Origin of the sequence: Sphingomonas sp. (assembly GCF_039594485.1) — a bacterium.
Lineage (GTDB): Bacteria > Pseudomonadota > Alphaproteobacteria > Sphingomonadales > Sphingomonadaceae > Sphingomonas.
Genome location: NZ_JBCNNI010000014.1, coordinates 1 through 57,671, shown reverse-complemented (window position 1 = coordinate 57,671; position 57,671 = coordinate 1). Strand labels below are relative to the sequence as shown.

Annotated in this window: 38 protein-coding genes and 1 pseudogene (1 of these 39 running past the window's edge); 20 read left to right on the top strand and 19 right to left on the bottom strand. The window is 66.8% G+C overall.

Annotated features, from left to right (window positions below):
* Together ABDV78_RS09040 and ABDV78_RS09035 are read right to left on the bottom strand one after the other, a co-directional pair.
* A protein-coding gene (locus ABDV78_RS09040; RefSeq protein ID WP_343527066.1) for an efflux RND transporter permease subunit crosses the window boundary here: on the bottom strand, positions 1-2,884 show its 5' portion. 320 nt of this gene lie to the left of the window's left edge; the window shows 2,884 of its 3,204 coding nt (coding positions 1-2,884); it begins with the start codon at positions 2,882-2,884; its stop codon lies off the left edge, out of view.
* Positions 2,885-2,890: 6 nt separating this feature from the next.
* Positions 2,891-4,063: an efflux RND transporter periplasmic adaptor subunit gene (locus ABDV78_RS09035; RefSeq protein WP_343527065.1), complete on the bottom strand. Its 1,173-nt coding sequence runs from the start codon at positions 4,061-4,063 to the stop codon at positions 2,891-2,893.
* 182 nt (positions 4,064-4,245) lie between these two features.
* Between ABDV78_RS09035 and ABDV78_RS09030 the strand changes: the two genes are divergently transcribed.
* On the top strand, positions 4,246-4,776 hold the full coding sequence (locus ABDV78_RS09030; protein ID WP_343527064.1) for a TetR/AcrR family transcriptional regulator: 531 nt from the start codon (positions 4,246-4,248) through the stop codon (positions 4,774-4,776).
* Between the two features lie 100 nt (positions 4,777-4,876).
* On the opposite strand, the gene ABDV78_RS09025 is transcribed toward ABDV78_RS09030, so the two are convergent.
* Complete coding sequence (locus tag ABDV78_RS09025; protein ID WP_343527063.1) at positions 4,877-5,002, bottom strand: hypothetical protein; 126 nt, start codon at positions 5,000-5,002, stop codon at positions 4,877-4,879.
* 36 nt (positions 5,003-5,038) lie between these two features.
* Between ABDV78_RS09025 and ABDV78_RS09020 the strand changes: the two genes are divergently transcribed.
* The gene (locus tag ABDV78_RS09020) at positions 5,039-5,161 is read left to right on the top strand and encodes a hypothetical protein (protein WP_343527062.1); all 123 of its coding nucleotides are present in this window, start codon (positions 5,039-5,041) and stop codon (positions 5,159-5,161) included.
* 7 nt (positions 5,162-5,168) lie between these two features.
* Here ABDV78_RS09020 and ABDV78_RS09015 read toward each other — a convergent pair whose 3' ends face one another.
* On the bottom strand, positions 5,169-6,971 hold the full coding sequence (locus ABDV78_RS09015) for an ABC transporter ATP-binding protein (protein WP_343527061.1): 1,803 nt from the start codon (positions 6,969-6,971) through the stop codon (positions 5,169-5,171).
* 260 nt (positions 6,972-7,231) lie between these two features.
* Here ABDV78_RS09015 and ABDV78_RS09010 point away from each other — a divergent pair, with 260 nt between their 5' ends.
* The 6 genes from ABDV78_RS09010 (at position 7,232) to ABDV78_RS08985 (ending at position 15,786) form a co-directional block, all read left to right on the top strand.
* Positions 7,232-7,867, top strand: coding sequence for a DJ-1/PfpI family protein (locus tag ABDV78_RS09010; RefSeq protein ID WP_343527059.1), 636 nt, complete (start codon positions 7,232-7,234; stop codon positions 7,865-7,867).
* A 102-nt stretch (positions 7,868-7,969) separates the two neighbouring features.
* On the top strand, positions 7,970-9,805 hold the full coding sequence (locus ABDV78_RS09005; RefSeq protein ID WP_343527058.1) for a sodium:proton antiporter: 1,836 nt from the start codon (positions 7,970-7,972) through the stop codon (positions 9,803-9,805).
* Positions 9,802-10,458, top strand: coding sequence for an OmpA family protein (locus ABDV78_RS09000; RefSeq protein ID WP_343527057.1), 657 nt, complete (start codon positions 9,802-9,804; stop codon positions 10,456-10,458). The genes ABDV78_RS09005 and ABDV78_RS09000 overlap by 4 nt, the downstream gene beginning before the upstream one ends.
* A gap of 519 nt (positions 10,459-10,977) precedes the next feature.
* The gene (locus ABDV78_RS08995) at positions 10,978-13,422 is read left to right on the top strand and encodes a TonB-dependent receptor (protein WP_343527056.1); all 2,445 of its coding nucleotides are present in this window, start codon (positions 10,978-10,980) and stop codon (positions 13,420-13,422) included.
* An 11-nt stretch (positions 13,423-13,433) separates the two neighbouring features.
* Positions 13,434-14,837, top strand: coding sequence for an MFS transporter (locus ABDV78_RS08990; RefSeq protein WP_343527055.1), 1,404 nt, complete (start codon positions 13,434-13,436; stop codon positions 14,835-14,837).
* 13 nt (positions 14,838-14,850) lie between these two features.
* Positions 14,851-15,786, top strand: coding sequence for a TauD/TfdA family dioxygenase (locus ABDV78_RS08985; protein WP_343527053.1), 936 nt, complete (start codon positions 14,851-14,853; stop codon positions 15,784-15,786).
* Positions 15,787-15,874: 88 nt separating this feature from the next.
* On the opposite strand, the gene ABDV78_RS08980 is transcribed toward ABDV78_RS08985, so the two are convergent.
* From ABDV78_RS08980 to ABDV78_RS08940, 9 genes are all read right to left on the bottom strand, one after another.
* Positions 15,875-16,879, bottom strand: coding sequence for a MoxR family ATPase (locus ABDV78_RS08980; protein ID WP_343527052.1), 1,005 nt, complete (start codon positions 16,877-16,879; stop codon positions 15,875-15,877).
* A 69-nt stretch (positions 16,880-16,948) separates the two neighbouring features.
* Positions 16,949-17,623 (bottom strand): response regulator transcription factor, encoded by a 675-nt coding sequence (locus ABDV78_RS08975; RefSeq protein WP_343527051.1) that lies wholly within the window; start codon positions 17,621-17,623, stop codon positions 16,949-16,951.
* Positions 17,624-17,700: 77 nt separating this feature from the next.
* A complete protein-coding gene (locus ABDV78_RS08970; RefSeq protein ID WP_343527050.1) occupies positions 17,701-20,823 on the bottom strand; it encodes a TonB-dependent receptor in 3,123 nt (1,040 codons plus the stop codon).
* Positions 20,824-21,043: 220 nt separating this feature from the next.
* Positions 21,044-22,408: a HAMP domain-containing sensor histidine kinase gene (locus ABDV78_RS08965; protein ID WP_343527049.1), complete on the bottom strand. Its 1,365-nt coding sequence runs from the start codon at positions 22,406-22,408 to the stop codon at positions 21,044-21,046.
* 56 nt (positions 22,409-22,464) lie between these two features.
* Positions 22,465-27,762: a hypothetical protein gene (locus tag ABDV78_RS08960; protein ID WP_343527048.1), complete on the bottom strand. Its 5,298-nt coding sequence runs from the start codon at positions 27,760-27,762 to the stop codon at positions 22,465-22,467.
* Entirely contained in the window at positions 27,759-30,209 is a 2,451-nt protein-coding gene (locus tag ABDV78_RS08955; protein ID WP_343527047.1) for a vWA domain-containing protein, read from the bottom strand. Before ABDV78_RS08955 ends, ABDV78_RS08960 begins: the two co-directional genes overlap by 4 nt.
* A gap of 13 nt (positions 30,210-30,222) precedes the next feature.
* Positions 30,223-31,821: a hypothetical protein gene (locus ABDV78_RS08950; protein WP_343527046.1), complete on the bottom strand. Its 1,599-nt coding sequence runs from the start codon at positions 31,819-31,821 to the stop codon at positions 30,223-30,225.
* Positions 31,818-32,729, bottom strand: coding sequence for a DUF58 domain-containing protein (locus ABDV78_RS08945; RefSeq protein ID WP_343527045.1), 912 nt, complete (start codon positions 32,727-32,729; stop codon positions 31,818-31,820). The genes ABDV78_RS08950 and ABDV78_RS08945 overlap by 4 nt, the downstream gene beginning before the upstream one ends.
* A complete protein-coding gene (locus ABDV78_RS08940; RefSeq protein WP_343527043.1) occupies positions 32,726-34,171 on the bottom strand; it encodes a hypothetical protein in 1,446 nt (481 codons plus the stop codon). Before ABDV78_RS08940 ends, ABDV78_RS08945 begins: the two co-directional genes overlap by 4 nt.
* Before the next feature lie 176 nt (positions 34,172-34,347).
* Here ABDV78_RS08940 and ABDV78_RS08935 point away from each other — a divergent pair, with 176 nt between their 5' ends.
* Both ABDV78_RS08935 and ABDV78_RS08930 read left to right on the top strand, forming a co-directional pair.
* The gene (locus ABDV78_RS08935) at positions 34,348-37,101 is read left to right on the top strand and encodes a pitrilysin family protein (RefSeq protein ID WP_343527042.1); all 2,754 of its coding nucleotides are present in this window, start codon (positions 34,348-34,350) and stop codon (positions 37,099-37,101) included.
* A gap of 39 nt (positions 37,102-37,140) precedes the next feature.
* Complete coding sequence (locus tag ABDV78_RS08930; RefSeq protein ID WP_343527041.1) at positions 37,141-38,034, top strand: retroviral-like aspartic protease family protein; 894 nt, start codon at positions 37,141-37,143, stop codon at positions 38,032-38,034.
* Between the two features lie 8 nt (positions 38,035-38,042).
* On the opposite strand, the gene ABDV78_RS08925 is transcribed toward ABDV78_RS08930, so the two are convergent.
* The 5 genes from ABDV78_RS08925 to ABDV78_RS08905 all read right to left on the bottom strand — a co-directional run bounded on the left by ABDV78_RS08925 (position 38,043) and on the right by ABDV78_RS08905 (position 44,457).
* On the bottom strand, positions 38,043-38,243 hold the full coding sequence (locus ABDV78_RS08925) for a hypothetical protein (protein ID WP_343527040.1): 201 nt from the start codon (positions 38,241-38,243) through the stop codon (positions 38,043-38,045).
* A gap of 73 nt (positions 38,244-38,316) precedes the next feature.
* Positions 38,317-39,309: a DUF2891 domain-containing protein gene (locus ABDV78_RS08920; RefSeq protein ID WP_343527039.1), complete on the bottom strand. Its 993-nt coding sequence runs from the start codon at positions 39,307-39,309 to the stop codon at positions 38,317-38,319.
* A complete protein-coding gene (locus tag ABDV78_RS08915; protein WP_343527038.1) occupies positions 39,306-40,211 on the bottom strand; it encodes a DUF979 domain-containing protein in 906 nt (301 codons plus the stop codon). Before ABDV78_RS08915 ends, ABDV78_RS08920 begins: the two co-directional genes overlap by 4 nt.
* A complete protein-coding gene (locus ABDV78_RS08910) occupies positions 40,208-40,882 on the bottom strand; it encodes a DUF969 domain-containing protein (protein WP_343527037.1) in 675 nt (224 codons plus the stop codon). The genes ABDV78_RS08915 and ABDV78_RS08910 overlap by 4 nt, the downstream gene beginning before the upstream one ends.
* Positions 40,882-44,457, bottom strand: a complete 3,576-nt coding sequence (locus tag ABDV78_RS08905) for a hydantoinase B/oxoprolinase family protein (protein WP_343527036.1) — start codon at positions 44,455-44,457, stop codon at positions 40,882-40,884. The genes ABDV78_RS08910 and ABDV78_RS08905 overlap by 1 nt, the downstream gene beginning before the upstream one ends.
* A gap of 206 nt (positions 44,458-44,663) precedes the next feature.
* Between ABDV78_RS08905 and nhaA the strand changes: the two genes are divergently transcribed.
* The 10 genes and pseudogenes from nhaA (at position 44,664) to ABDV78_RS08855 (ending at position 55,244) form a co-directional block, all read left to right on the top strand.
* The gene (gene nhaA / locus ABDV78_RS08900; RefSeq protein WP_343527035.1) at positions 44,664-45,845 is read left to right on the top strand and encodes a Na+/H+ antiporter NhaA; all 1,182 of its coding nucleotides are present in this window, start codon (positions 44,664-44,666) and stop codon (positions 45,843-45,845) included.
* Between the two features lie 56 nt (positions 45,846-45,901).
* A complete protein-coding gene (locus tag ABDV78_RS08895) occupies positions 45,902-48,013 on the top strand; it encodes a S9 family peptidase (protein ID WP_343527034.1) in 2,112 nt (703 codons plus the stop codon).
* Between the two features lie 64 nt (positions 48,014-48,077).
* A complete protein-coding gene (locus tag ABDV78_RS08890; RefSeq protein WP_343527033.1) occupies positions 48,078-48,443 on the top strand; it encodes a YbaN family protein in 366 nt (121 codons plus the stop codon).
* Between the two features lie 44 nt (positions 48,444-48,487).
* Entirely contained in the window at positions 48,488-48,706 is a 219-nt protein-coding gene (locus ABDV78_RS08885; protein WP_343527032.1) for a ParD-like family protein, read from the top strand.
* 1 nt (position 48,707) lies between these two features.
* Positions 48,708-49,475, top strand: coding sequence for a type I methionyl aminopeptidase (gene map, locus ABDV78_RS08880; protein WP_343527031.1), 768 nt, complete (start codon positions 48,708-48,710; stop codon positions 49,473-49,475).
* A gap of 171 nt (positions 49,476-49,646) precedes the next feature.
* Positions 49,647-51,713, top strand: coding sequence for a phospholipase C, phosphocholine-specific (locus ABDV78_RS08875; protein ID WP_343527030.1), 2,067 nt, complete (start codon positions 49,647-49,649; stop codon positions 51,711-51,713).
* Positions 51,714-51,803: 90 nt separating this feature from the next.
* Positions 51,804-51,965, top strand: coding sequence for a hypothetical protein (locus ABDV78_RS08870; RefSeq protein WP_343527029.1), 162 nt, complete (start codon positions 51,804-51,806; stop codon positions 51,963-51,965).
* Positions 51,962-52,672 (top strand): annotated as a pseudogene (locus ABDV78_RS08865) (glycoside hydrolase family 9 protein); the annotation flags it as partial. The gene ABDV78_RS08870 and the pseudogene ABDV78_RS08865, both read left to right, overlap by 4 nt.
* 100 nt (positions 52,673-52,772) lie before the next feature.
* Positions 52,773-53,759, top strand: a complete 987-nt coding sequence (locus tag ABDV78_RS08860) for a glycoside hydrolase family 9 protein (protein WP_343527028.1) — start codon at positions 52,773-52,775, stop codon at positions 53,757-53,759.
* Positions 53,760-53,798: 39 nt separating this feature from the next.
* Positions 53,799-55,244: a GH1 family beta-glucosidase gene (locus ABDV78_RS08855; protein ID WP_343527027.1), complete on the top strand. Its 1,446-nt coding sequence runs from the start codon at positions 53,799-53,801 to the stop codon at positions 55,242-55,244.
* Positions 55,245-55,361: 117 nt separating this feature from the next.
* On the opposite strand, the gene ABDV78_RS08850 is transcribed toward ABDV78_RS08855, so the two are convergent.
* Positions 55,362-57,671 (bottom strand): TonB-dependent receptor (locus ABDV78_RS08850; protein WP_343527026.1); only part of this gene is annotated, 2,310 nt, incomplete at its 5' end.

The following is a 57,671-nucleotide window of genomic DNA, read 5'->3' as shown; positions in this document are numbered from 1 at the left end:
CGAACGCATTCATCCCCTCCCGCATCTTCTCCTCGGCGAACTCGACGATCAGGATCGCATTCTTCGCCGACACGCCGATCGTGGTGATCAGGCCGACCTGCAGATAGATGTCGTTGTTCAGCCCCGTCAGCATGGCGGCCAGCAGCGCACCGACGACGCCCAGCGGCACGACCAGCAGGACTGAGATCGGCACCGACCAGCTCTCATACAGCGCCGCGAGGCAGAGGAAGACGATCAGCAGCGACAGGCCGTAAAGCGCGGGCGCCTGGCCACCGGAAAGCTGTTCCTCATAGCTGAGGCCCGTCCAGTCCAGCCGGGTGCCGGGCGGCAGCTTGGCCTGCATCTCCTCCATCGCCCTGATCGCGGCGCCGGACGATACGCCCGGCGCGGCCTGGCCCAGGATTTCCATCGAAGGCTGGCCGTTATAGCGGGTGAGCTGCATCGGTCCCTGGTTCCACGCAAGGGTGGAGAAGGCGGTGAACGGCGCCATGGTGCCCGTCGCGCCGCGTACATAGAGGTCGCCGATATCCTCGGGCGCCATGCGATAGGCGGCATCGGCCTGGATATAGACGCGCTTCACGCGGCCGCGATCGATGAAGTCGTTCACATAGGAACCACCCCATGCGGTCGCGATCGTGCTGTTGACGGTCGACAGGTCCAGACCCAGTGCCCGCGCCTTGTCCTGATCGACATTGACCTTGAGCTGCGGCGCATCGTCGAGTGCGTTGGGACGCACGCCGACCAGCGACTTGTTCTGCGAGGCCATGCCCAGCAACTGGTTGCGCGCCGCCAGCAGCTTTTCATGCCCGATGCCGGCGATGTCGACCAACTGCATGTCGAAGCCCGTGGCATTGCCCAGTTCCTGGACCGCAGGCGGGATGACCGCGAAGATCAGGCCGTCATTGTAGTGCGAGAAGGCTCCCATCGCGCGCCCGATGATCGCCTGCGCCTTGTTCTGCGCACCGGGGCGGTCCTTCCATTCCTTCATCGGAATGAAGGCGATACCGCTATTCTGGCCCTGACCGGCGAAGCTGAACCCGTTGATCGTGTAGACGCCGCGAATGGCGCCGCCCGCATCGCTCAGGAACTGATCGCGGATGAGGTCGAGACCCTTCTGGGTCCGGGCCGTGCTCGCACCCGGCGGTCCCTGGACCAGCGCGATCATCACGCCCTGGTCCTCGTCAGGCAGGAAGCCGGTCGGCAACCGCATGAACAGGACGGTCATGCCCGCAACGATCAGGGCATAGGCGATCAGCGAGCGGCCCCAGCGACGAGCGGTCGAGCGAGCGCCCTTTTCATAACGGTCGCGTCCGCGGTCGAAACGATCGTTGAACCAGCGGAAGAAGCGCGCCAGCGGGCCATTGCCCTGCCCCTTGCTCGGGTCGTGCGGTTTCAGGATTGCGGCGCACAGCGCAGGTGTCAGGATCAACGCGACCGCGACCGACAGCACCATGGCCGAAACGATCGTGATCGAGAACTGGCGATAGATGACGCCCGTCGACCCGCCGAAAAAGGCCATCGGCAGGAAGACGGCGGACAGCACGGCGGCAATGCCGATCAGCGCGCCGGTGATCTCGTCCATCGATTTGCGCGCCGCATCCTTCGGCGACATATGCTCAGTGATGATGAGGCGCTCGACATTTTCGACGACGACGATCGCGTCGTCGACCAGCAGACCGATCGCCAGCACCATGCCGAACAGGGTCAGCGTATTGATCGAGTAACCGAACGCCGCCAGTACCCCGAACGTGCCCATCAAAACCACCGGCACCGCGATCGTCGGGATCAGCGTGGCGCGGAAATTCTGGAGGAACAGGAACATCACGAGGAAGACGAGCACGACCGCTTCGACCAGCGTCTCGATCACCTGTTCGATCGACAGGCGGACGAAGGGCGACGTGTCATAGGGGTAGATGACCTTGACGTCGGGCGGGAACTGCTTGGCAAGCTCGTTCACCCGCTCCTTGACCGCGGCAACGGTATCGAGCGCGTTGGCACCGGGCGCCAGCTTGATGCCGATGCCGGACGCGGGCTTGCCGTTCCACTGCGACGAGAAGGCATAGTTTTCCGCCCCGATCTCGACGCGCGCGACATCCCCCAGCCGAACGATCGATCCGTCGGTGTTGCTCTTCAGCCGGATCTGCGCAAACTGCTCGGGTGAGGTCAGACGCGACGAGACCGAGACGGTCGCGTTGAGCATCTGCTCCTTGGGCGCGGGCTGAGCGCCGATCTGGCCCGCCGAAACCTGCGCGTTCTGCGCCGTGACCGCATTGGTCACGTCCGCTATGGTCAGCGCATAGTTGTTGAGCTTGATCGGATCGACCCAGATGCGCATCGCATATTGCGACCCAAGGACCTGGGTATCGCCGACGCCGGTCACGCGCGACAGCGGATCGGCGATCCGCGAGGCGACGATGTCGGAGAGATCGTCCGCGTTATGCTTGCCATTCTCCGAATAGAGACTGACGAACAGCAGGAAATTCTGCGTCGCCTTGGCAACGATAATGCCCTGGCGCTGGACCTCCTGCGGCAGAAGCGGGGTCGCCGCCTGCAGCTTGTTCTGGACCTGCACCTGCGCGATGTCGGGATCGGTCCCCTGCTCGAAGGTCAGGGTGATCGTCACGCTGCCCGCCGAGGAGGATGAGGACGAGAAGTAGCGAAGGTGATCGAGCCCCTTCATCTGCTGCTCGATGATCTGTGTGGTGGTGTTCTCCAGCGTCTGGGCGTCGGCACCCGGATAATTGGCCGTGATCGAGACCGCTGGCGGCGCGATCGCCGGAAACTGGGAGATGGGCAGCGTGCGCAGCGACAGGAGGCCGGCGATGACGACCATCACCGCCAGCACATAGGCGAAGATCGGGCGATCGATGAAATAGCGTGACATGGCCGTTTACTTCGCCTGTGCCTGTGCCTGGCCCGCTTGCGGCGACGCGCCGGCGGGCTTGGCATTGGGGTCCCATGGCTTGCCCTGGACGGGCATGCCCGGCCGCAGCAGCATTCCGCCCTCGACGATGATCTTGTCCCCCGCCTTCAGGCCGCTGTTCACCAGCCAGCTGTCGCCGATCGACCGCGTGGCCTGGAGCGTCCGCACCTCGACCTTGTTGCCCGCGCCGATCACCATCACGGTCGCCTGTCCCTTTTCATCGCGGCTGACGGCGCGTTGCGGCACCAGGAAGGCATGCGACTGCGTTCCCTCGACCAGCGAGGCGCGCACGAACATGCCGGGCAGCAACAGCCCGTGGGGGTTGGGAAACAGGGCACGGATCACCTGCGAACCTGTCGTCGGGTCGACGGTGACATCGGCGAACCGCAACGTGCCCTGCGGGCCATAATCGCTGCCATCCTCGAGCTTCAGCTTGACCCGGGCATTGCCGTCACGGGTCAACTGGCCGCTCATGATCTGCCGCCGCAGTTTCAGCAGTTCGGCGCTCGGCTCCTGAATGTCGACATAGATGGGGTCGAGCCGCTGGATGGTGGCCAGGGCATCGGCCTGCGACGCCGACACCAGCGCGCCGGTGGTGAACACCGAACGACCGATGCGCCCGGTGATCGGCGCCCGGATCGTGGTGCGGGCGAGGTCGATCTCCGCCGTTCGCAGCGCGGCCTGTTGCGCGGCGACATCGGCCTGCGCCTGCGCCGCACTGGTCTGGGCGTTTTCATATTCCTGCCTGGCGATGGCGTTGATCTTGACCAGTTCGCCGTAGCGGCGCGCCAGGGCGGCGCTCGACGCGATGCTCGCCCGCGCACGGGTCAATGCGGCGCGGGCGCTCGCGACCTGGGCCTGATAGGGTGCCGGGTCGATACGGTACAGCGGCTGGCCCTGATGGACCACATCACCCTCGACAAACAGCCTTTGGGTGATGAGGCCGTTCACCTGGGGACGGACATCGGAGGTTTCGAAAGCGGTCGTTCTGCCCGGCAATTCGGTCGTCAGGGTGACAGGCTGCTCGTTCGCCACCACATACCCGACAGGTGCCGGCCCCTGGGCTACCTGCTGTTGCTTGTCACCCCCGCCGCAAGCGGCCAGTGCGAGCAAGGCGCAGGATGCCAGCACACGACCCATCAGCCGATTCGAAGACATATCATTTCCCGCTTGCTAAATTGTGTGAGAGCGATCACTCACTAACTGCGTCGTTAGACCTGCCGTTCGAGTGCGTCAACCTGCTGGAGAGAGGTTCCATCTTGTCGAATACCAAGTGTTCCCTTCCCACCCGGGCGGAACTGCGCCGACACACTGTCAAGGAGGTGGCGCGGCGACTGTTCGTCGAAAATGGTTTTCACGCCACGGGAATCGCCGCGATCGCGAAGGAATCTGGCGTCGCCGTTCAGCAACTGTACCGCGATTTCCCGGCGAAAGAGGATATCATCGCCGCGATCGTCGAGGCGGACTGCGAACGCATCGCGGATCAGAACACACTGAATACGGCCGTGGCCAACAAGGATCGTGCCGGAATCATCGGCTGGCTGACCACGACACCCTGCCACAAGGATGAATCCGGGGACCGCATGTTCCTCGAAATCGCAGCAGAAGGCGCGCGTAACGATCGAATCAGAAGCATCTTCCAGGGTATTCGCGACCAGGCGGATGAGAATATCAGCCGCGCCTTTGCCGGCCTGATGGACAGCGATATGGTGGAAGACGAACATCGTACCCTTGCCCAGGCATTCATGATCGTGTCCTTCGGCTCGATCTTCCTCCGAACGCTGAATCAAGAGCCGGTGACCCCGGCCAGCGAAAAGCTCATTACCTGCCTGATCGAAAGCGCAACGCCATAGAGGCTGCGATGGACCTGCGACGTTCATCGGTCGGATGGGCGGCACAGGCCGGGTCGGCGACGGTCTTTTCCCTCGGCCGGTCGAGGTCGAGACAGCGCCGCTAGTCGGTATTGGCGACCGAGGTGCCGCGCATGTCGACCTGGCTGTGCATCACATTGAGCAGCTCGCCCAGCCGACCGTCGAGCAGGTCCGGTGCCCGGCGATGAGATTGACGCGCGGACGCCATTTTTGCGCCAGGTCCAGGCGTCGTGCCTCGCCCTTGATGCTGAAGATCGGCTTCGACACCGCGGATCGACACCTTGCGGCCTGCGCCGAAATCGCGCCGAAGCTGGACGCAGGTGATCCGGGCCGGCGCCTCGCCAATATTCTTTTCGGCGAAAGCTGATGCCCGGTCAGGCGACGATTTCGGGCGCTGGTGTCCCCGCCTGACGCTCGAACAGGCGACGGTAATGGCCATCATCGGCGAGGAGCAGCGCATCATGCGGCCCGTCCTCGACGATCCTGCCCCCGGCAAAGACGAGGATCCGGTCGAGCGAACGCACCGTCGAGAGCCGATGGGCGATGACGATGGATGTGCGACCGACCATCAGCCGCTCCATTGCCTGCTGGATCGCCGCCTCGCTTTCGGAATCGAGGCTGGATGTCGCCTCGTCGAGGATCAGGATCGGCGCATCGGCCAGGAAAGCGCGCGCGATCGCCACCCGCTGGCGCTCGCCACCCGACAGCTTCACGCCCCGCTCGCCGACCAGGGTCCGATATCCCTTGGGCAATGCGGCGATAAAGTCATGGGCGTTGGCGAGGCGCGCCGCCTGCTCGATCTCCGCCAGCGTCGCGCCAGGTCGGCCATAGCCGATATTGTCGGCGAGCGTCCGGTGGAACAGCACCGGCTCCTGCGGCACGATCGCCACCTGCTGACGCAGCGACGCCTGGGTCGCCTGAGCCACGTCCTGCCCGTCGATCGTGACCCGACCGGCATCGACATCATAGAGACGCTGGATCAGCTTCACGAAACTGGTCTTGCCCGACCCCGATGGCCCGACCAGCCCGACGCGCTGGCCAGCGGCGATGGTGACGTCCAGATGGTCGTAGAGCGGCCGATCCTGCCCGGCATAGCGGAAGGTCACATCCTCGAACCGGACCGCGCCCGCCTCGATCGCGATCGCATGCGCATCGGGGCGATCGGCAACGCCCAGCGGCTCGCCATGAAGCTGAACCAGTTCCTCCATCTCGTTCACCGCGCGCTGAAGCTGGTGGACATATTGGCCGATGTCACGAAGATAGCCGTTCAGGACCAGATAGCTGGTGACGACATAGGCCATGTCGCCCGCCCCCGCCTCGCCACGTGACCAAAGCCACAGCGCCGCGCCAGTCACCGCAATCCGCAGCGACCACAGCAGCGCGAGCTGGCCCGACCCGGCCCAGGTGAACGCCAGCCAGGTGCGGGCGGTCCGCCGACGCCATTTCGCAAGGACGTTCGCCAGCAGCGCCTCCTCCCGCGCCTCGCCACCAAAGGCCTTCACCACCGCGTTGGTGCCGATGGCGTCGGCCAGCACGCCGCCAATCTTCGTATCCCACTGGTTCGACAGCCGCGCGATCGGCGCCAGCACACGCGCCGCCAGGGTGATCGTCAGGATCATATAGGCCAGCGCCCCCGCCCCCATCACCACGCCCAATAGCGGCCAATGGAGCGCGAGCAGCGCCACGGTTCCCACCAGCATCGTCACGGATGGCAGCAGGGACATCAAAAGCACGTCGTTGAGCGTGTCCAGTGCCCACATGCCGCGCGTGATCCGCCGCACGGTCGAGCCGGAAAAGGCGTTGGCATGCCAGTCGGTTGACAGCCGCTGAACGCGCGCAAACGCCTCCTGCGTCACGTCGCGCATCATGGTCAGTGTCAACGGCGTGATCATCCACCAACCCAGATGGCGCAACACCACCATCACGCCGCCCAGGGCGGTGATGACCGCGAACACTCGCCAGGCCCTTGCTCCGTCGCCACCGGCGATCGCGTCGATCATGTGGCCGGCATAGAGCGGCACGAAGACTTCGGTGAGCGTGGCAAGCAGCATCGCCGCCGCGCACCCCGTGGTCAGCCACGGCGTCCGACGCCACAGGCCAAAGGTGAACGCCAGCACCTGGCGCAGAACGGACGCCCGCGGAAACCGGGCTTCGTCATTGCATTCGTCGTCGATCATGGAAAGCTTACCCGCGCCTCAACGCGCGGTCCTCGTGTCAGCGATTGTCGATGTGATCCCGTAAAGGACCCGGCGCGTCAGTGGCGGCGAAGGCCGTCCACAAAGGTTGCTCCGCGGATGGGCGTGATCAGATCGTTCATCGTCACCCTCCTTCCGAGACTCGCTGGACATCACGTCCATAGCTGATCGAGATCAACAGATCCACAGGCGAGAACGGCTCTCCTTTGAGCCCGGCTTTTCGGCTGCTACCTGACTGGGGCATGTCGAACGCCTCACCGCTGCCCCGTCAGCCATTGCCCGCCAAGGTGGGCATCCTCCTGTTCCCCGATGTCGAGGTCCTCGACTTTGCCGGGCCCTATGAGGTTTTCTCGGTGGCGGCGCGTATCGCACCGACCAAAGCCGGAACCGGCGTCGCGCCATTCGACGTCATGACCATCGGCCAGCAAAATGCGCCGATCGTCGCGCGGCATGGCCTTCGCGTGATGCCGGACCATGATTTCGACAATGCTCCCCCACTCGATATCCTGATCGTCCCGGGCGGTGTCGTGACGGCCGCCTTGGAGGATCCGACCATACTGGACTGGATCCGGCGCACCGCCGGGCGTGCGCGCGTGACCGCGTCCGTCTGCACCGGCGCATTCCTACTTGCACGTCTCGGCATGCTCGACGGCCTGAGCGCAACCACCCATTGGGAGGATCTGGATGACCTGCGAACGCAGTTTCCCGGCGTTACCGTCGTGGAGGGCCCGCCCTATATCGACCATGGCGCGATCATGACGTCCGCTGGCATATCCGCCGGAATCGGCATGAGCCTGCATCTGGTATCTCGCCTGGTCAGCCCGGACCTTGCGCGGCTCACCGCGCGCCAGATGCAATATGACTGGAATCCCGAATAAGGCACCGTCGATCCGATCCCATGCGGCCCTGATCATCCCGACTTTATTCGACCGAAGCAGGCTGACGGTTACCTTTGGAGTCTCCAGGGGTTAAACGGCGCTATGGAACAACAAGCTCTCGTCTTCGCGCTGATCGGTGTTCTTGGCATCGGCGCGCAGTGGATCGCGTGGCGAACGGGATGGCCCGCCATCGCACTGATGCTGGCCGCCGGCGTCATCGCCGGTCCGATCACCGGCCTGATCATCCCGGAACGCACATTCGGCGACCTGCTTGAACCCATGATCTCGGTGGCCGTCGCGCTGATCCTGTTCGAGGGAGGACTGAGCCTCAACTTCCGCGAGTTGCGCAAGACCGAAGGCGCGGTGACCCGGTTGATGATGATCGGCATCCCGCTCGGCTGGGTGCTGGGCGCCCTGGCCTGCTATTATGTGGCCGGGCTGGTCTGGCCGGTCGCGATCCTGTTCGCCGGTATCCTGGTGGTGACCGGCCCGACCGTCGTCATCCCCCTGCTCCGCCAGAGCAATATCGCGGCGCGGCCCCGCGCGATCCTCAAATGGGAAGCGATCGTCAACGATCCGTTCGGCGCGCTCTGCGCCGTCATCACCTATGAATATCTGCGCCGCGTCGATGAGGGCGGCACGCTATTGTCCGTCGTCACCGCGCTGCTGGGAGCGGCGGTGGTGTCCGGGCTGATCGGCTATGGCATGGCGCGCGCGATCGCCTGGGCCTTTCCGCGCGGGCATGTGCCGGAATATCTCAAGGCCCCGGTGCTGCTCGTCGCGGTCATCGGCACCTTCGTCCTGTCCAATCTGATCCAGCAGGAAACCGGGCTGCTCGCGGTGACGGTGATGGGGGTCGCGGTGGCCAATATGCGGCTGGATTCGCTGCGCGACATCCATCCGTTCAAGGAGAATGTGACGGTCCTGCTGATCTCCGGCGTGTTCGTCCTGCTGTCCGCCTCGCTCGATTTCGAAGTGCTGCGGCTGTTCGAATGGCGTTTCGCGGCCTTCCTGTTGGCGCTGCTGTTCCTGGTCCGCCCGGCGACCGTGCTGATCGCGCTGGCCTTCAGCAAGATTCCCTGGAACGAGCGGCTGCTGGTCGCCTGGATCGCGCCGCGCGGCGTCGTCGCGGTCGCGGTGTCGGGGCTGTTCGCGCTGCGCCTCGACCAGCTCGGCTATGGCAATGGCAATATCCTGGTCACCCTCTCCTTCGCCGTGGTGGTCGCGACCATCATCGCGCATGGCTTCAGCATCCGCTTCGTCGCGCGCTGGCTGAAGGTCACGGGCGCGACGCAGAAGGGGCTGCTGATCGTCGGCAGCACGCCGTGGAGCATCTCGCTCGCGCGGCAGATCCAGTCGCTGGGCCTGCCGGTCATGATCGCCGATACCAGCTGGCAAAGGCTGTCCGGCCCGCGCCAGGCCGGGATCGAGACCTATCATGGCGAAATCCTGGCCGAGACGACCGACGAACGGCTCGACCTCACCCAGTTCCAGGTGCTGGTCGCGACGACCGACAACGAGGCGTATAATGCCCTGGTCTGCAACGAGTTCGCACATGATATCGGCCGCGACTCGGTATATCAGCTCGGGGGCACCGGCGACGATGAAGACCATCGCAGCCTGCCCGAGGCGCTGCGCGGCCGGGCCATGTTCACCGCCGGGCACGGGGTGGAGGAAATCCTGCAACGCGAAGCGGCGGGCTGGGCCTTCCGCAAGACCCGGATCAGCGAGCAGTTCAACTTCGACCATGCCCGCTCGGCGCTGCCCGACGAGGCCGACATGCTCTTCGTCCTGCGCAAGGACGGCCGCATCCGCTTCTTCACCCATGCCGCCCGGCCGTTGCCGCAAAATGGCGATGTCGTCGTGTCCTACGGACCCTCGCGTCATGGCGATCCTGACGCTAATCAGTCCTTTCAAACCGGAGAGGATGTCGCATGACGATATCGACGTGGAACAACCGAGCCGTACGGTCGATCGCGGCGGCCATGATCAGCCTTGGCGTGACCGCCTGCCAGCCCGGCGGCGAATCGGCCGCGAACGATGCAGCGGTAGCGCCCTCCAATGCGGGCGCCGGTGCGGATGCCGATGGCAATATGGCGATGCCGGGGAATGACCTGGCGGCGCAGGAGCGGGAGGAGGCCAAGAAGTCGATCATCCGCCCGGATATCCAGCCGTCCCCCACCCCGGCACCGCCCGCCGAACCGATCGAACGGACCATTCCCTTCCCGGCCAAGGGGGCGCAGCCGGATCAGGCGGGCATCGCCCTGCTCGACACGCTGGTCGCCGATCCCGTCATGGCGTTGGGCGGACCGATCATCATCTGGGGGCACAGCGACTCCGCCGGCTCCGATGCGTCCAACCTGATCGCGTCGCGCCGCCGTGCGGAAGCGGCGCGGGACTATCTGGTCAAGAAGGGCGTCGCGGCGGATCGGATCACGGTCATCGCGCTGGGCGAGGCACGGCCTATCGCACCCAATCGCAAGCTCGACGGCTCGGACGATCCCGAGGGCCGCGACAAGAACCGGCGGGTCGAGATCAGGGTGGAGCCGCCCAAGGCCGCACCGGTGCCGGAGCCGAATCCACCGTCCTGATCCCCGCCGGATCGGTCGAACACCACTGACAAGAGCACTATTCGCGCAGGACCGCCGATCCGCGGCCCTGCTGGCGGATGCGTGTTCTCGCCGAACGCGCGGATCGCTCGACCGACGAAAATGCTCCTATCCCCTTGTTCAGGCCTATTTTTCTGCTCCACCCGGCGGGCTTGCAAGCCGCATAGCTGGCCTAAGGATGGCGCAACATATGCTTTCCCCACAATTCCCATCTGCAAAGTAGGATTATCGTCATGGCCGCTGGTTCGGCGCATGGTGAGGAGATGGGGATGAGGGAATAGGGATGACCGCGATCCGCTTCCACGATCCGCCCATCGAGGCGGACCACGCGACATAATGACCGCTGATCGCCGGCCCCCCCGGTAACGCCAGACATTTTCGAATGGCAGGTCGGCAAGACGTGCGCCGCGATCCACGCGTCGGCGAACGGCCGGTCGTGCCCGTGATCAATGCCCAGAACAATAAGAAAGCCGATCCATGAAAAGGGGATTTCCGGCAGGCATGGCGCTCGTCCATCGACGCCGATACCTGCTACTCGCCGCGACGGCGCTGCTGCCCTCCGGTGCCGCCGCCCAGATTCTCGCCAGCAACGATGCGCCGTCCAAGGTCGCGGCGGCGGACGTGCCGCGCAGGGACGATGGGCCGACGGACAGTGCGACCGATCCCGCCGTCGATCCCGGCAATGACATCCTCGTCACCGCCCGGCGGCGGGAGGAGCGGGCGCAGGACGTCCCGATCGCGCTCAGCGTCGTCAGCGCGGAGCAACTGGGCATTCGCGGCGATTACCGGCTCGATCAGGTGCAGCAACTCGTACCGTCGCTCCAGGTCTTCAGTTTCAATCCCCGCAACACGAACATCAATATCCGGGGTCTCGGATCGAATGTCGCGCTGACCAATGACGGGCTGGAGAATGGCGTCGGCGTCTATATCGACAATGTCTATTATGGTCGCGTCGGACAGAGCCAGTTCGACCTCGTCGATCTCGACCGGGTCGAGGTGCTGCGCGGACCACAGGGTACGCTGTTCGGCAAGAACACCACCGCGGGCGCGATCAACATCTCCAGCCGCCTGCCCCAGTTCCAGTGGCACGCCGATGGCCAGGCGGACATCGGCAACTATGACTACCGGCAGGTGCGGGGTTCCGTTACCGGCCCGCTGATCGATGGTCTTGCCGCATTCCGCCTGAGCGCGGCCTACACCACCCGCGACGGCTTTCTCTACAACGCGACCACGCGCCGCCGCGTCCATGACTATGAGAATGCGACGGTGCGCGGCCAGTTGCTGCTGACCCCGGACCCTGCCCTCACGATCCGCATCATCGGCGACTGGGGACAGCAGGACCAGTCCTGCTGCATCAACCTGCCGGTCAGCACCTTCGCGACCTACGACAATGGCGCCGCCATCGCCAACAGCTTCACCCAGCGGCTGGCACGCTTCCCCAATTACACGCCGCTGCCCATCGACCCGTTCGCCAGGACCACCGATGCCAATTCGCCCTTTCAGGCGAACATGGATACCTGGGGCGTTTCGGGCCAGGTCGATTATGATCTGGGGAACGCGGCGGTCACCTCGATCACGGCCGTCCGGCAGTGGAACTGGTTCCCGCGCAACGATGGCGACATGATCGGGCTGTCGATCAACACGCAGGGCCATATCCTCAATTTCCAGCGGCAATTCAGTCAGGAATTGCGGATCGCTTCCACCGGCACGCGCAACGTGGACTGGCTTCTCGGCGCCTATTATTTCCAACAGGTGGTGCGCGGATATAGCCGCACCGAATTCGGATCCGATGCCGCGCTCGCGCTCTTTCCCTCGGACGATCAGAGGGTCGCCGGCATTGCGACCAACGGCCTGCTCTCCGCCGGGCAATCCGATCCGCATACGAAGAGCGGGGCGATCTTCGGCCAGGGGACATGGCACGTCACGCCGGCGCTCAGCCTGACCGCCGGACTGCGCTACACCCATGAGGAGAAATGGGGCCGCTACCGCAATGAGCGGGTCTTCGCCCAGCCGACCACCGGGTTGACGGCCGCGCAGATCGCGCGCGTCACGGCGATCCGCAATGCGCTCACCCCGGTCCAGGCCTTTTCGGTCGATGCCGACGACGACAGTTTCTCCGGCCTGGCGACGCTGGGCTGGAAGCCGAGCGAGGATACCCTGCTCTATGCCACCTATTCGCGCGGCGCGAAGTCGCAGGGGCTGAACCTCACCAATCTGCCCGCCGGGGTCGATCCGGTCGTCCGGCCCGAAAAGGTCGACAATTACGAGATCGGCCTGAAGTCGCAGTTCCTCGACCGGCGCGTGACGCTCAACCTCGCCGCCTATCAGACCAATGTGCGGGATTATCAGACGACGATCGTCCAGCAGTTGATCGGCACCAACACCTATATCAACTATATCGCCAATATCCCCAAGGTCCGCTCACGCGGGTTCGAGGGCGATCTGGCGGTTCGGCCCGCCGACTGGCTGAGCCTGACCGGATCGCTCGCCTATACCGATGCGACCTATCGCGACTATCCCAATGGTCCGACCCCCGTGGAGGCGCTCAACCCGACCACCGCCAGTCCCGGCGGATCGCCGGTCCGCGATTTTTCGGGTCAGCGGCTGGCCGGCGTGCCCAAATGGGCGGCCTCGGTCGGCGGCGACATCACCCGAGCGCTGGGCGGCGACACCGAGGCCTATGTTCACGGCGACTGGTCCTACCGCTCCTCCTATTACACCGTCGCCAGCAACAGCCGCTACGGGCTGGTCCCCGGCTATGGCCTGGTCAACGCGCGTGCCGGGATCCGGTTGGGCGAAGGCGGTCGCTACGACCTGTCGGTCTGGGCACGCAACCTGTTCGACAAGGACTATTTCCAGACCTTGAACGTCGTCAATTACGGGCTCGTCACCGCCATTCTCGGCGATCCGGGCACCTATGGCGCAACGCTCAAGGTCCGTTTCTGACGGAGACGGTGATGGCCAGCATTCCCTTTGATACCGTGGAGCCCAGGTGCGAAACACGGACGAGCGCGCGAAGCGGTGGCGCATCGGCGGGCCGGTTGCTCGGCTTTGGCTCGTTATCGATCCCTTTGGCCGGTGCGGGGCTGCCGCTCGTTCTGTTCGTGCCGCAACTCTATGCCAGCCATTTTGGCCTGTCGCTGGCGACGATCGGCTTCATCTTCTTCCTCGGGCGGTTCTGGGACGTGGCGGCGGACCCGATCGTCGGCACGCTGTCCGATCGCACGCGCAGCCGCTTCGGCCGCCGCCGTCCCTGGATTGCAGCGGGTGGCCTGTTGTTCGGGATCGGCTCCGCCCTGCTGTTCTTCCCGCCCGCGGCCATCGCGCCATTGTATCTCGGTACGGCGCTGTTCGTCTTTTACGCTGGCTGGACGATGATCGAGATTCCCTTCTCGGCCTGGGCAGGGGAATTGTCGGGCCAGTATCACGAGCGCACGCGCATCGTGACCTATAAGCAGACGATGTTCGCCATCGGCCTGTTGCTGGTCCTGATCCTCCCGACGCTGATCGAACAATGGCGGCCCGCCGACGGCGTGCTGAAGCTCCACGCGACGGGTGTCTTCATCCTGGTGACGCTGGTTCCCGCATTGTTGCTGGGCCTGACCGCGATCGCCGAACCGCCCCTACCGACGCATTACGCACGCCATACCGGCTTCTGGCGCAGCGTGGGGCTGGTCTTTGGCGACCGGCTGCTGCTGCGCGTGCTCGCGTCCGACGTCGCGGTGACCGCCGGGCAATCGATCCGGGCGGGGCTGATCGCATTCTTCTGCGTCAGCTATATGGGCCTGCCGCAATGGGCGAGCGGCCTGTATCTCCTGCAATTCGTCTTCGGCGTCGTCGCCGGGCCGCTATGGCTCGCGATCGGTCGACGACTGGGGAAGCGCGAAACAGCAATCGCGGGCGAACTGGCGCAGGCGGCGATCAATATCGGCCTGCTCGCGGTCTTCCCCGACACGTTGTGGCTGCTGGTCGCGCTCGCGGTGGCGCAGGGTCTGACCCAGGGATCGGGCAATCTGATGCTGCGCGCGATGGTGGCGGATGTCGCCGATGCGCACGAACTGGCGACAGGCCACAACCGCACCGGCCTGTTCTTCTCCGTCTTCAGCCTCGCGACCAAGGCGGGCCCGGCAATCGGCATCGGCCTGGCGCTCCCGCTGCTCGCGTGGCTGGGCTTCGCGCCGAAAGGGCATAGCGAACCCGGCGCACTGGAAGCACTGAAATACGTCTTCGCGCTCGGCCCTGCCGCTGCGCACATCATCTCGGCCGCGCTGATCTGGCATTTTCCGCTCGACCAGACCCGCCACGCCGCGATCCGCCGTGCCCTCGATACCCGTGCGGCCGCCATTCCCGTCCAAGCCTGAAGGAGTGTGTGACATGACCGTGATCCAGCACCAGTTCGACAACGCCGCCGACACTCACAGCCCGCTCGACATCGTGCCCGTCGCGGGGCGGATCGGCGCCGAAATCCGGGGCGTCGCCCTATCGGGCGATCTCGACGATCTCACCATCGACGCGATCAAAAAGGCCCTGGGCCGCCACAAGGTGATCTTCTTCCGAGGGCAGACGCATCTGGACGACGAAACGCACGAAGCCTTCGCCGCCCGGCTCGGTGAGCCGCTCGCACATCCCACGGTGCCGGTGGCGGAGGGATCGCGCTTCCTGCTCGAACTCAACTCGCGCGAGGGCGAGGCGGCATCGCAATGGCATACCGACATCACCTTCCTGCCCGCCTTCCCGGCCGCCTCGATCCTGCGTGCGCTGGTGATCCCGCCGGCGGGTGGCGACACCCTCTGGGCGAACGCGGTCGCCGCCTATGAAGGGCTGCCCAAGGCGCTGAAGGCGCTGGTCGACGATCTGCGCGCCGTTCACACCAATGCCTATGACTATGCCACCGCCAGTCCCGGCGCGTCGGCGGACGCGATCCGTCGCCACCGCGAGATATTCGCGTCCACCGTCTATGAGACGGAACATCCGGTGGTGCACGTCCACCCGGTGACCGGCGAAAAGGCGCTGCTACTCGGCAATTTCGTCAAGAGCTTCGTCGGCCTGAACCGCGACGACTCAAACCGCGTATTCCAGATCCTCCAGGATCAGATCACCAAGCCGGAGAATACGGTGCGATGGCGCTGGCAGCCCGGCGACGCGGCGATCTGGGACAATCGCGCAACGCAGCACCGCGCGATCGCGGATTTCGGCAAGCAAAGGCGGCATCTGCGCCGGGCGACGATCGCCGGATCGGTGCCGGTGGCGGTCGACGGGGCGCCCAGCCGGGCCCTGAAGCCCGAACCGCTGCTCCAGGCCGCCGAGTAAGAGCGTCCGCGCTGGCATCTCCCCGAACGGGATGCCAGCGTCCCCGCCGCCCCGGCATGCGCCCATCGTCCCCGCCTGTCGGCGAGGGTCAGGCCCTCGGCACGGTTGCGATGATGTCGTCGATCAACGGCTCGATCCCCTCGCCGCGGGCCATGGCCTGATAATTGACGATGACCCGGTGCCGCAGGACCGGGCGGGCGATCGCCGCGATATCGTCGGTGCTGACCGCAAAGCGATCGTCGAGCAGACACTGGACCTTCGCCGCCAGGATCAGGCTCTGCACCCCGCGCGGCGACGCGCCCAGCGCCACCCCACGCCGCACCGAGTCCGGCGCATAGGCGCTGCCCGGCTGGGTCGCCATCACCAGGCGGATGGCATAGCTCTTGGCGACCTCGGGCACCGGCACCTGCCGGACCACCTCCCGCAGGCGGCACAGCGTCGCCGCATCGGTCACCGGGTCGATCGCCACCGCCTCCCCGCCGGTCGTCCGGTCGATGATCGCGTGATATTCCTCCTCGGTCGGATAGCCGACCAGCAGTTTGAACAGGAAGCGGTCGAGCTGCGCTTCGGGAAGTGGATAGGTGCCTTCCTGATCCACCGGATTCTGGGTCGCCATGACGCAGAAGGGCTCCGGCATCTTCAGCGTGCGGCGGCCGACCGTGACCTGCCGTTCCTGCATCACCTCCAGCAAGGCGGACTGGGTCTTGGGGGTCGCGCGGTTGATCTCGTCGGCAAGCACCAGATTGGCGACGATCGGCCCCTGCTGAAAGGTCAGCTCATGCCCCCCGCCTTCCGCCTCGGTCAACATGGTGGTGCCGATGATATCGGCGGGCATCATGTCGGGCGTGAACTGGATGCGTGAGAATGGCAGGTCGACCGCACGGCTGATCGAGTTGATCAACATCGTCTTGCCGAGCCCCGGCACCCCCTCCAGCAGCACATGCCCGCCCGCCATCAGCGCGGTCAGCACGCCGTCGATCACGTCCTGCTGCCCCACCATCATCCGCCGCACCTGATCGCGGATGGCGCGGAACACGGTCCGAAACTCCTCCGACTGTTCGCGGGCAAGCTGGGCCTGATCGGTCATCTGCATGAATAAACGGCTCGAAAGAGAGAATGGCCGACATGGGGTGACATGCGCGGCTTGCACCAGCCTTGCATGTCAGTCGCCCTCGACCAGTTGATAGCCGACGCCACGCACCGAAAGGATCTTCACGCTCGCGGTCTTGGTCGCCAGGGCCTTGCGCAAACGGGATATGATGGATTCCAGCGAATTGCCGTTGACGAACTTGTCATAGCCATAGACCCGTGTTTCGAGCGTCTCGCGCCGGACCAGCGCGCCGTCGCGCATCATCAGCGCGGCGAGCACCAGCGCCTCGGACCGGCGCAGCGACATCGGCGCACCGTCGACGAAGAATCCCCCACCCTCGACATCGTGAAGTATCGGTCCGAAGCGCCGGACCTCGCGCGTCTTGTGCAGGTCGTGGCGCATCGCGACGCGGATGCGCGCCACCAGTTCGCGCGGCTCGAAGGGCTTGGCGATGTAATCATGCGCGCCGAGTTCCAGCCCCGAGACCTTGTCGTCGATCCCCGCCAGCGCCGACAGCAACAGGAAACGCTGCGGCCGCCTCTGCGCCTGGGCATAGCCGATCAGCGATACGCCATCGCCATCCGGCAGCAGCCGGTCGAGCAGGACCAGATCGAAATCATTGTCGAGCAGCGCATCCTGCGCCACCGCGAGCGTCTCCGCGCGATCGACGACGAAACCCTGCCGCTCAAGATAGGCGGTCAGGGTTTCGGCGACGTCGCCATCATCTTCCACAAGCAGCAATCTCATCGCGGACAGCCTATACGACAGGATCACCGGAAGCGAGGTCGGCGGAGGCATCACGCTCCTCCGCCGACCCGCGATCGTCAGAAGGTGAGGCGCCCGGACACCATCAGGCTGCGCCCCTCGATATTGTAGCGCGCTGTATCATAGGGCAGCGAGTCCACCACGGTAAACGGCGCCGCCGCCTTGAAGATGTTGCGCCCCGCGAACTGGATACTGAAGTTGTTCGTGGCAATCCAGGACACCGACAGGTCGACCGTCGTCAGCGGCTTCACCCGGGTGATGAGTTCGGGGTTGAGCTGCACACCGGCGGCGTACATCGACATATAGTCGTTCAGATAGCTGGGAGTGTGATAGACGTAGACGTTGGTGCTGACCTTGTTCCAGTTCCACTGGAGCGATCCGACGACCTTATACTTGTCGACGCCAAGAATGCGACCACGCTGGTCCATGACCTGGCTATCGGTCAGGCCTGTCGACTTGGCGACGATGTTGTCGAGATACGTTATCTTAGGCTGGAACGTGCCAAAATTCGTGGAGAACAGATAGCTCGCCTCGTAGGTCAGGGATTCATATTCCGAGCCGAGGATATTGTAGCGGACACTGTTCTGGGACAGGATGCGATTCGTCACCGGATCACGCGGATAGAATAGCGGCAACTTCAGAATATCGGCCATCGGCATGTAGTAATACAGCTCACGGGTCGTCGCGAATTGATTGCGGATTCGGTTGCGGTTGTACGCGACGGACAGGCTAAGGCCGGATAGCAGGCCCCTGGGTTGCCAACTGATGCTGTAAATCTGCTGACGTGACGTCTCCGGCTGCAGGTTCGGGTTCGGCACGGTGAGCAGTGGCACATTGTAAGTCGGCGATCCATTCACGGGACGGCCACACTGGACCGTGCAAGTGTAGAGCGGATCCCCGATGATCTGCGTCAAGCTCTGTGTCGTCCCCTGTACGGTAAAGAGCTGGGTGGGCGGCGGCGCCTTGAAGCCGCGGGTGAACTTGGCGCGGACGTCGATTGTGCTGGTCGGCGACCACAGCATGCCCCAGGATGGCGTGGTACGGCCAAAGCGGCTCTTGCCGTAAATAATCTGGCCGCCGCTATCGACGGGCACCGAGTTCACCGTGCCGATCGCGCCGACGCTGCTGTTCACGTCGCGACGCATCGCGATATTGAAGAGAAGGCGCTTTGCGAACGGCAGTGTATAATCCCGGCCGAGGATCGGCAGGTTGACCTCGCCGAAGAAGGCGTATCGATCCGTCGAGGGATCGGGGCCGGTGATACTGCTGATGAAACTGTTCTTGAGCGTCGTGACGGAATATTCGGCACCGACCGCATAGCTGATCGATCCTGCGGGTAGAACCGGCAGTTCCCCGGTTACGCGACCTTCGACGTTGCTGAGCGAATTGCCCAGATCGTCAACGACATAGGGGTACAGGAAGGTGTTGATATTGGCCCCGCCGCCTGCGGCGGTGCTACGCCATGGATTGAACGCTACATTCGGATCGCTGCTGGTAAGCGCCGCACACTGGGCCTGAAATGCCGCCAGAGTGGCCGCGCGACGATTGGCCGGAATACGGTTGTTGGCGAGCAGAAAGTTGTAGCATGGGTAGCTGACGACGCCGTTCGTAACGGTACGCTGGAAGCTGACCAGACTGCCAAGCTGCGTGCCGGCCCCCGTGGTCGTGGACCCCGACCGCGTGTAGTTCAACTGCACCTTGGCAACCTTGCCGAAATCATAGCTGATCCCGCCATTCGCGGTCCAGTTGGTTACAGAGTTGCGAACGTCATAAGGCACCAGCGAGCCATCGGCGATTTCGCTTCCCGGGAAGTAGTTGACGGTGCTCGCATAAGCGGACGATCCAAGGAAGAACGCCGGGAACGGGTTGTAATATTGTCCCGGAGCAAGAGGGACGGACAGGCCCGCAAAGAGGTTGTTCGCCTGCCTGTTGCGCGAACGCGTGTAGAGCCCGGTGGCATAGACACTCAGCCGGTCCGTGATCTTCTGTTCGAAGTTCACCGTACCACTAACCGTCCGGGTACGTGGTCCGGCGTAGATCGGCACATAATCGCGGCTGGCGCTGCGTGTCACCGGGATCAGATCGGACATTTTCGGCGCGCCGGTGAACCCCGCCGGCGCGCTCAGGCCGCTTTGTACGAATTGACCAGTGGCAGGATTGTAGACGCCGGGGAGCAGCGCGGTCCCAGGCTGCGTACCAGCACCCAGCGAGCGCTTGTCGTAGGCAGAATTGTTGTTGAACAACGGCGCGTAGTTGTTCGTCACATAGCCGGTCTTGGCATTGACGATCGGGTCAACCCGACCGAATTCCAGCGTACCCGCAATGCTGCCGCTGCCCCAGGCCCGACCACTATACAGGCTGATCCGCGTATCTCTCGACCCCGAGCTGGTATCGCGATGCGAGGCGCTGATCGTCGTGCCGACGTAATTCTTCTTCAGGATGAAGTTGATGACGCCACCCATCGCGTCGGCACCGTAGATCGCGGACATGCCACCGGTGCTGATCTCCACGCGCTCGATCGCGCTCAGCGGAATGCCATTGAGGTTGACATAGCCCTGCTCGGCCCCTGCGGCGGCCGCAATACGACGACCGTTGACGAGAACCAGCGTATTGCCCGCGCCGACGCCGCCGAGGTTCGCAGCGGCAAGCCCCACAGCCCCGACGTCGGACACGATGTTTGAACCGGAAGGGCCGACGTTCGAGTTCAGCGGCCCCTTGCCGCGGCTGCTGGTGATCGTGCCGATCGTCGCCACGTTCTGCGGCAGGGTGCGGATCAGTTCCTCGACGGATGTGACGCCGCGATCGCGGATTTCCTTGGCATCGATGACGATCAGGCGGCTGGTCTGGTCACCGTCGCGCAGGCGGCTGCCGGTGACGAGGATATCGTCGCTGCCCTTGGTCTTCTTGATGACCGGGGTCTGGTACCGGCGCAACTCGGCCTCGTCAGCGCTGGCCGCCTTGTCACCGGCCTTGGCGGCAGAGGCTTCCTCGCGCTCGGCGTTCTTGCGTGCTTTCTCCTCGTCGGCCGCATCGCTGTTCTGCGGGACGGGCACGGCGCCGGTCAGGCTTTCGGCCTGGTTCGGCGTCTGTGAGGTGGTCTGTCCCTGCTGCGCCAGGGCGGCCCCGGTCGCAGCGAAATAGGCGATGAGCGAACACGCCCCCAAAAAGGCTGACTTCTTCATGATCGTACCCCCCATAGATACTAGGATCGTCAGCGCTCGAAATTCCGGGGCCTTCGTCTATTGCGTGGTCATCCGGTCCACGGAACGCTGCTCTGTGACGGGGGCAGACTGATGCAGGAGGCTTGCACCAACCTTGCAACAAAGGATGCGTAATATCGAATCATGCTGCGTATGCGAAACCTTATGATCGCAGGGGGCGTATTGACGCCACAAAACCGCCTCATGCCGCGAATGTAACGGAAAATTCCCCGCCGCCGTCCTCGGCATTGCGCGCCGACCAGATACCGCCATGCAGCCGGACGATCGCCGCAACGATCGCCAGCCCCAGCCCATAACCGCGCCGGCTGGATACAGGACGGGCAAAGGGCTCGAACAGGGTTTCGGGATCCATATCGCCAAATCCCGGCCCATGATCGCGCACTGTGATCCGTCCGTCTGCCGCCACGAACAGACGGACCGTCGTGCGGGCGGGTGCGAAGGAGATCGCATTGTCGACCAGATTGGCGATCGCGGACTCGATCAGGGTGGCGTCTCCCGGAACTTCGAAACTCTCCGTGTCGCTGTCGAGCATCAGCGTGACGTCGGCCTGCTCGGCCACCGGCGCGCGGTCGGCGATGACCTTGGCGGCGGAGGCGACCAGGTCGCAGAAGCCCGTCACGTCGCGCCGGTTGCCAATGCTCATTAGGGTCAGCAACTGATTGACCAGCCGGGTCAGTCGCCGCACGTCGCCGACAAGCTTGTCCTTCTGCTGCCCGTCTTCCATCAGCTCCAGGCGGGTGCGCAGCACCGCGAGAGGCGTCCGCATCTCATGCGCCGCCGCCGACAGGAAGAAGGTCGCCCGACGCTGCGCCGCATTGACCTGCCCGATCAGGTGGTTGACCGCACGGACCAGCGGCAGGATCTCGCTGGCGACCCCCTTTTCGGGGAGCAGCGCGTCCAGGCGCTGCGGATCGATCGACCGGGCCAGTCGGGCGACGCGACGGATCGCCCCGATGTGCAGCGTGAAGATCAAGGCGAAGATCAGGAAGACCCCGCCCGCCGCCAGCAGGAAATTGCCGCTGAACGCCGACAGCCACTTCCCGCGCGGGCCGAACCCGGCCGGTTCGATGATCACCGGATGGCGCAGATTGCGATACTCGAAGTATCTCAAGTCCTTGCACATGATGAAGTTGAGATAGTCGTCGCCCGCCCTGCGCTTCATGATCTTCTCGCCCTGGGTGCAGATCGAAGGGTCGGCCAGGGCGAGTTGGACGCGTTCCACCGCATCGAATCCGAAACGCCGGAAAAAGGCGGGCGGGCCGTTGCCGAACGCCCGGTTCCCCACCCGGATATAGAAACGGAAATCGGGGTTGCGGGCCTCTACCTCCCGAATGAACGGATCCTGGGTGATATCATCGACATCGGACGGATCCCGCTGAACCGAGCGCATGAAATCCCCCACCGTCGCGCGCAGTTCGTCTTCGGTCGCCTGCAGCGGCATCGGCACCTGAAGCTGAACCGGCATGTCGGCGAGCGGCCGGATCACAAAGGCATAGAGCCCCCAGCCGAGAAAGATCGTGGTCAGCACCAGCATCTGTGCGAACATCGACTTTCGCCAATCCCACATGCGCCGCAGCAATCCCACCCCTATGTCCTCCCGCTTCAGTGTGCCGCGCCTCCGCCGAGCGGGGGCAAGGGCGGCAGATCGCCACCATTTGGTCCCAGCTTCCGCCTTTCGAGAATTTGCGCAAGCGCTCCATGGACGCGCACCCGCTCGGCGGCGCTGGGCCATAGTCCGACCGTCGAGACGATGCGCGTCATCGCCGCCCCCAGATCGTCGACATTGTCGAGCGCGACGGACGGGTAAAGCATCTGGACGAAGGCCGCGTTCAACAGCGCCTCCGCCTGGGTCAGCATCCCGCTGCGCGCATAGACCCGCGCCGCCGCGATCCGTCCCTCGGCGGCCATGACCGGCGTGGCACGCAGCCATGCGTCGAGCGCCATGACATCCGCCGAGGACAAGGGCGCCTCGACACGGTCGGCCAGCGCGATCAGACGCGAGACCTCATCGGCATCGGCTTTGCCATCCCGCAGATCGGTCAGCATCGCGGCCAGTTGCTGCGCGCCCTCTCCGCGTCGGGCGGGACCATAGGAGATTACGTCGTAGAGCGTCTGCTGCCGGGCCTGGTCCTCTGGAGCCATGACACCCGGATAGCGTTGCAGTTCGGCCGACACGGGGGCCTGCGCGAACAGGGTTGCGCCTGCGCCCGTCCCCCTGATCGCCGCTGCGAAGGTATAGACCAGCGCCCGGCGTCCCCGCCCCGTATCGCCTTCGGTGGCGATGGCATTGGAATGGCGCCACATCGCCCGCAGGATGCGCGACGGCGGCGTCGCATCGTCCTTGCCCGAGGCCAATAGAGGCCCCAGCGTGGCGTCATCGCCCGCCCTGACCAGTGCCGTGCCGCGCCCCTGCCGCGCCTCCACGGCGACCAGGGCGGGGTGGTTCGGGTCGTGGCGCAGATAAGCTTCATAGACGCTGGCGAAGAGCCCGGCTGTTCCACCGCCGCCCCGCCCACGCATCGCCCGCGCCCGGTTGAGCAGCGCGACCAGCCAGTCGGGATCGTCGGCATCGACCTGCGCCGCCTTCGCCACCGCAGTCGCCTGTTCCGGCTGGTCGAGCAGACGATAGACCAGTACCAGCATCGTCGCCGCCGACCGATCGTCGGGATGGCTTGCCACATGATCCTGCAGAACGGGCGCGAGGTCGCGCCAATCCGCCGTGTCGACATAGAGCGTCAGCAGCCGTTGACGATAGCCGGGGTTGGACGGATCGAGCGCGATCATCTTCCGGGTCAGTGCCAACCGCTGTTCGGGCGTGCTCTGTCCATCCTGCACCGCGAAGCGTTGATAGACGTCGGCCGCGACCTTGGGATCGGGGTTCGGATCGGCCAGGAACGCCTCGATCTGCTCGCGATGGACATCGGGGAAATGCCGGGCGATGGCGCGGTCCAGCCAGGGTGTCTGCTGGCCGTTCGCCCGCATCGCCTCGCCCATTGCCGCCAGTTGGACAAAGGCCTGTCGCTTGTCCCCGGCATACCAGCGGTCGAGCACACTCGGCAGAGCGGTACTGTCGGCATAACGCCCCGCGACCGCCTTTGCTGCGCGCAGCACCACGTCCCGATTGGCCGGCAGCGCATCGAACTGAAGCAGTCGGGCCGCCAGCGGCGCACCGCTGCGTGCCTTGGGATCGCGCACGACGGCGATGTCACGATCTAGGATCGCGGTCAGTCGCGCCTTCTGCGTCGCATCCAGCGGACGCCGGAAAAGGCCATTGAGCGCCACGTCGCTGAGGCCCGAATCCCCCTCGCCCCGAACCAGTCGCGTGACGAGGCCATCATAGAGGGTGATCAACTGGTCGACCGAAAATTGATCGAGCCATTCCATTCCCCCGCCGCCGCCATGGCGCCGCGACACGACGAGGCTGATACCGAGCGGCATATTGCCCTGCGCGATCGTCAACCGCACCAAAGCGTCGGGCGACAACAGGGCCGTGCCCGCCACCTTCTCCAGTCTGGCGTAACGCTCGGGCGAGGCGCGGAACAGGTCGAACAACACGCCGTCCCGTGCCGGGGAAGCCTGTAGAGGCGGCAACACCAGCGATCGGAACTGGTCGGGCGACAGCATGTCCAGCGCGTCGCTCAGCAGCAGCAGGTACAGCGGGCGGCGGAACCCCGCCTCCGCTGTGCGCCGCGCTTTTTCTTCCTCGGCCAGCGCCGTGTCCAGCACGGCCCGCGCCGCCGCCCCGTCTCCGCGCGACAGGGCGAGGACCAGCGCCAGTTCATCATTGCCGGTATCGCCCGCCTGCAGGCGCAACCCCGCCCAGGGCCAGTCGGGCGCGGCCGCCACCGCGTCCCCGCCCCGCCCCGTCAGGTGACGACGGAGCTGTGCCGCGCGTCGATAGGCCGGATCGTCGGCAAAGCGGCTGTCCAGCACCGCGTCCCATCCGGCCAGAGCGGCATCGCCATGTCCGGCATCGACGATCCGGTGCCCCAGATCGACCAGCAGCGCGAGACGCGGATGATCCGCCAGCGCGCCCGGCCTGGCGGCATCGACCTGCCCCATCTCGGTCGTGAAGCGCTGCGCCAGATCGGCCAGCATCGGATCGGCCACGGTCGCCTGATCCGGCCAGCTCAGGAGCACCCCCTCGACCATGGTGGGATAATAGCGCCGAACGTCCAGCCTGCGTTCGTCATGCGCGCCCATCGGCGTCGATGGCTGCCGCGCCAACAAGGTGCGCAGCCCCCGCCAGTACCAGCGCCGGGCCAGCGCATCCTCGCCCGCCCGCTCCTGAAGGATCGCGGTCTTGACGAGCAGGTCGAAATTCGACTGATCCTGCAACAGCGCGCGGGCATAGTTGCTGAGCGCCTGTGCGGGGCGACCGGCGGCGGCATAGGCGTCGCCCTTCGCCTCGTCGACATTCACCAGCCCGCCCAGTCCGTTCATCATCGCAAAGGCGCGCTCGGCACCCGCCTCGTCGCCTTGCGTCAACAGCGTGCGCGCCAGATCGGCATAGAGGTCCGGCGGGAACGACTTGCCCAGCGCGAGCAGGCGGCTCGCATAGACCAGCTTGCGGCGCGGATCGCCGATGATCGACACCGACCCGCCATCGGTCGCGCCGCCACCGCTCAGGGTCGCCAGCTCGCGAAGGATGAAGCCGCGTTGCTCACCGCCGCCCGGCACCGTCGCCTCGGTCGCGCGGATCTGAAGATCAAGATCGGCATCCGCCGCCGCGATATCGGACAACAGGCCGAGCAGCCGGGGCGTCGCTCCGCCCTCCGCAATCCGCTCCAGCACGCGCCGCTTTGCCCAGTCGAGAACCCCGTCCGTACCCGCCTCGTCATCGGACGCCCCCATGGCCATGTCGATCAACGCGTCGATCGCGGAGGGAAATTGCCGCGCGGCGCCATGATCGACGACATATTGCAACTGGCCGATCGCCTCGCCCGTGCGGTGCTGGCGCTTGAGTTCGGTCGCCAGTCGCGACAGTGCATCGGGATCGTCGGGCCGCGCCGCCAGTCCTTCGCGCAACTGGCGAAGCGCCTGGGCGTCGAGATCGGCCTGCGCATAGACCGTCGCCTTGAAGGCATGGGAATCCGCATCGCCCGTGTCGGTTAGTTGCGCCATCAGCCGGTCGAGTTCCGCCCGACGCTGCTCGACCGAACCCGTGCCGTCGTCATGACGCAACCGGGTCAGGATCAACTGGCGGACATGCGTGTCGCGATGGCCGGGATCGAGGGCGATCAGCCGGGCCAGCGTCGCATCCAGCCGGTCGTAATCGCGCACCCGCCCGTAAAGCTGCGCCAATTGGTTCAGCGCCGCCACCTCGCCCTTGCCGCTGCGGGTGGCGAAGCGCCGGACCGCATCGGCGGCGGCATCGGGCCGGTTCTGCGCCAGTCGGAGCGCGACCAGCAAATCGATCTCGCCGGGCCGGATCGTGCCCGCATCCAGTCGGGCGGCGATCTCCTGCGCCATCGGCTCCAGGCGGTTCATACGCTTGGCGAGCGCGACGATCTGCCGCTCGATGGTGTTGCGCCGCGCGGGCAGCGTCGTGTCCGCCCAGAGCGCGCGCCAGCGGGACAGCGCCTCGTCGTCATGCCCCGCCTCGGCGGCGAGTTGCGCGATGCGGGCGCGAATATCATAGCCGGGGGCGCCCCTGGCTTCCAGCCTGCGGAGCAGGGCCAGCGCCTGATCGGGGCGCCCCAGCCGCTCATAGCCATCGGCGATATCGGCCAGCAGCATGCCGCCCGTGTCACCGCGTTCGACCGCCTGGAGTTCGGCCAGTGCCCTGGCCGTATCGCCGCGATCGAGATAGGTCTCGAACAGGAACAGATGCGTCGCGGTCGCCACCGCCGGATCGCCCGCGCTCCCCGCCAGCATCGCGACCGCCTGATCCTGCAGCCCCATGCCGATCATCGCGCGCGCGCCCGCCGTCAGCACATCGGCACGCCCGCGATTGGCGGCGAACAATTGCCGCCAGACCGCCAGCGCCTGCGCCTCGTCCCCTTGCGTCAGATCGAGCGCCGCCAGCCGGGCGTAGAGATCGACCTGATGGGGATCGGCGGCGATCAGGCGGCGATATTCCGCGCGGGCCGCCGCCCGGTCGCCGGACAGATCGAGCACGCCGGTCAGGCGGCTGCGCAGTTCGGGGCTTTGCGATGCCTCGATCGCGGCGATGGCGGACCGGGGCCGCCCCAGTTCCAGCAGCACATCGACCCTGGCATTCGCCACCGGCACGCTGGGCGGCAGCGTGTCGAGGAAGGCCAGCGCTCCCGCCAGATCGCCCGCCTCGCGATAAGCCTCGACCACCAGCGCCAGTGCGTAACGCCGATCGTCCGGCGTGGTCGCCACCGCCAGCGCGGCCCTGGCGCTGTCGCGGGCAGCCCCCGCCTCGCCCGCCGCCAGCGCCCATTGCGCCGTCGTCAGCCGCTCGACCACGCCGCCGCCCGTCCCCGCCAGGGCCAGCGCCGCCTTGGGGCGTCCGAGCAGTGCCAGAATATCGGCGAGACGCCGGGCTTCTGCGGGGGACGCGTCCCTGGCGTAATTCAGCAGCGTATCGGGGCGACGAACCGCATCGATAATCGCCAGCCGCAGCGCGACCCGGCGCTTGACGGCGGGATCGCGCGCCATGTCCGCCGCCTTGCGATAGACCGGCACCGCCTCCGCCACCCGGCCGAGCGCGTCGAGCAATTCGGCCTTGAGGCGATAATCTTCCGCTGCCGCCAGCGCCCCGTCGCGATTGCCATCCTTCCAGAGCGTCTCCGCCCGGTTCGCCGGCTCCAGCGCGGAAGAAGCCTCGCCCGTTCGCGCCCATGCCCATGACGGACAGGTCAGGCTGGTCGACAGGAACAGCGCAAGCAGCAGCGGCCGGAAGGCGGGCCGTCGGGGGGAGAAGCGGATCATCGAGTTCCTGCGATGCGGCGCCAGGGCCAGCGGCGATAGCCAATGTCGAACAGATACAGGCCCAGGGCCAGAAGCGCGATCCAGGGCCAGAGATCGGTCGCGCGCAGCCCCGCGATCCGCTGCCCTTCCCCCGGCGCGGCGGCGGGATCGCCACGATGCCATCCCCCGGTCCGCGCCGACAGCGTGGCGAGCGGCAAAGCCATGAAGCTCGGCATCGCATCGACCGGGCGGACGTCGGAATGGGCCGGATCGGTCGCGCGGACAAGATGCTCGCCGTCCCGCACCTCGATCCGGGCAGGATCGCGCCCCGGCCAGGGCATGTCCGCGACGAAGAACCCCGGCGCGCGTTCCTCGACACGCCCGATCCGGCGCAGGATGCGACCGTCCGCATCGACCAGGGTGATCGCCGGCAGGGCCCCGTTTACCGTGGCCGCTCCGCCCCGCCGCACCATGACCGTCAGCCGGTCGAAGCGACGGGCCGTCTCCACATCCAGGTCGGGCCGCGACCGGGCCGTCATCGCCAGCGCCCGCGCCAGCCAGCGGCCATAAGCGGGCCAGCCCCGCCAGCCGGCCGTGCCCGCGCCCAAAGGCTCGGTCATCATGGCGGTCACCCGCCCGCTGCCCACCGGCCAGCTCGACAGGATCGGATCGCCGCCATCGGTGCGCAGCAGTGTCTCCGCCTCGGGTCGGGCACGGGTCTGGACATAGCCGGACAGGGGCGGCGGCGCACTCAGCCCGGGACCGTCCGACCAGCCGGGCCGCGCCTGCCAGCGCACTGCCACCGGGCCACTCCGATAGCCGGGATCGGGCCGGGTCTGGGGTTGCTTGAAGTCGATCTCGACCAGATTGAACTCATCCGGCACCGAGTAGAAGCGACCTCGCCCGACCCGCGCCCACTCGGCCATGCTCTGCTCGTCATCGACCTGCCCGCCGACCGCGACGGTCGAGACGTTGATCCGGTTCTCCGCAATGTGGCGCAGAAGCTGCTGATAGCGGTCTTCGGCCACCCCACCGTCCGAGATGACCAGGATATGCTTGTAGCGCGCGTCGAGATCCTTGAGCCCGTAAAACGCCTCCTGAAGCGCCGGGAACAACACGCTTGCCCCCTGCGCCTGCATCCGCCCGATCGCGCGCTCGACATCGGGCAGGTCGGTCGCATGGTGCATCGGAACCGACCATTGGCGCGCGCCATAGAATTCGACCACGCCGACCCAATCATTGGCGTTCAGCTTGCGCACCGTCTGCCGCGCCACCTGCTTGGCGAGATCGAGCCTGTCGCCCTGCATCGATCCCGAGCTGTCGATGACGATCGCGAGCGCGACGCTGGGGCGGATCTGCTGCTCCTGCGCCCGCGCGGTGACGGGCAAGGCCGCGCCCAGCGGGGTATCGCCATAGCCCCCCGCGCCGAACGCCGCCATGCCACCCGACACGAACAATCCTGTCCCATCCCGCGCCACCGCGCGGTTGAGGCTTTGCTGGACCGCCACCGGCAGACGCGCGGCGGGCAGATCGTCGAGCATCACCAGCGGCCAGCGCCCCGGATCGAACGCCCGCGAAAGCGCGGCAGGCGCATATTGATCGACAACGAAGCTGCGGCCGAGCAGTTGCTGGAGCTGGGCCGCCGCGCCCCGCTGTCGCTCCCCCAGATAGAGCAGGCGGCGCGGCTCCTGCACCGCCGCCAGCGTCTGGAAACCACCGCGCCCGTCCAGTTCGACGCGCAGCGGCAGGAACCCGGCACGATCGGCGGGGATATCCAGTGCGACATGCGCCTGCCCATCGGCGCGGAACGGCGCGCTGGTCGCCAGTCGCCGCGCACCGCTGAACATTGCGAGCTGGTGGGTGCCACCGTCGCCCTCCACCACGACATCGGCGCGCAGGGTCTCGCCGACCCGCGCCGGGCCCATCCGCACATCCGCGATGAAGGCGGCGCGGGGAGCAGTGGGAACGGCAATGCTATTCACCGGGACGCCGCGCGCGACCAGCGCGGCGATGCTGTCCTGCCAATGCGTATCGGTGGACAGACCGCTGCCGATCAGCGTCACCGCTCCCCCCGATTCGAGCGGGATGGCCTGCGCTGCCGCGCGCAACGCCTGCGACAGCGAACCATCGGCGATGACGCTACGCCCCCCGGCCGCCCCGCCCAACTGGATCACGGTCTTTGGCGCGCCTCTGGGCGCCGCCGCCATCACCCGGTCGAGCGCATGGCGCGCCGCCGCCTGGCCACTCGCGCCCAGAACCTCGCGCTGGTCAAGGATATAGACTTGAGCGCCCGCTCCATCGCGCCGCACGAGGCTGGGCTGCATCATCGCAAGGATCAGGCAGGCGAACACCGCCGCCCGCAGCGCCGCCTGCCCCCAGCGCGGCCGCGCCCGCATCGGCCACCATAATAGCGGCGGGAGCAGCAGGAACAGCCAGGCCGCGACCGGAAAGAGAAAGGTGAAGCTCACGTCCGTCCGGTCCTCAAGGAATCACGCGCCGCTGCACCAGCCACCATTCGACGCCCAGAAGACCGGCTGCGGCGAGCAGCAATAGCAGGAAGGGCAGGTCCGACGGCCATGGGCCGCCGATCGGGGTGACGGCCGGGTGTGGGCTGGTATCGGCGGCGGCGAGCGTCGTCGTCCGGTCGGTCAGCGACACCGGCGCGCCGGCCTTGCCCTCCGTTGCCGCCAAGGGATCGGCCGCCTCTCCGGCCTTCGCGAAGGACGTCCAAACATCGCTTTGTGCCAGCCAGTGGAGGCTGCGGCTGACGAAGATCGGCATGGCGGGGCTGGAATTGAAGGGCGAGGCGGGGCCGAACATCACGCTCCATACGGTTACGCGACGCCGACGCGCATCGCGGACATCGACGCCGATCGGACGGTGAAGCGCATCCGCCAGAACCCCGGCATCGAGCTGGGCCAGGCCCAGGGCGTCGAGGCGCGACGACAGCGCGCCGCGTTCGGCTTCGCCCGGGCCGGCAAAGACAAAGGCCTGCATGCCCTGATCGGAAAGCACCAGCGCGGACAGCTCCACCCCCTGCACGGCGCGGGCATTGCCCACCACCACCTGCGCCTGCGCTTCCGGCACGAGCATCAACGAAGGATCCGCCGTCACCACGGCCCGGATCGCCGATGGCGTACCGTCGAGCAACGCCAGCCGCAGTGGACGGCGATCGGGCACGCGCAACCGCGCACTGTCATCCGCCGTGAAGCCATCGCCCTTGGCAAGCGCCGCTTCGATCACCTCCCAGGCCGCGTCGACATCGCGAACCAGATAACGGCCACCGCCCAACGCCTCGACCCTGCCGGGGGTGAAGCCGTGCCCATTTCGCGTCCAGCGCAGGTCGGACACCTTCGGCTCCGCCACCCCGGCCGCCGCCACCGTGACCAGCAGATCCGCCTTGCCCACCTGCCCCGACGCCGCCGGAGTCACGCCCAGCGCGACGATACCGCGATTGCCGGGCATCGGATCGGCGAGATAGCCGTACCGCATGGACGATCCCCCCGGCACAGCCCGCACCGCGCCCCACGCGCCATAATAGCGGACCGTGGCGGCATCGGCGGGTCGCAGCCATTGGGCGAAGTTCGAAGGTCGCGCCTCGGCCGACACCATGTCCAGCCGTCGCGACAGCAGCGACACGCTCTCGCCGGGGGCGAGCAACCGCGTACCCACGGCATCGCCCAGGATGACCTCGCGCCGATCCGCCGGGGTCGCCCGCACATCGGCCAGGAGAGCCCGCTTGGCGCGACCAAGCTCGCCGCCTCGGGTCATCAGCGCCGAATTGTCGAGATAGAAGCGCTGCATCCCGCCGCCCACCGACGACGGAGCCCATTGCGGATGCCCCGCCGCGACCCACAGGAGCAGGGCGATCGTCAGGATCAGCAGATAGGCCAGCCAGTAACGGAACCGCCCGCCCAGCACGCGGACCGGCGCCTCCTGCATCGCCTGCCCCCATAGCCCGGCGGTCGGCAGGCGCAGCACCCGCCGCCGCGCGCGAAGCCGTTGCAGCAGGAAGACGATCCCCGCCAGTGCCACCGCCCCGGTCAGCATCACCGGCCAGCCGAACTGGGTGAAGGTCATGGCAGAACGCTTCCCGCCGTCAGGACCGGCATCAGTTGGTCGAGCACATCGCGATCGGCATCCATGCGGATCAGCGTCGCCCCCCGCCGCCGCGCAAAGGCGTCGAGGCTGTCCGTGAACGCGCGATAGACCATGCGGTAGCGTTCGATCAGCTCGGGCGTCACGGTCACCCCCGATCCGTCATGCTCGCCATCCTCGATCACCACATCACCGTCCAGGTCCGGCAACAATGTCGGCTCGGCGTCGGAGGCGCGGATCATCTGCACGAGCAGCAATCGGTGCGGCAGCAGGTCCAGCGCCCCCAGAACGCCGTCCAGACCGTCATCGTCGAAGAAATCGGACACGAGCACCACCAGGCCCCGCCGCAACCGCATCGACGCCAGCTTGCCCAGCGCCCCCGCCAGCGCCGTCCGCCCCGCCGCCACCTGATCGGCCAGCACCCGCGCGACCCGCGCGATGCCACCCTTGCCCGACACATTCCTCATGGCGGCGCCCATATCGTCGCTGACGGTCATCAGGCTGACCGCGTCATGCTGCCCCAGCGCGGCGGCGGCCAGCGCGAGCACGGTGCGCATCGCCGCACCGATCCGGGGCGGGCTTTCGACGAACATGCTGCGGGACACGTCGAGCAGGATATAGACGGGCAGGTCCTGCCGCTCCTCGAACACCCGCACGAACGCCTTGCCCAGCCGGCGATAGATGTTCCAGTCGATCGCACGCAGGTCGTCGCCGGCGACATAGGGTTTGAAATCGGCGAAATCCGATCCCTGCCCGCGCGCCGCCGTCCGCTGATCGGCGAGGCGACCGCCCTTCTGCGCCACCGCGATCCGCAGGGTCAGCGCGTTCACCCGCTCCAGAAAGGCGGGATCGAACAGTTCGTCGAAGCCGGGTGCGGCGGACAGGCTCATCGCTCCACCCCCGCGCGGGCGAAATAACGTTCGAGCAGACGGTCCTCCTGCACGCTGCGCACGCGGTGCGGCATCTGCGCGTCCGGTCCCTGCCCGCTCCCCCGCGCCTGCGCCGCGACCATGCCCGTCGCCATGATGCGGGGGGGAACGTTGCGGGTGGTGGTGCTGACCGCGCCCGCATTGACCGTGCCGATCACCCGGTCCTCCATCGGTACGGCGAGCATCAGCGAGGAGGATCCGCGCGCGCGCTTGGCCCCCTCCTGCCCGTCGCCGCGATTGGAGCCCTGCTGCGCATTGGTGTTGGCGCGTCCCGAACGCCCAGAGCCCTGCGACTGTTGCCCCGATTGCTTACGGCTGCGCGAGCCCGACCGGGGCGGATCCTGGTTGCTCCCCGGATCACGGGGCTGTGGCGGAGACCCGGCAGGTGCGGACAGCCCAGCCGCCGCGCCGCTCCGTGGTCCGCTTGGAGAGGTGGCGCGGCTTTCCGGCGCGGCGGCTTCGCCTGCCTGGCCCGTCTTCGCGTCGGAGTTCCGCCGGTCATTCTCTCCATCCCCCGGCTGGCGCTCGCTCTGCGCAGAGCCGGTCCGTCCGGCGGCACCGCCGCCATCGGACGGCCCCGTGCCGGCCGATGTGGAAGAAGCATCACCGCCGCCCTGCGATTGTCCAAGTGCCCGGCGCGGGTCGCCGGACGCCGATCCGCCCTTGCCCATCGCCGTCGCCCGCATCCCTGCGGCTTGCGATCCGGCCGCGCTGCCCGCTCCAGCGGTTTCGCCGATCGTCATATGGTCCTGCCCCTGGGCAGCCTCATCATGGCGTGCCGCATCGGCATCCTCCGGGTTCCGATACAGACCGGCGGCCATCGCGATCCGACGCAGCGTGGAAGGCGCTTCCTCGCCGGGCTGGACGGAGGATGAAGGGCGAATGGTCAGCGCCACGATCAGCATCAGGACGGCCAGCAAAGGCGCGGCCCAGCGATACCAGGGCCGGTTTCCGTCATGGACCTCGATGCCGACAGACGCGAATGCCGCCCGGTCCAGCCATGGCGCCGCCTCCTGCAGGGCCGCATGCCGGAAACCGTCCTGCCTGTCATCGCCGAGAAATTCGGCGGCCATGACCGCGCGGTCCTTCAAGGCCAGCGATCGATCGACCAGCGCCAGCGCGGTACGACGCTCCACATGGAAGCGCGCCATCCGCACGGCCATGGCGACCACCAGAATAACGAGCGGCACGACGACGGCGAAGATGACGACGGGAAACACCGCGATCGGCCCGATCATCGCGGCGACCAGCGACACCCCCGGAACCACGATCGAGGCCCGCGCGGCCAGATCGACGGCGTGGCGCCATGCCGCCTTCCGCGCCGCCATGGTCAGCGCCGCCCGCCCCCGTTCCTCCAGCCTGTCGAGCCGCTCATGGAGCAACTCGTCCGATCGATCGTCCATCCGCGTCCCCGCCTCCATCACACCGGAGGCCTGCCCAAGGGTCTATGGTCGCTGGCTTGCACCAACCTTGCTGCCTTTGTCGCGCGATATTCGCCGCCACTGCGCCTGCAAGGCTGATGCAAGCAAAACATGGTTCCTGCCCGGCATCGGCATGGGGCCGTGATGGGAACGCCAACGTGAAATCCGGCAAACGCGCCTTGTGGACCCTCTGGCTGGCTGGAGCCGCCGCCTGCCTGCCTGCCGCCGTGCAGGCCGGACAGACCACCCCGGCCCAGCAGGTCGCGACGGTGCCGTTCGAGCGATTGACGCTGCCCAACGGCCTGACCGCGCTGGTCCATACGGATCACAGCAGCCCGTCGGTCTTTGTCGGCCTCTGGTACAAGACCGGATCGCGCGACGAGCCGCCCGGCAAGACCGGCTTTGCCCATTTGTTCGAGCATCTGATGTTCCAGAGCACCGCGCACCGGCCGCATGAATATATGGCCGCGCTCAAGGCGATCGGCGGGGTCGGGGCCAATGGCATGACCCGCACCGACGACACCGTTTATTTCGAGACGGTGCCGACCAACGCGCTCGACTCAGTCCTGTGGATGGAGTCCGATCGCATGGGCTATCTGGACGGCGGCATCACGCAGGCGCTGCTCGACGAACAGCGCCGCGTCGTGCTGAACGAGAAGCGGCAGGGCGAATTGCGCCCCGAGGAAATGGCCTGGCGGCATTTCCTGACCGCCTTCTATCCCGCCGGTCATCCCTATGCGCATCCCACGATCGGCTCGACCGAGGATATCGAGGGCGCGACGCTGGACGATGTGAAACAGTGGTTCCAGGGCCATTATGGCGCGGGCAATGCCGTACTGGTCCTGTCGGGCGATATCGACGCCGCCACCGCGCGGGAGAAGATCACCCGCTATTTCGGCGCCATCCGTCCCGGCACACCGATCAGCCGCCCCCTGCAATGGGTGCCGACGCTGACCGAGACGCGCCGCGACCGGCTCTATGGCGATTTCGCACAGGGCAGTGTGTCGCGCAATTGGCCCATCCCCAATGACTCGCCCCGCGAAACGACGCTTCTGCTGCTTGCGGCACGCGCCATGACCGGCCCGAAGGACGCGCCCCTGGTCCGCGCGCTCGTCACCGACGCAAAGGTCGCGACGGGCGTGACCGCGACCGTCAACGAAAGCGCGCTGGGCAGCGTATTGAACGTCGCCATGGCCCTGCGTCCCGGCGTCTCGCCCGAGACGGCGGACCGGGCACTCGACGCGGCGCTGGCGGACTATGCGGCCAAGGGTCCGCCGCCGTCGCGCCTCCAGAGCATCGTCGCGGCGACCGATGCCTCGCTGCTCCGGTCGCTCGACGACCAGGGCGCGATCGGCAACCGGCTGGGCGAGGGCGAGGTCGCGCATGACGACCCGGCCTATTTCCTGAAGCAACGCGAATGGATCAACGCCGCCCGACCGGAAGACGTCCGCGCGGTCGCCGCCAAATGGCTGGCCCGCCCCTATTATGAGCTGGTCACCCTGCCCGTGCCCGACCGACAGGTCGCCCCTGTCGATGCGGACCGCAGCCATATGCCCGCGCCCGGCCCCTTCAAGTCGGAGGTCGCCTTCCCGCCGGTCACAGCCATGACCCTGGCGAACGGCATGAAACTGGTGGTCGCGCGGCGGGCCGGGACCGCGACCACCGACATGAGCCTGCAATTCGCCACCGGCACGCTGAGCGATCCGGGCACCCCGCCCGCCACGGTCGACCGCGCCTTCGATCTGTTGGCCGCGGGAGCCGAAACGCGGTCCGGCCAGCCCGTCGAACAGCGTCTGTCACAGCTCGGCATCCGGTTGGGCTCCCAGGCGGAGCCGTGGAGCAGCGCGGTCCGATGGAGCGCGGCAAACAACCGGCTGGACGATTCGCTAGCCCTCGTGGCCGATCTGGTCCGGCATCCGGGCTATCCGCCAAGCGCGATCGCGGAGGCGCGCAGCGATGCGTTGCGCGCGCTGGACGCCCAGTCGCGCAACCCGTTCGGGGCCGGGATGCCCCTGCTGCGCCGGGCGATCTGGCGCGATGCCGATCCGCGCGGCCATATTCCGACGCGGCAGGAGGCGGAGGCCGTCTCGCGCGCCTCGCTGGTCGACTATCAGACGCGGCATATCGTCCCCGGCGAGGCAACGCTCTACATCGTTGGCGACATCGCGCCCGAACGCGCCAGGGCGCTGGCCGAACGCCATTTCGGAAGCTGGACCGGGGCCGCCCTGCACCCGGACCGACCGCTCCCCGCCGCGCCCACCATTCCCCAAGGTCCACGCCTGATCCTGGTCGACGCGCCCGGCGCACCGCAGAGCAGCATCACCGTCGGTACGCGCGTACCGCCGTTCGACAAGGATCGCTCGGCCACCGACACGCTGACTTCCGCGATCCTGGCGGATATCGGCTCGGGACGGATGAACGCCAATCTGCGGCAGGACAAGGGGTGGAGCTATGGCTTTGGCGGCGAGATACAGGATGCGCCGACCGGCGATCGCCTGTTCGTCGCGCGCGGCACGGTGCAGGCGGACCGCACCGCCGCCAGCCTGGCCGAACTGCGCCGCGAATTCACCAACTTCGCCACCACCCGCCCGCCGACGGAGGGGGAACTGAACGCGCAGCGCAATGCCCTGCTCCGTACCGCGACCCTGGGTCTTTCGCGCAACGAGGCGTTTCTGAATGCGCTGGAGACATCGGGCCGCTACCAATTGCCCTATGACCGTCCGGCGACGCTGGCGCGGCGTCTGGATGCGGTGACGCTGAACGATGTACAGGACAGCGCGCGCCGCCTGTTCGGCCCCGAGGACATGACCTGGGTGGTGATCGGCGACCTGCGTGCGATCGAACCACAGGTCCGCGCGCTGGGCCTGGGCCCGGTGGAGGTCTGGGACGTCCATGGCCGCAAATTGCGCTGATCCGTCCCCTTTCCCGCTCTGATCGTCAGGAACCGCCCGATGCTTCTTCTCGCCGCGCTTGCCTTGGTCCAGGCTCAGCCCGCCACCGCCGCGTCTCCCGCCCCCGTCGCCCCGGCCGAGGCACCGCTGCTGCACGATACGCGCGGGCGCCCGGTCATGACCGTGCAGATCAACGGCAAGGGGCCCTTCCCCATGGTCGTGGACACCGCCGCGCAGACCAGCCTGATGAGCCGATCATTGGCCGAGGAACTGGCGCTCAAGCCGCTGAACGGGGGTATCGCGGTGAACGGCGCGACGGGCAGCGGGCTGGCGCGGCTCTATCCGGTCGACCGGATGACCAACCCGCTGATCGACACACGCCATGTCGCGATGGTCGAGTTGACCCATGGCGGCGTCACCGACGCACGCGGCATCATCGGCATGGAGTTCTTCACCGATCGCAAGCTGCGGATCGACCGGACCGCGAACCGGATCGCCGCCGAACCCTCCGCCCCTGCCGGACCAGGGTTCGTCACGGTCGCGGGGCACCGCACCGGCCAGGGCTTTGTGGAGATCGGGCTGACGCTGGACGGCGTGCGCGTACCCGCGGTGATCGATACCGGAGCATCGGTGACGGTCGCCAACGCCGCGGCTCTCCGCCTTCTGGGCTGGGCGGAGAATGATCCGCGCCTTACCGATGGCGGCGAAATCCGGGGAGCCTCCGCTACGGGGCAGCAGATACGGATCGCTCGGATCGGCAAGCTGTCGATCGGCAAGATCGGCCTGTTGAACGTGCCGATCATGATCTCGACCGATCCTGATCCGGCACCGTCGATCATATTGGGCAACGACCTGCTGAACCTGTTTCCCGGCTATGCCATCGATTTCCCGCGCGGCGAATTGCAGATCAGCCTGCCTCAAAAAGCCACCGACAGCGCAGCGCCAAAGAGGTAGAAGCGGCCTCAGCTCGGGTGGGCGGCGCTTTCCGCGACGTCCACACCATCCTCGGTCGGAACCGGATCAACACTGTTCGCCGCTTCGCCTTCGGCCAGCCGCATCTGTTCATAGGCGATTTCGAGATCCTGGACGCCCGATCCGGTCGGCTGGATCGGGAGGTCGCCGAACGTGCCCGGTGCCTCGGCCATATCGCGATCGTCGGTCATGTCGCTCTCCTTCTTCCCCCCATCAACGCACCGGAGCAGCGATGGGAGCCGAGCAGCCCGCGACTTTTCTGGGCTATGCCGCCAATGCCAGCAGGGCGAAGGTCGCCAGCCAATGCTCCCCCATATAGTCGTCGCCCAGATGCGGCAGGCTGGCCGCGAGGTGATCGGCAGCGGTCGCTTCCGCGCGCGCGGCGACGGGATGGTCCGGCCCCAGCTTCGCCGCGATCGTGCGCCAGCACCAGGCGCGGCTGAGGTTCAGGCCGTCGAGATGCGCGATCTTGCCGTCGCTGCGGTCCGATACGAAGGCTGGGGTGAACAGCGTCGCCGGTGCGCCCGTCGCGGCGCGCGGCAGGAATGCGTCGAACCATGTGCGAAAGCCGGGCGCGTCGAGCACCCGGCTCATCACCAGCGCCTCGCTAAGCGCTGGCGACAGGAATTCGTCGCCACCCGGCTCCCACGCCTGACAATCCCGGTCGTCCGCGAACCAGCCAAGCACGGTCCGCGCGATCAACTTGCGGAGTGCCGGGTCTCGCCCCTCCGCCCAGTCCCAGGCGAGGGTCAGCGCGAAGCCCGTGTTGAAATGGGACCCGACGCGCAGCGGATAGGTGAGGCGCGGCAGGAACTGGTGCAGGCGATCGGCGAACAGTCGCGCCATCGGCTCCAACAGATCGGCCCAGCCCGCCTCGTGACGGCTCGCCTCGTCATGCAGCGCCAGCATCCAGGCCCAACCATAGGGCCGCTCGAACCCCGCCGCGCCGGGACGCTCAAGATAGGCCATCTCGCCCGCCACCTTGTCGGCGACGAACATCGCGTCGGCCCGCGCGCGGATCGCGGGCGCGACGGGCAGGTCCGGGTAGAGGCGGACCAGGCGCAGCAACTGCCACCAGCCATGGACGCAGCTATGCCAATCGAAGCTGCCGTAAAAGATCGGGTGAAGCTGTGCCGGGGTCCGCGCATCCTCCGGCCCGTTCATCACGTGCATCAGGACATTGGGATATTCGCGCCCGACATGCCCCAGGGTCATCGTCGCGAAATGGTGTGCGGTATCGCGGTCAAGCCGGGTCATGCGATCATTCCGTAAAGCAGGAGAATGTTGAAGGCGAGCAATGGCAAGGCGGTCGGCACCTGGGCGCGGATGACGCCATACCGGTCCTTCAGGTCCAGAAGAACGGCGGGCAACAGGTTGAAATTGGCCGCCATCGGGGTCATCAGCGTGCCGCAGAAACCCGCCAGCATCCCGACCGCCGCGACCATCGCCGGATCGCCGCCCAGCTGGTGGATGAGCAGGGGCACGCCGACCGCCCCCGCCATCACGGGAAAGGCGGCAAAGGCATTGCCCATGACGATGGTGAACAGCGCCATGCCCAGCGCATAGGCCAGCACCCCACCGATCACGCTGCCCGCCGGGATCAGCGTGCCGATCACCTGGCCGACGACCTGCCCCACCCCGGCGATCGCGAACACCGCGCCCAAGCTCGCCAGCATCTGCGGCATGACGGCGACCCAGCCGATATCGTCGATCAACCGTCCGCCGGCGACGAAGATTTCTGTCCCGCGTGCCTGCAACAGGATGCCGCAGGCGATCAGCGCGATGATGGTGCCGAGCGTCAGCGCGACGAGCGTGGCCTGTTTGGGATCGACCAGCCCCGGCATCTGCTTGAACAGCAATGTGCCCAACAGCGCCGCCGCCGGGATGATCAATGCGGGCGCGAAGACACGCGCGCCATGCCGGTCCTCCGACGGAGGAGCTGCCTCGGCCCGCCGCATCCGGCCCGACGCGGCGATCGCGACCAGCGCCAGCACCAGCACGCCGTTCGCGACATCGCCCAGCCGGTCGCCCGCCAGGAAGGACAGCGCAATCAGCCCCAGAAACGCCGCATTGGCCCAGCGCCGATCGCGCACTGCCAGCACGGCGAAGATCGTGAAGACCAGCCCCGCGACGCCATAGACGAGGTTCAGCCCGATCATCGCGCCTCTCCTGCCCCCCGGCGCGCAAGCCGCCGGTCGAGCAGCATCAGGCGGCCGCCATGAATGACGAACGCCGCGATCGCGGTCGGGATCGCCCAGACCGACAATTGGAATGGCTCAAGCACGATGCCATAGCCCTCCAGCACGCCCTTCATCAGCAGGATCGATCCGATCGCGAGGAAGATGTCCTCGCCGAAGAACACGCCCACATTGTCGGTCGCCGCCGCCATCGCCTTGACCCGTTCCGCCTCGTCGGTCGCGCCGTCACGCTGACGCTCGGCAGCGGCCTCGGCCATGGGGGCGACGAGCGGACGAACGGTCTGGGCCGGGCCTGCGATCGAAACCAGGCCCAGCGCCGCCGTCACCTGCCGGAAGAGCAGATAGCCGGTCAGGATCCGCCCCGCGGTCGCACCGCGCAGCCCGGCGACCAGCGCGCGTGCCCGTGCCTGAAGCCCGCGCCGTTCCAGCAGGCCGATGACCGGCAGGACCAGATAGATGGCGGTGACATAGCGCGTCTCGTTAAAGGCATGGCCGAAGGTCGCGACGATCCGCATCGGTTCCAGCCCCGCCGCCCATCCCGTGACGAGCGCCGAGGCGATGATGACCAGCAGCGGGTTGAAGCGCAGCAGGAAGCCGCCCGCGATGACGACGATCCCGGCCAGCACCAGCATCAGGCGGGCTCCCTTCCGAATCCGCCGCCACCCGGCGTCTCGATCACCAGCACGTCGCCGATCCCCATGTCGATCCGCGCGGTGGAGGCCAGCGGCTCGGCGCGGCCGTCCGCCCGCTCGACCCGGTTCACGCCCGCCTCCCCGTCCGCGCCACCCGCCAGTCCGAAGGGCGGCACCACCCGGCGGTTGCTGAGGATGCCCGCCCGCAAGGGGCGCAGGAAACGCAGCCGCCGCACCGTGCCGTCGCCCCCGCGCCGCGCGCCTGCGCCGCCCGACCCCCGCCGGATGGAGAAACGTTCGAGCAGCACCGGATAGCGTGTCTCCAGCACCTCCGGGTCGGTCAATCGGCTGTTGGTCATATGGGTCTGGATCGCGTCCGCGCCGTCATGGTCCGGCCCCGCCCCCGCGCCGCCCGCAATCGTCTCGTAATATTGATAGGTGTCGTCGCCGAAGGTCAGGTTGTTCATCGTTCCCTGGCTTCCCGCCATCGCGCCCAGCGCGCCCAGCAGCGCGTCGGTGACGACCTGGCTGACCTCGACATTGCCCGCGACCACCGCCGCCGGGAAATGCGGGTTCAGCATCGATCCCTCGGGCACGATGATCGTGACGGGGCGCAGGAATCCTTCGTTCAACGGCACCGCCTCGTCGACCAGCAGGCGCAGGACGTACAGCACCGCGGCGCGGGTGACGGACAGGGGCGCGTTGAAGTTGCTCGACCGCTGCGCGCTGGTGCCGGTGAAGTCGATCGTGGCGGTTCCCTCCGCCCGGTCGACCCGCACCGTGACCTCGACCGCCGCGCCGTCGTCCATGTCGTAGCGGAAATGGCCGTCCGTCAGGGTGGCGATCATCCGCCGGGCCATCGCCTCGGCATGCGACTGGACATGCGCCATGTAGCGGGTGACGACGCCCGCCCCCTGCTGCGCCGCCAGTTGCCGCAGCCCATCGGCCCCGCGCGCGCAGGCGGCGACCTGCGCGGCGAGGTCCGCGATATTCTGGTCGATGTTGCGCGCCGGATAGGGCCCGCTCGCCAGCAGTTCGCGGATCGCCTCCTCGCGCATGGCGCCGTCCTCGACGATCAGCACATCGTCGAAGACCACGCCCTCCTCGGCCAGCGTCGTGCTGTCGGGCGGCATGGAACCCGGCGTCGTGCCGCCGACATCGGCATGATGCCCGCGCGCCGCGACGAAATAGGCGGGCGTCGCGCCCCCGGCGAAGACGGGCATGATGACGGTGATGTCGGGCAGGTGCGTACCACCACGATAGGGATCGTTCAGCGCATAGACCTGCCCTTCGCGCATCGCGCCCTTGCGCGCGGCGATGACGGTGCGGATGCTTTCCCCCATCGATCCCAGATGGACCGGGATATGCGGCGCATTGGCGACCAGCCCGCCCTCCTCATCGAACAGCGCGCAGGAGAAATCCAGCCGCTCGCGGATGTTGACCGAGGCAGCACTGCGTTGCAGCGCGGCGCCCATCTCCTCGGCGATGCCCATGAACAGCCCGGCGAAAATCTCCAGCCGGACCGGATCGACCGCCTCTCCCGCCGCCTCTTCACGGCGCGGTGTGGTCCGTTCGAGCAGCAACGTCCCCTCGGCCAGTACCCGCGCGGCCCAGCCCGGTTCGACCACCACGGTCGACACCGGGTCGATGATCAGCGCTGGCCCCATGACCCGCGCATCGACCGCCAGCGCGGTGCGGTAATAGACCGGCGCGCGTCGCTCCGCGCCCGCCAGATAGAGGGTGGCGGTGGTCGCCGGCTCGCCCGACCGCACGGGCAGGACCGGCGGCGGCAGCGTCTGGGCATCGTCGCCGACGCTCGCCTCCACGCGCAATTGCTCGACCACCAGCGCATCGTCGCCGACAAAGCCGAAGCGCTGGCGATGCGCCGCCGCGAACGCCGCTCGCATCGCGGCGGGCGTGTCCCAGTCGATCGCGATCGTCTGGTCGTTGCGCGCATAACGAAGCTGGGCGAGCGCAGCGGTGCGGATCGCATTCGCCTCCACCCCCTGCGCGGCCAGGGCCGCACTCGCCTCGGCACGCAGGTCGGCCAGCGCGCCTTCGAGTGCGGGCGCGTCCAGCGGCAACGCCACCGTCGCCTCGCGCACCACGCTGCGTTCGGCCAGGCCGATCCCAACCGCCGACAGCACGCCCGCCAGCGGATGGATCAGCACCTGCTCCATGCCCAGCGCATCGGCGACCAGGCAGGCATGTTGACCGCCCGCCCCACCGAAACAGGCCAGCGCATAGGAAGCCGGGTCTTCCCCCCGTGCTACCGAAACCGCACGGATGGCGCGGGCCATATTGGCGACCGCGATCGCGACCAGCCCTTGCGCCGTCTCCATCGGGTCCAGCCGCTCGCCGGTCGCCGCCTCGACCGCCTGGAGCAGCGCGTCGAGCGCCGCCTCCGCCGCCTCTCGGTCGGGCGGCAGGTTGCGGTCGGGGCCGAACAGCGCCGGGAAATAATCGGGCTGGATCTTGCCAAGGATCAGGTTGCAGTCGGTCACCGTCAACGGCCCGCCGCGCCTGTAGCAGGCTGGCCCCGGATCGGCCCCGGCCGAGGCCGGCCCCACCAGCAACCGCCCGCCGTCGAAATGGCAGATCGATCCGCCACCCGCCGCAACCGTATCGATCCGCATCATCGGCACCGCCACGCGCACCCCCGCCAGCACCGCATCGGACATCCGGTCATAGGCCCCGGCATAGAGCGAGACGTCGGTGGACGTGCCGCCCATGTCGAAACCGATCACCCGGTCGAACCCGACCGCACCGGCGGTCCGCGCCATGCCGACGATCCCGCCCGCCGGCCCCGACAGCAGCGCGTCCTTGCCCCCGAAATGCTCGCCCGCGACCAGGCCGCCGCTCGACTGCATGAACAGCAGCCCGCCCTCGGAGGCGTCGCCCAGCGTCGCCTCCAACCCTGCGACATAACGGCGCAGGACCGGCGACAGATAGGCATCGACCAGCGTCGTATCGCCGCGCGCGACCAGCCGGATCAGCGGTGCGGTACGATGACTGACCGAAATCTGCGTGAAGCCCGCCGCCTGCGCCAGCTCGGCCAGTGCCGCCTCATGCGCCTGATGCCGCCAGCCGTGCATAAGCACGATCGCCACCGATCGCAGGCCCGCCTCATAAGCGCGCGCAAAGGCCCGCGCCGCCGCGTCGCGGTCCAGCGGGAGCAGCACCGTGCCGTCCTCGGCCACGCGCTCGTCAATCTCCACGACCTCGGCGAAAAGTGGCGCAGCGCGACGGATGTCACGGGCGAAGATGTCCGGCCGATCCTGATACCCGATGGTCAGCGCGTCGCCGAAACCGCGTGTGATGGCCAGCAATACCGGCTCGCCCTCGCGTTCCAGCAGCGCGTTGGTGGCGATCGTCGTGCCGATGCGGATCGTACAGGGGGGCAACGCCCCCTCCGCCACGCCGGTCAATTGCCGGATCGCCGCCTCCGCGGCGTCGTGCCGCCGGTCCGGGTCTTCGGACAACAACTTGGCGGTGACGAGCGTCCCGTCGGGCCGCCGCGCCGCCACATCGGTGAAGGTGCCGCCGCGATCGATCCAGAAGTTCCATTCAGCCATGGGCGCATCAAATGTCATCGATCGGCGTCGAGGGCTAGATCGGATCGACGTTCGGCGAAAATCGCGATCCGCCGCCCCAATGGTTGCGCCGCACCGTGACCGATGCGATATGGTTCGCGGGTGTCCGAGGCCGCAGATGCGGCGAACGGGCAGGTTCTTCACGCTGGTCGGGCCGCCAGCGACGATGCCTGTAACGGAGCCCCGCCATGCCCCCTGTCGCGCGTGCCAGCGCCATTCGCCGTTTCCTGACCTCGCAAAGCGCCGCCGGGCTGGTCCTGATGGCCGCCGCGCTGATCGCCCTGATCGTCGCCAATTCGCCTTGGGGCCATGGCTATGAGTCTCTGCTGCACAGTGCCATCGGGCCGCTGTCGCTGTCGCACTGGATCAATGACGGGTTGATGGCGATCTTCTTCCTGCTCGTCGGGTTGGAGATCAAGCGCGAGGTGCTGGACGGCCACCTGTCACGCTGGCCGCATCGTGTCCTGCCCGGCATCGCCGCGCTGGCGGGCATGGCCTGCCCGGCGATCGTCTATCTGCTGTTCAATCCAGGGGCTGCCGCATCGGGCTGGGCGATCCCGGCGGCGACCGACATCGCCTTTGCGCTGGCGGTCATCCGGCTGGTCGGCGACCGGGTGCCTGCTTCGCTGCGCATCTTCCTGGCGGCGCTGGCGATCATCGATGATCTGGGCGCGGTCCTGGTCATCGCACTGTTCTATACCTCCGGCCTGTCGGGGATCGATCTGGCGGGGGCGGCGCTCGTGCTGGCGGTGCTGGTCGGACTGAACCGGATGCGCGTGCGGCGCTTGTCGCCCTATCTGCTGCTGGGATTTGTCCTGTGGGTCTTCATGCTGCGGTCGGGCATCCATGCGACGATCGCGGGCATCCTGCTCGCCTTCACCATCCCGATGTCGCGCAGGCCGGCCAGGCGCGATGAAGGCGAGGCGGTGGCGGACAGCCCGCTCCACCGCCTGGAACAGGCGTTGCACGGCCCCGTCGGGTTCCTGATCCTGCCGCTGTTCGGGCTGGCCAATGCGGGGGTGCCGCTTCTGGGCCTGCCGCGCGGAGCATGGCTGTCGCCGGTGACGCTGGGGATCGCGGGCGGGCTGCTGATCGGCAAGGCGGTGGGGGTGTTCGGCGCGATCATGCTCGCGGTCCGGCTGGGGCTGGCGGACCGGCCCGCGCACGCGGGGACCGCACAATTGTTCGGCGTGGCGCTGTTGTGCGGGATCGGCTTCACGATGAGCATCTTCATCACCCTGCTGGCCTTTCCCGGCGACACGGCGATGCAGGCACAGGCCAAGCTGGGTGTGCTGGCGGGATCGTTTGTCGCCGGCGCGGCGGGCTATGCCGTGCTGCGCCTCGCCGGACGCGCGCGGCCCTTGCGCTGATCCGGCGGCGCGGCCATCCTGATCAGCGAACGCCTTTGGGGGACAGGATGATGAGAATGCGGTGGATGGCGGCGGCGAGCCTGGTTTCGCTGGCGGTTCCGGCGATCGCGCAGGATGCGGCGGTGCGCCCGCCCGTCGCCGCGAAAAAGCCCTATCAGGTGCCGTCTCCCAATGGCGCGCGCGAGGACGATTATTACTGGTTGCGCGACGACACCCGGAAGAACCCGGAAATGCTGGCCTATCTCAAGGCAGAGAACGCCTATGCCGATGCGCAGCTTGCCGCGCTCAAGCCGCTTCAGGCGAAACTCTATGACGAGACGGTCGCCCATATCAAACAGGACGACAGCAGCGTCCCCTATCGAAAGAACGGTTACTGGTACTCGTCGCGCTTCGTGACCGGCGCCGACTATCCGCTGATCGAGCGGCGTCAGGGCAGCGCGACCGCGCCCGCCACCCTGCTCTTCGATCAGCCCGCCATGGCGAAAGGCCATAATTTCTTCGCGCTGTCCGACTGGGCGGTCAGCCCGGACAACAAGATGATCGCCTGGGCCGAGGACACGGTCGGGCGGCGGCAATATGTCCTGAAGGTCAAGGACATCGCGACCGGCACGATCCATACCGACACGATCGCCAATATCGAGCCCAACATCGTCTGGGCCGCCGACAACCGCACCATCCTGTATGTCGCGAAAGATCCGGTGACGCTGCGCGGATATCGGGTCATGGCGCATGCGCTCGGCACGCCCGTCAGCGCAGACCGCATGCTGTACGAGGAGAAGGACGACACCTTCCAGATGGGGATCGGGCGGACGACCGACGACCGCTATATCTGCATCAGCGTCCAGAGTACGGTCAGCGACGAGCAGCGCTGCGCGCCCGCCGCCGCGCCCACCAGTTTCGCCATCGTCGCGCCGCGCGAGCGGGAGTTTCGCTATGCCGCCGACCATCTGGGCGGCCGCTGGATCATCCGCACCAACCGGAATGCCAAGAACTACAAGCTGGTGACGCTGGCCGATGCCGATGCGGCCAAGGGCGTCGCCGCATGGCGCGATCTGGTGCCGGCCAGCGACACGGTGTTCATCGAGGATTTCAAGCCGTTCAACGGCTTCGTGGCGATCGACCAGCGCGAGGGCGGCAACCGGATGATCCGCCTGCTGACCGATCAGGGCCGCTCCATCCCCGTCAAGGCGGACGAACCCGCCTATCGCATGGCCCTGTCCACCAACGAGGAGCCGGATACACCTTGGGTCCGCTACACCTATGGTTCGCTGGTCACGCCGACCACCACCTATGAAGTCAATGCCGGCACGGGCGAGCGCCGGACGCTGAAGGTGACGCCGGTGCCGGGTTACGATCCATCGCTCTATGTCACCGATCGGGTCTGGGCCCCCGCCCGCGACGGCACGCGCATCCCCGTCTCGCTTGTCTATCGCCGCGGCGTGAAGCGCGACGGCACCGCGCCGCTCTTCCAATATGCCTATGGCAGCTATGGCATATCGACCGATCCCTCGGTGGACCCAGCGCGGATCGGGTTGCTCGACCGTGGCATGGTCTATGCCATCGCGCATATCCGCGGCGGACAGGAGATGGGGCGCGGCTGGTATGATGACGGCCATCTGCTGAACAAGCGGAACACCTTCACCGACTTCATCGACGTGACCCGCTATCTCGTCGCGCAGAAATATGCCGCCCCCGGCCGTGTCGCCGCGATGGGTGGAAGTGCGGGCGGCCTGTTGATGGGCGGCGTCGCCAACATGGCGCCGCAGGATTACAAGGTGATCGTGGCGCAGGTCCCCTTTGTCGATGTGGTGACGACGATGCTCGACGCCTCCATCCCGCTGACCACCTTCGAATATGACGAATGGGGCAATCCGGCGAGCAAGCCCTATTACGACTATATGCTCAGCTATTCCCCCTACGACAATGTCGCGGCAAAGGCCTATCCGGCGCTTTATGTCGGCACCGGCCTGTGGGACAGTCAGGTGCAATATTACGAGCCCGCCAAATGGGTCGCCAAGCTGCGCGAGATGAAGACCGACGCCAACCCGCTGCTGTTCCGCGTCAACATGGAGGCCGGGCATGGCGGCAAGTCGGGCCGGTTCGAGCGTATCCGCCAGAATGCCGAGTGGCATGCGTTCATGCTGTCGCAACTGGGCGTGGCGAACTGAGCGCGATGGCGGCGGGGGCGGGCCGGGGGCGGCTTCCTGCCCCCACGACCGATAAGCGCGCCGCATGATACGGCTCGGCTGGCTCGTCCTGGGATGCATGTTCGTCGCCTTGGGCGTGATCGGTGCGATGCTGCCGTTGATGCCGACCACGGTCTTCCTGATCCTGGCGGCGGCCTGTTTCGCGCGTTCCTCGCCCCGGCTGGAGGCGTGGCTGCTCGATCATCCGCGTTTCGGCCCGACCTTGCGCGCATGGCGGCGGGACGGCGCGATCGGGCGGCGGGCCAAGGCGATGGCCTGTGGCGGCATCACGCTTGGCTATATCCTGTTTCTGGTGACCGCCTCGCCTCGCTGGCCGCTTGCGCTGCTGGTCGCGGGCATCATGGCCGGATGCGCGGCCTTCATCCTGAGCCGACCGACAGCGCGGTACTGAAGGCGGCTTGCCCTGGCCATATATGAAGCATATACGCTTCATATATGGGTATCGTAAAAATCGACGACGAACTGCATGAGCAGGTCCGCCGCGCCAGCACCGTGATGTGCCGGTCGATCAACGCGCAGGCGGAGTTCTGGATGAAGATGGGCATGCTGGCAGAGGCCAATCCGACGCTCAGCTTTCACGAGATCGTGAAGGCGCAGATGGCGGCGACCGACCTGTCTCCGTCGGATCCGCTCCCCCAGTCGCTGGTCGCCTGACATGGTGAAGACGGCCGACGAACTGGCCTTGATGCGTGTGTCGGGACGGTTGCTCGCCTCGGTTTTCGAGATGATCGACGGGCTGGCGCTGGCAGGCATGTCGACACTGGAGGTCAATGACCGGGTCGAGCGGTTCATCACCCATGACCTGTCCGCCCGTCCCGCGAGCAAGGGGCAATATGGCTTTGCCTATGTCCTCAACAGTTCGATCAACGCCGTCGTCTGCCACGGCGTGCCGGACGCGGCCGACGTGATCCGCGACGGCGACATCGTCAATTTCGACATCACGCTGGAAAAGAACGGCTTCATCGCCGATTCCAGCAAGACCTATATGGTCGGCGCCGTCGCGTCCGGTGCGCAGCGTCTGGTCCGCGTCGCGCAGGAGGCGATGTGGAAGGGCATCGCCCAGGTCCGCCCCGGCGCGCGGCTGGGCGATATCGGCGCAGCGATCGAGCGTCACGCCAAGGCGAATGGCTATTCGGTGGTCCGCGAATATTGCGGCCACGGCATCGGGCGCGAGATGCACGAGGCCCCCGATGTGCTGCACTTCGGGCGGCCCGGTACGGGAGCGATGCTGCGCGAAGGGATGACCTTCACCATCGAGCCGATGATCAACCAGGGCACGCACCGGGTTTCGACGGCCGAGGATGGCTGGACCGTGTTGACCGATGACGGCAAGCTCTCCGCGCAGTTCGAGCATACCGTGGCGGTGACGCCGACCGGGGTCGAGGTTCTGACCCTGCGCAAGGATGAGAAGACCACCCACTAGGCTTCGGAACGCGCCCCGGAATTTGCCCCTGCGAAGGTAGATTTTCGGCCGTGGGTCGGGAATGCCGATCGGACCAGGACCGGATCGCGTCCCATCGTCACACCCCGGTCAAACATCTCGGCCATGGCCGCGCCTTTCCGGCGATGGCCTGGTGCAGGAAGGATGGACAGGATGGTCGATGTCTCGCGGCGTTCGCTGCTGGCAACTGGAGCGGGACTGATCGGGGCGGCGGCATTCCCCCCGGCAATCGCCCGCGCCGCCGCGATCGCACCCGACCGGCGGACCGGCACGATCCGCGATGTCGAGCATGTGGTGATCCTGATGCAGGAAAATCGCGGCTTCGATCATTATTTCGGGACGATGCGCGGCGTGCGCGGCTTTGGCGATCGCTTCCCCATTCCGCTCGCCCCCGCCACACCGGGCGGGGCGACACGCACCGTCTGGCAGCAGATGGACCGCAACGCCGCCGACGGCCCCCGCCTCGTCTCTCCCTTTCATCTCGACACGGCCCGGCAGTTTGCCCTGATGCGGATGGAAGGGACACCGCACACCTGGCCCGATGCACAGGCCGCCTGGGATGAAGGCCGCATGGCACATTGGCCCGAAGCGAAGAAACCGCGCGCGATGGGCCATTATGCCCGCTCCGACCTGCCCTTCCAGTTCGCGCTCGCCGAAGCCTTCACCATCTGCGACGCCTATCACTGCTCGGTCCAGACCGGCACCAACACCAACCGCCTGTTCCTGTGGAGCGGGACCAACGACCCCGGTGGGACGATGGGCGGCCCCGCCATCGGCAATTCGCATGACAGCTTCGCCGAGGATGGCGGCGCGGCGGATCCCTATCGCTGGACCACCACGGTCGAGCGGATGCAGGCGGCGGGTGTGGACTGGCGCATCTATCAGGACATGGCCGACAATTTCACCGACAATCCGCTGGTCGGCTTCGCGGCATTCCGCGACGCGCATCAGGGGCGCGGCGACCAGGACCTGAAGGACCGTGCGCTGACCACGCGCGGGCTGGATGCGTTGAAGGCCGATGTGCTGGCCGGGCGGTTGCCGCAAGTCTCCTATGTCATCGCCACCGCGGCGGGGTCCGAGCACCCCAGTCCGTCGAGCCCGGCGCAAGGGGCCGCCTATACCGCCGAACTGCTCGACGCGCTGACCGCCGATCCGAAGGTCTGGGCACGGACCGCCCTGTTCGTCATGTTCGACGAGAATGACGGCTTTTTCGACCACGTCCCCCCGCCCGCCCCGCCGTCGCGCCGAGCCGGCGGACGTCCGATCGGCGCGACGGCGATCGATCCGGCGGGCGAATATCACGACATGCCATCGACGGGGGACGCGACGGTCGATCACCCCGCCTATCGCGGCCGCCCTTATGGCCTCGGCCCACGCGTGCCGATGTATGTCATCTCCCCCTGGAGCCGGGGCGGGTGGGTCAATTCGCAGGTATTCGACCATACGAGCGTGATCCGCTTTTTGGAGACGCGGTTCGGCTTTCACGAGCCCAATATATCGGCCTGGCGGCGCGCGGTCTGCGGCGACCTGACCAGCGCCTTCGATTTCGCCGCGAGCGATGGTGCGACGCCTCACCTGCCCGACCCGCGCGGACTGGCGACCCGCGCCGCCGCGATCAAGGGACAGGTCGCTCCTCCGGCCCCCGCCACTCCCGAAACGCCTTGGCAGGAGCCCGGCCTGCGCCGCGCGCGTCCCTTACCCTATCGACTGGCCGTCACCGAGCGAGCCGATCCCCACGGCATCCGGCTCCGTTTCGGGGCCGAGGGTGCGAGTGCGGTCTTCCACGTCTATGACCGTCTGGCCCTGGACGAGCCGCCGCGCCGCTACACGCTGGCGGCGGATAGCCGGATCGAGGATGTCTGGCCCTCTGATCCGATCCGCGGCCATGACCTGTGGGTGCTGGGGCCGAACGGGTTCCACCGTCATTTCGCCGCTCGCCATCGGGGTGCGATCGTCGAGAGCAGCGTCGACGATCGCGGCCTGATCCTGATCGTCCCGCCCGTGCTGACCGACCTTTCGATCGTCCGCCTGGAACCCGGCAGACCGGCGCCCTCCCCCCGTCCGCTCACGCCCGGCCGCCATCGTTGGTCGCTGGACGCGGCGCTCGGCTGGTACGATGTTACGCTCACCCGCACGGGCGATCCGCTCTATCGCCTGCGGCTTGCGGGGCGGCACGACCGACCCGGCCGCGCGACAGTCAGCGACCCGTTCCGCGCCTGACCTCATTCCCTCTTTCCCGACCAACGGACCGGCGATAGGATCGCGTTTACAAAAATCAGTTTGCTTAATTTTGGGGAGTCATGCGGGGCAATGCGCGCGCCACGGCGTCTGGTGGTCGATGGCGGGCGGCGCGCACTGGAAAAGGCGGTCGATGACGGCCCCCTCGCCGCTGGCCTCCGCCTTGTCGCGATCGGGCCAGCCGGCAGTAGAGCCCGTGGCCCCAGCGTCTCCCCCCGCAGCCCGCTGCTGTGAAACGCGCGGCCTTTCTTTTGCTGGCGCTGGTCGGGCTGGGCGGGACGGATGAGCCCGGTCCCCATCTCAATCAGGTCGGCTTCCGTCCCGATACCGCCAAGCGCGCGATCATCGCCGCCGGTGGATCAAAGCCCCTGCCCTGGGAATTGCTGGACGCCGCCGGCGGCGTCGTGGCGAGAGGCCGGACGACACCCTTCGGCGCCGATCCCGCCTCGGGCGACAAGGTTCATCAGATCGACTTCGGCAATTTCGGGACGCCCGGCACTTATCGCCTGCGCGTCGATGGTCGTACCAGCCATGTCTTCGCGATCGGACCCGACGTGTATCGCCCGCTGGCGCGCGCTGCGCTCAATTTCTTCTACCAGCAGCGCGCCGGGATCGCGATCGATGCGCGCTTTGCGGGGGCCAGCGAATGGGCGCGTGCAGCCGGACACACGAAGGAGGTCGTCACCTGTTTCAAGGGCTCCGACCTGGCGGGGACAGTCTGGCCCGGCTGTTCCTACCGGCTGGACGTCACCGGCGGCTGGTATGATGCGGGCGACCAGGGCAAATATGTCGTCAATGGCGGCATCGCGCTGTGGATGCTGCAAAATCTTTATGAGGTCGATACGGGCTCGCCGCCCTTCCCTGACGGCAGCGCCGCCCTGCCGGAGGCAGGGAACGGCATCGACGACCTTCTGGACGAAACCCGCTGGGAAATGCGCTTCCTGCTGTCGATGCAAGTGCCGGAGGGACAGACGCTGGCCCTGCCCGTCGGGCATCAGGGGCGTGGACCGTACAGACTGACGGTGATCGATGCGGGGGGGCATGGCGCATCACAAGATCGCCGACCGCAACTGGACCAGACTGCCCACCGCGCCCGCAGACGACCGCGAAGAGCGCTTGCTCTACCCGCCCAGCACCGCCGCGACACTGAACCTGGCCGCGACCGCCGCGCAATGCGCGCGCATCTGGCGAGGCGTGGACTCCGCATTCGCCGGACGCTGCCTCGTGGCGGCGGGCAAGGCCTATCAGGCGGCGCTGCGCCATCCCGACATCTATGCCGCGCAAGCCTTCAACGGCAGCGGCGGTTATGGCGACAACGACCTGTCCGACGAACTCTATTGGGCGACCGCCGAACTCTATGCCGCGACCGGCATGGCCGAACTGGCCGATGCGCTGCACCGGATGCCGCTCCACGCCGCGTCGCTCGCCGCCGAGCCGAACTGGGGATCGACCGCCGCGCTCGGCACGATCACGCTCGCCACCGCAGCCGGCGTGCCGCCGTCCGAACGTGCGGCGGCACGCGCCAAGCTGGTCGCGCTGGCCGATCGGTTCCTGGAGGAGGATGCCCGCTCGGGCTATCGCATTCCCTACGCCTCGGCCGCCTATCAATGGGGATCGAACAGCGGCATTCTGGGGCGAGGGATGATCCTGGCGCTGGCGGCGCGGTTCACCGGCCAGGCGCGCTACCGCGACGGCGCGGTCGATGCCATGGACTATGTGCTCGGCCGCAATCCGCTCGACCGGAGCTATGTCAGCGGGTTCGGCTGGAATCCGATGAAGCATCCGCATCATCGCTTCTGGGCGCACCAGTTCGACGCGAGGATGCCGGGGCCACCGCCCGGCGTGCTGAGCGGTGGAGCGAACAGCGCCAGCTTTCCCGAACCGGCCTCCGCGCCGCTCAAGGGGCGTTGCGTCGGGCAACGCTGCTGGATCGACGATGCGCGCGCCTATGCCCATAATGAGGTCGCGATCAACTGGAACGCGCCTCTGGTCTGGCTGGCGAGCGAACTCGCCGCACCGGCACGCTGAATTTCCATCATCACGATATTTTCGGAGAGGACGTTAAACATGGATCGTCGTAATTTCATGAAGACCGGCATGGCGATGGGCGGCGCCGCACTCGCCACCGGCGGCGCCACGCTGGCCGCCACGCGTGCGGCGGCCGCCACAGCCTCCGACCTCAGCTTTCCCAAGGACTTCCTCTGGGGTTGCGCCACCGCCTCCTATCAGATCGAGGGCGCGGTGAAGGAGGATGGGCGCGGCCAGACCAACTGGGACGTGTTCTCGCACACGCCGGGCAAGGTCGCGAACGGCGACACCGGCGACGTCGCCTGCGACAGCTATCACCGATACAAGGACGATATCGCGCTGCTGCAGAATCTGGGCGTGAAGGCTTATCGCATGTCGATCGCCTGGTCGCGTATCTTCCCCGAGGGACGCGGTAAGCCCAACCAGAAGGGGCTGGACTATTATAACCGCGTGATCGACGCGTTGCTGGCGGCGGGCATCCAGCCCAATGTCACCATGTTCCACTGGGACCTGCCCCAGGCGCTGCCCGGCGGATGGCAGAATCGCGACACGGCCAAGGCGTTCGCCGATTATGCAGGCTTCATGGCGGGCAAGCTGTCCGACCGCGTCCACCGCTTCATGACGGTCAACGAACTGCGCTGCTTCACCGATCTGGGCCATATGGTCGGCATCCATGCGCCCGGCCTGAAGCTGCCCCAGGGCCAGGTGAACCAGGTCCGCCACCATGGCGTCCTCGCGCACGGCCTGGGCGTCCAGGCGATCCGCGCCGATGCCAGGGCCGGCACCGAGGTCGGCATCGCCGACAATGCCAGCATCTTCGTCCCCGTCATCGAAACGCCCGAGCATATCGAGGCGACGAAGAAGGCGATGCGGGAAGAGAACGCCATGTTCCTGACCGCCGTCATGGAAGGCCGCTACATCGACAGCTATCTGGCCAGTGCCGGGGCGGATGCGCCCAAGGTCCAGGCGGGCGACATGGCCGCGATCGGCAGTCCGCTCGATTTCGTCGCGCTCAACATCTACACGCCGACCTTCGTCAAGGCGAACCCGAACGACCCGCGCGGCTACACCCCCCTGCCGCATCTGAAGAACTCGCCGCGTATGGCGTCACCCTGGCTCTATGTTGGCCCCGAAGCCGCCTATTGGGGCGTTCGCGCGGTCAGCGAGATGTGGAGCCCCAAGGCGATCTACATCTCCGAGAACGGCACCTCGGCGGACGATGTGCTGAACGACAAGGGGCTGGTCGATGACGGCGACCGGATCATGTACCTGCGCAACTATCTGGGCCAGTTCCGCCGCGCCGCCGCCGAGGGCTATCCGCTCAAGGGCTATTTCCTGTGGAGCCTGATGGACAATTTCGAATGGGCCGACGGCTATGGCCTGCGCTTCGGCCTGCACCATGTCGACTATGCCACCCAGAAGCGCACGCCGAAACTGAGTGCGCAATGGTACAAGGAACTGATCCGCCGCAACGCGCTGGTCTGATCCTTTCCCGTCCATGCCACGAACCCCGCCGGTCGCCCGACCGGCGGGGTTTTTCATGAGAGAACGGGACGGAAGCCAGGACGCCGGCGGGAGCGCTGGGCGCCCCCACCCGGCCGATCAGAAACGGAACCGGATGCCCAGGCCGTAATAGCGCCCCTCATCACGCACATCGCGGGGATAGGACAGGCCGTTGCCATAGCTGCGATAGTTGTTGAACGGCTTGGCCAGCAGATTGGCGGCGTCGAAGGCGACCGTGATTTCCTTCGCGATGTTGTAGTTGAACGAGAAATCGAGCCGCTGGATCCGGGTCGTGCCCTCGCCATTGTAGAAGCCGTCGCCGTTGATGAAGTTGCCATTCAGAAAGGCGTCGCGGTTGTTGAACGACAGCCGGGTCGACACATCCCCCTTCTCGTAGAAAAGCGCGATATTGTAGGTCCATCGCGACAGGCCGGTGATCGGCACGAAGGGCGGCTCGGTGGTGCCGCCGTTCGACGCGAACAGATTGACCGGGTAGCGCTGCTTACCCTCCAGATAGGTCACGTTCGCCTGGAGGCCGAAACCGCTCCACAGGCCGGGTAGGAAGTCGAAGAAGGTCTGGCCGCCGACCTCGACACCCTTGATCCGGCCGGCGCCCGCATTCTCTGGACGCGAGATTTCGATCAGCCCATAGAAGGGATCGATCGTGCGATTGACGTAATTGCTGATGAAGCCATTGAGATCGCGGTAGAACACCGCCGCCGTCAACGACGCGGTCGGAGAGAAATAATATTCGACCGTCGCGTCGTAGTTGGTCGAAGTCAGCGGCTTCAGATCGGGATTTCCGCCGCTGCCATAGGCGTTGGGACGGGTATTGAGCCCTGCGGGAAAGCGCGGGTCGAGCGGCTGGTCCGGGATCACCGCCTGGGTGTTCTGGGCAATGTTCAGCGCCGGGTTGAGCTGACCGAATTCGGGCTTGGTCCGCGTCTTGGTGATGCCGAAACGGATCTGCAACTTCTCGTCCGGGCGGATGCGCAGAGAGAAATTGGGCAGCACATCGACATAATTGGCGCGGGTCGTTCGCGGTTCGCTACGCCGGACGCCATTGAATTCGACCGTGGAGATACCGCTATAGCGGCCCACCGTGTTGACGACGCGCGTGCCGACCAGGCCGTCGAAGCGCACGGAACCGATGTTGAACTCATATTTGGCCTGCCCGTAAAAGGCATAGGTCTGTTCCGTCGCGAAGAAGGCCGCCAGCGGATCGAGCTGGACCGTCGGCGTGGCGAAGCGGCTGAGCGCATCGCGATAGCCTTGATCGGATGGATTACTTACGACCAGCTTTTGAAGCGCGTCGAATGCGAACTGGCGAAGCTGCGCCGCATTGCCGGCAATGCCTTCGCGGGATGGCATCAGCCAGCTGGTGAAGCCCTGATTGCTGCGAAACGCATTCTGGGTCAGCCCCAGTTCGCCGGTCGGCGTCTGGGCCAGCGGAATCGCCAGCAACTCGGTATAGGCATAGCGATTGCCCCGGCGCAGCGATGCATCACGATCGGTCCAGCGGACGCCGAACTGCAACCTGGGTAAGAGGGCGAGATCGGTTTCCAGGTCCGCGTCGGTGCGCCACTGCCACCCCTTGCCCTGCACGCGGTAGGTCGCCTCGAAATAGCCACGCCAGAGGTAGTTGGCCGGATTCTTCGCGTCGAAGCCGGGCAAATCGAACGACACGCCATCATTGACGAAAAAATTGACATTGGCGACCGGCGGCGCGGCGAAGGCCGTGTCGAAGCTCCATTCATCCTCGCCATATTGTGAGTTGGTATAGGCCAGATCGGTCGACAAATGCGCACGGCCGACGTCCCATTTGGCACCGCCCGCCGCCTGATAGGTGTTGGTGTACCCCTTGCGCGTGCTGCGATACGCCTCAGGACGATAGCCGCCGGTCTTGGTCAGGCTCTGGACCTGAAGCGGCTGTCCGGGCCGCAGCACAACATCGCTGAGCGTCGGATTGTTGTCGAGCAGCGGGACACGGAACCAGTCATTGGCGATCTCGCCGCGATACCCCTGGTAGAGGAAGTCATAATAAAGTTCGAGATTGTGCGCCGGGCGCCACTGGACGCTGGCGTTGATCGCCGGACGCCAGCGCTTGCCACTATCGTTATAGACGCCGACCGCCGTCGGAATCTCGAAGTCGCGGCCTACCGAACCGGGCAGGACGGTCGTACCGGGCGTGGGCTTGTTGGTGCCCCCCTCGCCCCAGCGGACCGCGTTGCGATACTGCGCCTGGGTATAAGCGGCGTTGATCAACCAGCCGATCTCGCCGATCTCAGAGCCCGACCGAAAATTGAGTTGAGCGATTTCAGCCAGTTGTGATTGATCGAGGGTTGCGAAGACCACGGAGATCACATGGGCTGGACCAAAACCGCTCGGCGCGAGCATGACAGAAGAGGT

Coding starts and splice junctions, on each gene's coding strand:
- ABDV78_RS09035 (WP_343527065.1), bottom strand. CDS start 4,063: ATGGGTCGTGTGCTGGCATCCTGCGCCTTGCTCGCACTGGCCGCTTGC.
- ABDV78_RS09025 (WP_343527063.1), bottom strand. CDS start 5,002: ATGGCGTCCGCGCGTCAATCTCATCGCCGGGCACCGGACCTGCTCGAC.
- ABDV78_RS09020 (WP_343527062.1), top strand. CDS start 5,039: ATGCTGAAGATCGGCTTCGACACCGCGGATCGACACCTTGCGGCCTGC.
- ABDV78_RS09015 (WP_343527061.1), bottom strand. CDS start 6,971: ATGATCGACGACGAATGCAATGACGAAGCCCGGTTTCCGCGGGCGTCC.
- ABDV78_RS09010 (WP_343527059.1), top strand. CDS start 7,232: ATGTCGAACGCCTCACCGCTGCCCCGTCAGCCATTGCCCGCCAAGGTG.
- ABDV78_RS09005 (WP_343527058.1), top strand. CDS start 7,970: ATGGAACAACAAGCTCTCGTCTTCGCGCTGATCGGTGTTCTTGGCATC.
- ABDV78_RS09000 (WP_343527057.1), top strand. CDS start 9,802: ATGACGATATCGACGTGGAACAACCGAGCCGTACGGTCGATCGCGGCG.
- ABDV78_RS08995 (WP_343527056.1), top strand. CDS start 10,978: ATGGCGCTCGTCCATCGACGCCGATACCTGCTACTCGCCGCGACGGCG.
- ABDV78_RS08990 (WP_343527055.1), top strand. CDS start 13,434: ATGGCCAGCATTCCCTTTGATACCGTGGAGCCCAGGTGCGAAACACGG.
- ABDV78_RS08985 (WP_343527053.1), top strand. CDS start 14,851: ATGACCGTGATCCAGCACCAGTTCGACAACGCCGCCGACACTCACAGC.
- ABDV78_RS08980 (WP_343527052.1), bottom strand. CDS start 16,879: ATGCAGATGACCGATCAGGCCCAGCTTGCCCGCGAACAGTCGGAGGAG.
- ABDV78_RS08975 (WP_343527051.1), bottom strand. CDS start 17,623: ATGAGATTGCTGCTTGTGGAAGATGATGGCGACGTCGCCGAAACCCTG.
- ABDV78_RS08970 (WP_343527050.1), bottom strand. CDS start 20,823: ATGAAGAAGTCAGCCTTTTTGGGGGCGTGTTCGCTCATCGCCTATTTC.
- ABDV78_RS08965 (WP_343527049.1), bottom strand. CDS start 22,408: ATGTTCGCACAGATGCTGGTGCTGACCACGATCTTTCTCGGCTGGGGG.
- ABDV78_RS08960 (WP_343527048.1), bottom strand. CDS start 27,762: ATGATCCGCTTCTCCCCCCGACGGCCCGCCTTCCGGCCGCTGCTGCTT.
- ABDV78_RS08950 (WP_343527046.1), bottom strand. CDS start 31,821: ATGACCTTCACCCAGTTCGGCTGGCCGGTGATGCTGACCGGGGCGGTG.
- ABDV78_RS08945 (WP_343527045.1), bottom strand. CDS start 32,729: ATGAGCCTGTCCGCCGCACCCGGCTTCGACGAACTGTTCGATCCCGCC.
- ABDV78_RS08940 (WP_343527043.1), bottom strand. CDS start 34,171: ATGGACGATCGATCGGACGAGTTGCTCCATGAGCGGCTCGACAGGCTG.
- ABDV78_RS08930 (WP_343527041.1), top strand. CDS start 37,141: ATGCTTCTTCTCGCCGCGCTTGCCTTGGTCCAGGCTCAGCCCGCCACC.
- ABDV78_RS08925 (WP_343527040.1), bottom strand. CDS start 38,243: ATGACCGACGATCGCGATATGGCCGAGGCACCGGGCACGTTCGGCGAC.
- ABDV78_RS08920 (WP_343527039.1), bottom strand. CDS start 39,309: ATGACCCGGCTTGACCGCGATACCGCACACCATTTCGCGACGATGACC.
- ABDV78_RS08915 (WP_343527038.1), bottom strand. CDS start 40,211: ATGATCGGGCTGAACCTCGTCTATGGCGTCGCGGGGCTGGTCTTCACG.
- ABDV78_RS08910 (WP_343527037.1), bottom strand. CDS start 40,882: ATGCTGGTGCTGGCCGGGATCGTCGTCATCGCGGGCGGCTTCCTGCTG.
- ABDV78_RS08905 (WP_343527036.1), bottom strand. CDS start 44,457: ATGGCTGAATGGAACTTCTGGATCGATCGCGGCGGCACCTTCACCGAT.
- nhaA (WP_343527035.1), top strand. CDS start 44,664: ATGCCCCCTGTCGCGCGTGCCAGCGCCATTCGCCGTTTCCTGACCTCG.
- ABDV78_RS08895 (WP_343527034.1), top strand. CDS start 45,902: ATGCGGTGGATGGCGGCGGCGAGCCTGGTTTCGCTGGCGGTTCCGGCG.
- ABDV78_RS08890 (WP_343527033.1), top strand. CDS start 48,078: ATGATACGGCTCGGCTGGCTCGTCCTGGGATGCATGTTCGTCGCCTTG.
- ABDV78_RS08885 (WP_343527032.1), top strand. CDS start 48,488: ATGGGTATCGTAAAAATCGACGACGAACTGCATGAGCAGGTCCGCCGC.
- map (WP_343527031.1), top strand. CDS start 48,708: ATGGTGAAGACGGCCGACGAACTGGCCTTGATGCGTGTGTCGGGACGG.
- ABDV78_RS08875 (WP_343527030.1), top strand. CDS start 49,647: ATGGTCGATGTCTCGCGGCGTTCGCTGCTGGCAACTGGAGCGGGACTG.
- ABDV78_RS08870 (WP_343527029.1), top strand. CDS start 51,804: ATGCGCGCGCCACGGCGTCTGGTGGTCGATGGCGGGCGGCGCGCACTG.
- ABDV78_RS08860 (WP_343527028.1), top strand. CDS start 52,773: ATGGCGCATCACAAGATCGCCGACCGCAACTGGACCAGACTGCCCACC.
- ABDV78_RS08855 (WP_343527027.1), top strand. CDS start 53,799: ATGGATCGTCGTAATTTCATGAAGACCGGCATGGCGATGGGCGGCGCC.